39 protein-coding genes and 2 pseudogenes are annotated in these 41,020 nt (G+C 64.4%); 23 read left to right on the top strand and 18 right to left on the bottom strand.

All coding sequences use genetic code 11. The features are described from left to right. Both LJ656_RS33860 and LJ656_RS35210 read right to left on the bottom strand, forming a co-directional pair. A partial coding sequence (locus LJ656_RS33860; RefSeq protein ID WP_230513790.1) for a beta strand repeat-containing protein occupies positions 1-3,855 on the bottom strand: 3,855 nt, incomplete at its 3' end. Between the two features lie 138 nt (positions 3,856-3,993). Continuing rightward, a pseudogene (locus LJ656_RS35210) lies at positions 3,994-4,095 on the bottom strand (ESPR domain-containing protein); the annotation flags it as partial. Between the two features lie 570 nt (positions 4,096-4,665). Here LJ656_RS35210 and LJ656_RS33855 point away from each other — a divergent pair. Together LJ656_RS33855 and LJ656_RS33850 are read left to right on the top strand one after the other, a co-directional pair. Beyond that, complete coding sequence (locus LJ656_RS33855) at positions 4,666-5,487, top strand: EAL domain-containing protein (protein ID WP_230513789.1); 822 nt, start codon at positions 4,666-4,668, stop codon at positions 5,485-5,487. 199 nt (positions 5,488-5,686) lie between these two features. Further along, on the top strand, positions 5,687-6,121 hold the full coding sequence (locus LJ656_RS33850; protein ID WP_230513788.1) for a VOC family protein: 435 nt from the start codon (positions 5,687-5,689) through the stop codon (positions 6,119-6,121). Positions 6,122-6,161: 40 nt separating this feature from the next. Here LJ656_RS33850 and LJ656_RS33845 read toward each other — a convergent pair whose 3' ends face one another. Next, positions 6,162-6,443, bottom strand: a complete 282-nt coding sequence (locus LJ656_RS33845) for a hypothetical protein (protein ID WP_230513787.1) — start codon at positions 6,441-6,443, stop codon at positions 6,162-6,164. Between the two features lie 333 nt (positions 6,444-6,776). Between LJ656_RS33845 and LJ656_RS33840 the strand changes: the two genes are divergently transcribed. Next, positions 6,777-8,189 (top strand): DUF2252 domain-containing protein, encoded by a 1,413-nt coding sequence (locus tag LJ656_RS33840; RefSeq protein WP_230513786.1) that lies wholly within the window; start codon positions 6,777-6,779, stop codon positions 8,187-8,189. A gap of 86 nt (positions 8,190-8,275) precedes the next feature. On the opposite strand, the gene LJ656_RS33835 is transcribed toward LJ656_RS33840, so the two are convergent. Beyond that, positions 8,276-8,635 carry a DUF190 domain-containing protein gene (locus LJ656_RS33835; RefSeq protein WP_230513785.1) on the bottom strand — a complete coding sequence of 120 codons (360 nt, stop codon included), beginning with the start codon at positions 8,633-8,635 and terminating at the stop codon, positions 8,276-8,278. A gap of 155 nt (positions 8,636-8,790) precedes the next feature. Further along, positions 8,791-9,573 (bottom strand): ABC transporter substrate-binding protein, encoded by a 783-nt coding sequence (locus LJ656_RS33830; RefSeq protein WP_230513784.1) that lies wholly within the window; start codon positions 9,571-9,573, stop codon positions 8,791-8,793. A 607-nt stretch (positions 9,574-10,180) separates the two neighbouring features. Here LJ656_RS33830 and LJ656_RS33825 point away from each other — a divergent pair. The 7 genes from LJ656_RS33825 to LJ656_RS33795 are packed head-to-tail and all read left to right on the top strand — an operon-like array spanning position 10,181 to position 15,725. Continuing rightward, a complete protein-coding gene (locus LJ656_RS33825; RefSeq protein WP_230513783.1) occupies positions 10,181-10,684 on the top strand; it encodes a Na+/H+ antiporter subunit E in 504 nt (167 codons plus the stop codon). After that, positions 10,677-10,937, top strand: a complete 261-nt coding sequence (locus LJ656_RS33820; protein WP_230513782.1) for an MrpF/PhaF family protein — start codon at positions 10,677-10,679, stop codon at positions 10,935-10,937. Before LJ656_RS33825 ends, LJ656_RS33820 begins: the two co-directional genes overlap by 8 nt. A gap of 3 nt (positions 10,938-10,940) precedes the next feature. Next, positions 10,941-11,183 carry a hydrogenase subunit MbhD domain-containing protein gene (locus tag LJ656_RS33815; protein WP_075305019.1) on the top strand — a complete coding sequence of 81 codons (243 nt, stop codon included), beginning with the start codon at positions 10,941-10,943 and terminating at the stop codon, positions 11,181-11,183. A 3-nt stretch (positions 11,184-11,186) separates the two neighbouring features. Further along, positions 11,187-11,531: a monovalent cation/H(+) antiporter subunit G gene (gene mnhG, locus LJ656_RS33810; protein ID WP_230513129.1), complete on the top strand. Its 345-nt coding sequence runs from the start codon at positions 11,187-11,189 to the stop codon at positions 11,529-11,531. Further along, positions 11,528-12,244: a Na(+)/H(+) antiporter subunit B gene (locus LJ656_RS33805; protein WP_230513781.1), complete on the top strand. Its 717-nt coding sequence runs from the start codon at positions 11,528-11,530 to the stop codon at positions 12,242-12,244. Before mnhG ends, LJ656_RS33805 begins: the two co-directional genes overlap by 4 nt. A 17-nt stretch (positions 12,245-12,261) precedes the next feature. Continuing rightward, the gene (locus tag LJ656_RS33800; RefSeq protein WP_230513780.1) at positions 12,262-12,636 is read left to right on the top strand and encodes a sodium:proton antiporter; all 375 of its coding nucleotides are present in this window, start codon (positions 12,262-12,264) and stop codon (positions 12,634-12,636) included. After that, complete coding sequence (locus tag LJ656_RS33795; RefSeq protein ID WP_230513779.1) at positions 12,630-15,725, top strand: complex I subunit 5 family protein; 3,096 nt, start codon at positions 12,630-12,632, stop codon at positions 15,723-15,725. The genes LJ656_RS33800 and LJ656_RS33795 overlap by 7 nt, the downstream gene beginning before the upstream one ends. On the opposite strand, the gene LJ656_RS33790 is transcribed toward LJ656_RS33795, so the two are convergent. Continuing rightward, positions 15,683-16,363 carry a Vgb family protein gene (locus LJ656_RS33790; protein WP_230513778.1) on the bottom strand — a complete coding sequence of 227 codons (681 nt, stop codon included), beginning with the start codon at positions 16,361-16,363 and terminating at the stop codon, positions 15,683-15,685. The two genes, LJ656_RS33795 and LJ656_RS33790, sit on opposite strands and share 43 nt — an antisense overlap. A gap of 14 nt (positions 16,364-16,377) precedes the next feature. Beyond that, complete coding sequence (locus LJ656_RS33785) at positions 16,378-17,622, bottom strand: helix-turn-helix domain-containing protein (RefSeq protein ID WP_230513791.1); 1,245 nt, start codon at positions 17,620-17,622, stop codon at positions 16,378-16,380. Between the two features lie 168 nt (positions 17,623-17,790). Between LJ656_RS33785 and LJ656_RS33780 the strand changes: the two genes are divergently transcribed. From LJ656_RS33780 to LJ656_RS33770, 3 genes are all read left to right on the top strand, one after another. Next, on the top strand, positions 17,791-18,552 hold the full coding sequence (locus tag LJ656_RS33780; protein ID WP_230513777.1) for a DUF899 domain-containing protein: 762 nt from the start codon (positions 17,791-17,793) through the stop codon (positions 18,550-18,552). Next, a complete protein-coding gene (locus LJ656_RS33775; RefSeq protein ID WP_230513776.1) occupies positions 18,552-19,349 on the top strand; it encodes a DUF2182 domain-containing protein in 798 nt (265 codons plus the stop codon). Before LJ656_RS33780 ends, LJ656_RS33775 begins: the two co-directional genes overlap by 1 nt. Before the next feature lie 207 nt (positions 19,350-19,556). Next, positions 19,557-19,823 carry a DUF4148 domain-containing protein gene (locus LJ656_RS33770; protein WP_075305028.1) on the top strand — a complete coding sequence of 89 codons (267 nt, stop codon included), beginning with the start codon at positions 19,557-19,559 and terminating at the stop codon, positions 19,821-19,823. A gap of 186 nt (positions 19,824-20,009) precedes the next feature. Here the strand turns inward: LJ656_RS33770 and LJ656_RS33765 are convergent, their stop codons facing one another. Genes LJ656_RS33765 through LJ656_RS33755 form a run of 3 tightly spaced genes read right to left on the bottom strand, consistent with a single transcriptional unit; the run spans position 20,010 to position 22,218 of the window. Beyond that, the gene (locus LJ656_RS33765) at positions 20,010-20,597 is read right to left on the bottom strand and encodes a flavin reductase family protein (RefSeq protein WP_230513775.1); all 588 of its coding nucleotides are present in this window, start codon (positions 20,595-20,597) and stop codon (positions 20,010-20,012) included. Between the two features lie 2 nt (positions 20,598-20,599). Beyond that, positions 20,600-21,304 carry a GntR family transcriptional regulator gene (locus LJ656_RS33760; RefSeq protein ID WP_230513774.1) on the bottom strand — a complete coding sequence of 235 codons (705 nt, stop codon included), beginning with the start codon at positions 21,302-21,304 and terminating at the stop codon, positions 20,600-20,602. Continuing rightward, positions 21,301-22,218 (bottom strand): polysaccharide deacetylase family protein, encoded by a 918-nt coding sequence (locus LJ656_RS33755; protein WP_230513773.1) that lies wholly within the window; start codon positions 22,216-22,218, stop codon positions 21,301-21,303. Before LJ656_RS33755 ends, LJ656_RS33760 begins: the two co-directional genes overlap by 4 nt. Positions 22,219-22,475: 257 nt before the next feature. Here LJ656_RS33755 and LJ656_RS33750 point away from each other — a divergent pair, with 257 nt between their 5' ends. The 4 genes from LJ656_RS33750 to LJ656_RS33735 all read left to right on the top strand — a co-directional run bounded on the left by LJ656_RS33750 (position 22,476) and on the right by LJ656_RS33735 (position 26,774). Then, on the top strand, positions 22,476-23,531 hold the full coding sequence (locus LJ656_RS33750; protein ID WP_230513772.1) for an ABC transporter ATP-binding protein: 1,056 nt from the start codon (positions 22,476-22,478) through the stop codon (positions 23,529-23,531). A 38-nt stretch (positions 23,532-23,569) separates the two neighbouring features. Further along, a complete protein-coding gene (locus LJ656_RS33745; RefSeq protein WP_230513771.1) occupies positions 23,570-24,880 on the top strand; it encodes an ABC transporter substrate-binding protein in 1,311 nt (436 codons plus the stop codon). Between the two features lie 81 nt (positions 24,881-24,961). After that, a complete protein-coding gene (locus LJ656_RS33740) occupies positions 24,962-25,876 on the top strand; it encodes an ABC transporter permease (RefSeq protein ID WP_230513770.1) in 915 nt (304 codons plus the stop codon). Between the two features lies 1 nt (position 25,877). Continuing rightward, a complete protein-coding gene (locus LJ656_RS33735) occupies positions 25,878-26,774 on the top strand; it encodes an ABC transporter permease (RefSeq protein WP_230513769.1) in 897 nt (298 codons plus the stop codon). 1 nt (position 26,775) lies between these two features. Here the strand turns inward: LJ656_RS33735 and LJ656_RS33730 are convergent, their stop codons facing one another. The 5 genes from LJ656_RS33730 to LJ656_RS33710 form a co-directional block, all read right to left on the bottom strand. Then, positions 26,776-27,498, bottom strand: a complete 723-nt coding sequence (locus LJ656_RS33730) for a TetR/AcrR family transcriptional regulator (protein ID WP_230513768.1) — start codon at positions 27,496-27,498, stop codon at positions 26,776-26,778. Between the two features lie 77 nt (positions 27,499-27,575). Further along, the gene (locus LJ656_RS33725) at positions 27,576-28,493 is read right to left on the bottom strand and encodes an ABC transporter permease (RefSeq protein WP_230513767.1); all 918 of its coding nucleotides are present in this window, start codon (positions 28,491-28,493) and stop codon (positions 27,576-27,578) included. Continuing rightward, on the bottom strand, positions 28,490-29,608 hold the full coding sequence (locus LJ656_RS33720; protein ID WP_230513766.1) for an ABC transporter permease: 1,119 nt from the start codon (positions 29,606-29,608) through the stop codon (positions 28,490-28,492). The genes LJ656_RS33725 and LJ656_RS33720 overlap by 4 nt, the downstream gene beginning before the upstream one ends. After that, entirely contained in the window at positions 29,605-31,176 is a 1,572-nt protein-coding gene (locus LJ656_RS33715) for an ABC transporter ATP-binding protein (RefSeq protein ID WP_230513765.1), read from the bottom strand. Before LJ656_RS33715 ends, LJ656_RS33720 begins: the two co-directional genes overlap by 4 nt. Beyond that, positions 31,173-32,198, bottom strand: a complete 1,026-nt coding sequence (locus tag LJ656_RS33710) for a BMP family protein (protein ID WP_230513764.1) — start codon at positions 32,196-32,198, stop codon at positions 31,173-31,175. The genes LJ656_RS33715 and LJ656_RS33710 overlap by 4 nt, the downstream gene beginning before the upstream one ends. 196 nt (positions 32,199-32,394) lie before the next feature. Here LJ656_RS33710 and LJ656_RS33705 point away from each other — a divergent pair, with 196 nt between their 5' ends. The 5 genes from LJ656_RS33705 to hpxZ are packed head-to-tail and all read left to right on the top strand — an operon-like array spanning position 32,395 to position 36,350. Next, entirely contained in the window at positions 32,395-33,201 is an 807-nt protein-coding gene (locus tag LJ656_RS33705; RefSeq protein WP_230513763.1) for a cysteine hydrolase family protein, read from the top strand. Next, positions 33,198-34,349: an amidase gene (locus LJ656_RS33700; protein WP_230513762.1), complete on the top strand. Its 1,152-nt coding sequence runs from the start codon at positions 33,198-33,200 to the stop codon at positions 34,347-34,349. The genes LJ656_RS33705 and LJ656_RS33700 overlap by 4 nt, the downstream gene beginning before the upstream one ends. An 11-nt stretch (positions 34,350-34,360) precedes the next feature. Continuing rightward, a complete protein-coding gene (locus LJ656_RS33695; protein WP_230513761.1) occupies positions 34,361-34,552 on the top strand; it encodes an AtzG-like protein in 192 nt (63 codons plus the stop codon). After that, a complete protein-coding gene (locus tag LJ656_RS33690) occupies positions 34,549-35,973 on the top strand; it encodes an AtzE family amidohydrolase (protein ID WP_230513760.1) in 1,425 nt (474 codons plus the stop codon). The genes LJ656_RS33695 and LJ656_RS33690 overlap by 4 nt, the downstream gene beginning before the upstream one ends. Continuing rightward, positions 35,970-36,350, top strand: a complete 381-nt coding sequence (gene hpxZ / locus LJ656_RS33685; protein WP_230513759.1) for an oxalurate catabolism protein HpxZ — start codon at positions 35,970-35,972, stop codon at positions 36,348-36,350. Before LJ656_RS33690 ends, hpxZ begins: the two co-directional genes overlap by 4 nt. Before the next feature lie 161 nt (positions 36,351-36,511). Here the strand turns inward: hpxZ and LJ656_RS33680 are convergent, their stop codons facing one another. Genes LJ656_RS33680 through LJ656_RS33670 form a run of 3 tightly spaced genes read right to left on the bottom strand, consistent with a single transcriptional unit; the run spans position 36,512 to position 39,461 of the window. After that, positions 36,512-36,844 (bottom strand): EamA family transporter, encoded by a 333-nt coding sequence (locus tag LJ656_RS33680; RefSeq protein ID WP_230513758.1) that lies wholly within the window; start codon positions 36,842-36,844, stop codon positions 36,512-36,514. Continuing rightward, positions 36,844-38,013, bottom strand: coding sequence for a hypothetical protein (locus LJ656_RS33675; protein ID WP_230513757.1), 1,170 nt, complete (start codon positions 38,011-38,013; stop codon positions 36,844-36,846). The genes LJ656_RS33680 and LJ656_RS33675 overlap by 1 nt, the downstream gene beginning before the upstream one ends. Positions 38,014-38,024: 11 nt before the next feature. Next, positions 38,025-39,461, bottom strand: coding sequence for a UbiA family prenyltransferase (locus tag LJ656_RS33670; RefSeq protein ID WP_230513756.1), 1,437 nt, complete (start codon positions 39,459-39,461; stop codon positions 38,025-38,027). A 1,016-nt stretch (positions 39,462-40,477) separates the two neighbouring features. Between LJ656_RS33670 and LJ656_RS33665 the strand changes: the two are divergent. Further along, positions 40,478-40,633: pseudogene (locus LJ656_RS33665) on the top strand (AtzH-like domain-containing protein); the annotation flags it as partial. Positions 40,634-41,020: the final 387 nt, after the last annotated feature.

Here is a 41,020-nt window from a genome sequence, read left to right as displayed (position 1 = left end):
GAGGCCATTCGCGCTCGCACGCGCGGCCAGCGTCAGATAATCGACCGGGCTCGATGCACCGCCCAGCGAGATCGTGCCGAAGTCGCCGGTAATGCCGCCGGTCGTATGCACGATCGTGTACAGCGTGCCGGGCAACGCGCTTGCCGATGTCGGCGCGATCGCCGTGAAGCCGGTCACGTTCAGCGTGCCGGCCAGGCTCGCCGTCGCGGCGCTGATCGCCGGGCTGTTCGAGCCGATGGCGACGTTCAGCGTCGAGCCGGCGGCCTCGGTGAACGCGCCGGTCGTGGCCAGTTGCGACGAAGCGCCGATGCTGGCCGTCGCGCCGCTTTGCGTCGTGTAACTAGCTGCGATGAACACGCCGCTTTGAGCGAATGCCAGTGTGCCCGCGTCGACCGAGACGGCGCCTTCGCTCGAACCTGCCGCGGTCAACGTGGCGGTGCCCGCGCCGGTCTTGGTCAGGCCACCGGTGCCGGACAACGTGTTGGCCAGCGTGCTGTCGGCGGCGTAGTCCAGTTGTAGCGCCGCGTCGTTGGTGACGGCGCCGGTGCCGAGCGCGTTGCCGTTCGTGGCTACCAATGTGCCGGCGGAGACCGTCGTGCCGCCGCTATAAGTGTTGCTGATCCCCGAAAGCGTCAGCGCACCGGCGCCCGTCTTATCCACACTGCCCGCACCGCTGATCGCGCCGGAGAAAGTGGTAGCCGCAGTGTTGTTGGCAGTCAGCACGGTTGCGGCCGATGAACCCAACGTCACCGCCCCCGCTCCCGACAGATCATTCAACGTCTGCGAAAAATCATTCAGCGCGAGCGTCGCGCCGCTCGCCACCGTCACCGCCGAACTCGCCGCCATCGCATCGGCGATGCCCATCGCAAGCGTGCCGCCATTCACCGCAGTCGTGCCGGTGTACGTGTTCTGTGCGGACAGCGTCAACGTCCCCGCGCCAGCCTTCGTCAGATCGGTCCCATTCCAGCCGGTCGCCGACGCAGCTTCGTCAGCCAGCGCCACGTCGACATTGAACGCATCCGTCGCGTTCGTCAGCGTGAACGTGCCGTTGCCCAGCGTCGCGCCCGCCTGCCAGGTCAGGCCGAAGCCCGCGTTGTAGTCCAGACCGTCCGCGCTGCGCTGCGCGCCCAGCGTCAGATAGTCGACCGGGTTCACGTAGCCGACAAACGTGAACGCGCTGAAGTCGCCAGTGATGCCGCCCGTCGTATGAATCAGCGTGTATTGCGTGGAAGGCAGCACGCTGGCCGACGCCGGCAACGCGCCCGCGAAACTCGCGATGTTCAACGTGCCGTTCAGCGATGCCGATGCCGCAGTGATCAGCGGCTCGTTGCCCGCGCCAACGTCGACGTTCAGCGTCGATCCAGCCGCCTGTGTCAACACACCGCCGAGCGTCAGTTGCGAATTCGGGCCAAGTTGCGTGGTCGCGCCACCGCTCGTAGTCAAGCCGCCGGTGATCGCGAACACCCCGTTCTGCTGGAATGCGAGCGTGCCGGCCGTGACCGTCACGGCGCCTTGCGTCGAATTCAAACCGGTCAGCGTCGCGATGCCCGTGCTGGTTTTATTGAGCGTACCCGCGCCGGTCAGCTGATTCGCGAGCGTGCTGTCCGCCGCGAAATCGAGTTGCAGCGTCGCCGCGTTGCTGACCGCGCCGCTACCGAGCGCCGCGCCATTGGTCGCGATCAGCGTACCCGCACCGATCGTGGTGCCGCCGCTGTAGTCGTTGGCCGTACCGCTCAGCGTCAGCGCGCCCGTGCCAGTTTTATCGAGCACACCTGCGCCCGACAACGCGCCCGCATACGTCGTGTTGGTCGCGCCGTTCACCGCGGTCAGCGTCGCCGAACCGAGCAGGATCGAGCCGCTGCCCGACAGATTGTTCGCGGTCTGATTCAGGTTGTTCTGGCTCAGATCGAGCGTGCCGTCGACCGCCACGCTGCCGCTCGTCGCGAACGCATTCGCGACGCCGCCGAGCAGCCTCGAACCGGCGCTCACCGTGGTCGCGCCGGTATACGTATTGCCCGCGTTCGATAGCGCGAGCGTGCCGCCTCCCTGCACGGTGATTCCGCCGGTGTTCGCGAGCAGCCCGCTGATATTGAGCGTCTCGCCCGCATTCACGTTCGCGATCGTCGTACCCGCGAGGTTGATGTTGCTGGTTGCCGCCAGCGTGCCGTTGCCCGCGAACTGTCCGCCGCTTTGCACGTTGATCGTGCCGACGTTGACGGTGAAGGTGCCGTCGGTGACCTCCACCGTGCCGCCGCTCTGCACGGTGAAGGTCAACCCGCGCAGGCTCGAGCCGCCGCTGCCGCGCACCGTGCCGGCAGTGCCGGCGGCGCTGTCGGTTGTCACCGTGAACACGCCGCCCGACGTATTGCCGTAATTGACGCCGTCGGCCAACGTGAAATAGCCGCCGCTGACCGTGGTGTTCGCCTGGATCGTCGAGTCGTAATTGGTCGTGGCGCCGTTATCGCCATAAAAAATCGCCTCACCATTGCCGGCCTTCGTCACGGTCACCGTCGAGCCCGCAATCGACGAGACGGGATCGTAAAACTGGATCTGGTAGCCGGCATTCGCGTTCAGATTCAGACTGCCCGACGAGCCCAGGTAGATCCCATTTGGCGTACCGGTGCCGATCACCGGCGCGTAGTTGCCCGACGTGCCGAAGGTCGCGCCCTGCCGGTTACCCTGAAACAGGATGTTGTCGGTCAGCGCGCTCATCGTGATCGTGCCGGACTGCAGGTAGATCGCGCCGCCGCTGGTCGATGCATAGTTGTTCAGAAACTGCGTGCCCGATGTGAGGCTGACCAGCGCGCCTGACGCGTCGTAGTAGATCGCGCCGCCGTAGCCGCCCCCGCTTCCGGTGCCCGCCTTCACGACGTAGTTGTTTTCGAAGACCGCGGCGGCGTTGAAAATGTATTGATAGTTGTAGGACGCGCCGTTGCCGAACGCGCTGATCCCACCGCCATAGGCAATCCCGCCTGAGCCGGTCGAGACGATGTAATTGCTGTCGAACGTGACCGGGGCGTTGAATTGCACGACCGACGCGCCGCTGCCCGGACTCGTATAGCCGATGTTGATCGCGCCGCCGCGCGGGTTGCCCGATCCCGTGGCGGTCGTGTTCACGTAGTTGCCGGTAAACGTGCTGACGCCATTGAAGGTCAGCGTCGACGCGCCGCCCCAGATATCGATCGCGCCGCCGAAATAGGTGGTCGAATAATTGCTGTTGAAAGCGGTCGTGCCGTAAAAGGTCATCACGCCCGGGCTCTGGTACATCGAGATCGCGCCACCATAATTGGTGGTCCGGTTGCCGCTGAACGTGTAATCGCCGTAGAAATTCATGTTGCCGGCGTACATCGAAATCACCCCGGCGCCGTCGCCGGAAGACACATTGTTAGAGAACGTCACGCCGTTCGCACCGGTGCCGGCGGTGATATTCATGAACGTGCTGCCGGTCGTGCCGCTCATATAAAAAATATTGCCGAATGCACCCTGCAGCCCGTTGAACGTTACGTTGTTCAGAAACAGATTCGAGGTCCGCGCTCCCCCGGTGTTATAGAAAAGCGCGGTTCCGGAATTGGCGGTTTGCCCGAAATTGATGTTCGACAGCGTGACCGAATTCTGATCGATACTCGAGCTGTTGTACGTAATGAGGTTACTAGTGGTGCGCGTGATCGTATTGCCGGCACCGTCAAGAGACAGCGTCGAATGCGCGGCGGTATTCACGGTGATGGCGGCATTCCAGGTGGCATTCGCGCCGATGTTGAACTGGTAGTTGGTCGCGCTCCAGTTCGTGCCGCTATTCAGATAGGTGGCGATATCGGTTCCGGCCGGAATGGTCACCTGCGCGAATGCCGCGGACATAAACGCCATACTCGAGGCTTGCGCGAACAATAGCGAGCGTAAAGGCCGGCCGCAGCCATAATGTTCGGCAAGCGGTTTTCGAAACGCGGCGTATTGCGCGCCTCGGTCGGGCGCATCCGGCATATGCGCCGCGCGCTGCCGGGAACGCCCGCCCCGCTTCGAGTGCGATGAAACCAACTCCGATACGGCAACCCAACTACCCAACGCGTCATTCCAGATACTGCGATAGGCTCGATTCACGACTATCCCCTATGCAAGTTGATAGGACATCGCACTATTTTTTGGGTTGATTTTCAGATGTTTTTATCCTATCGCCGCATTTGAATTATCGACACGCTGAAAAGAATAGCGCATCGCTGTCGGCGTGAATATCCGTTTTCGTAGTTGCAACACTATGTGGATCCTGGCATTGGCTGCGAAACGCAATCGCGCCGCCTTCTTATTTACACATACGCGTACGTGTCCGCATTGAAGAATGCTTTCCTGTGCACGTGAAAAAGGATCAATATTGTTAAGACGGCATTTACTCCATGCAACCCCCGCTTTACCACTCATTTCGCATATGAGCTTTGCACGGATAAGACGATTCGAAATCCGAACTGCCTTTTTTCGCACTGTGGAATAATCAAACATACGCTCGATTTAACAATTAAATCCCTTCTGCCCGCTACCCTTTTAGGACCTGTCATATAGGCCCGCAGCACCGGTCCGCGGACAATTGCGCGATTTTCCGCAGCGCGTCACGACTCCCTCTCGCCGCGTTGCGCTTGCGACGCAAAACGTCCGATTCAATCTCAACGACCAACGAGCGTGGACCTCAACATCTTGCGGGAGCTTGCGCGCCCCACCCCGTCATTGCGCAGCGGCGAGCTCGCCTCCACCCCGTCGTTGCGGCAGCGCAACCGCGTACTGGAAGGCCTCGCCAACCGCGAATTCACGCTCGCTTACCAGCCTGTCGTCGATGCGCGCGGCGCCTCGGCGGTCGGGGCCGAAGCGCTGTTGCGCTGGCACCATCCGGTGCGTGGTTGGCTGCGGCCCGGCGCGTTCATTCAGACACTCGAGCAGGACCGCGAGATCGCGTGGGAGGCCACCGCGTTCGTCGTAGCGCAAATCGCCGCCGATCTCAGCGCGTCGCCGGGAACGCGCCGCAACGGCTTCGTGTCGTTCAATGTCTATCCGTCGCAACTGCTCGGCGGCAAGCTCCGCCAGTTGCTCGAAAGCCGCTATCTCGCGCGCGGCCATGCGCCCGAAGCGTTGCTGATCGAGTTGCTCGAAACCGAACCGCAGCCGCTGTGCGACGGCCTCGTCGAAGAAATCCGCCGGCTGCGTGCGCTCGGCTTCCGGATCGCGATCGACGATTTCGGATGCGGCTCATGGAGCCTGCTGGACCTCACCCGCACCGAAGTGGACGCGGTCAAGCTCGCACGCGAACTGCTGCAGCACGTGCCGGCCGTGGGCTCGGCCACCGAGATCATGCTCGGCGCGTTACGCATTCTCGAAGGCCTGGGCACGCAGGCGATCATCGAAGGCGTCGAAACGCCTGAGCAGGCCGCGTGGGTCGCCGCGATCCCGCGGGCCTGGGCGCAGGGCTACGCGTTCGCGCGGCCGCAGCCGGGGCTGCCGAAGCTGTAGCTGGACGACGCCTTCAGGGAAACGCGATCGGCCGATTCACGCGGGCGGCTGGCTTGCGGGCGCGACAATAGATCGGAGTTCTGAATGTAATGCGCCCGCCATGTCACGCTGCTAGAATCAGCCGGCGTCGGCGGCCGCTCATGCGCCGCCCGGCGGTCATCCGTCCGTCTTTTCTTCGCCCCCGTTCCCGGAGATCAGCATGGAAATCCAACCCTATCTTTTCTTCAATGGCCGTTGTGAGGAAGCCATTGCGTTCTATCGCGCGGCACTCGGCGCCCAGGAGCTGATGAAGTTGCGCATGAAGGACGCGCCGCCGAATCCGGCGCAGCCGGTGCCCCCCGAACACGCGGACAAGATCATGCATGCGACGCTCGTCGTCGGAACTACGCACCTGCTGATGTCGGATGGCGATTGCGGCGAGGGCGGCAAAGCGGTGCATGCGGGCTTCAGCCTGTCGGTCACCGTCGAAGATCACGCGGCCGGCGAGAAATATTTCAATGCGCTGGCCGACGGCGGGCAAGTGATGATGCCGTTCCAGCAGACCTTCTGGACCAGCGGCTTCGGCATGCTGACCGACCGCTTCGGCGTGCCGTGGATGGTCAATGTGCAGGATCAGCAGGCGGCGCCGAAGTAGCCTTCGCGGTTTCGACGCAGTCGGACTGAGCCGTTCCGTCTTACTGTGTCGCTGACGCGCCGCTCGCGGGCGTACTGTGAACGGCCGCGGCGCCGCTGACCGCCGGCGTCGCGCTGGCCGCCGCACTGGCCTGAGCGTTCGCGCGATTGGCCGCATCGCTATCGCCCGGCGTGCCCCTCGCACTCGCCGAATTGCTCATCACGCCGCTGCTGCCCTGGCTCAGCGGCTGCTGGCCGTTATCGTCCGCGCGCTTGCAGCCGGACACGCCCGCGATCGACACAAGCGCCCCCAGCGCGATCAGCGTTGCCACTCTCTGTCGCATGATTCGCTCTCCTTCGGTTGTCTGCTTACACCGATGAAATCGAGCATCGAGCGTGCCCATGCGCCGATGCGTCCCGCGCCGCTCGCCACGCACCCACGCTCCAACGTGCGTACCCACGCCGACGCGCCCCGCCCTGTGCCGGCTTTTGCCCCGGTATGACAGCCTCGCACGTCACGCGCGCCGCACTATGGCAATAAGCGCACGGACACGCTAGAGTTGCCAACAAACACGGCACGCGCCCCGCCGGCGCCCGTGCAGGCAAGGTTTTGCGTAGTGAGTCAAACGTCGTAAGTCAAACGAATTGAATAACGCCGCATTGCCAAGAGGCAAACGATGACGCCACCCGAAACACTCGCCGATCGCAGCGCGCACGGCCGCTCCGCCCGTAAGAACACCCCTCGCAGCGCCCATGCCGCGATCGGCAACGTCGATCGCGATCCGGTACGGCTGCTGCGCGAAAGCAGCCACGGCCGCGTCTCGACGCTGGTGCCGCTGCGCTACGGCCGCATGCTCGCGTCGCCGTTCACTTTCTTTCGCGGCAGCGCGATCATTCAGGCCCACGATCTCGCGGCCACTGCGAACAGCGGCTTTCATTTCCAGATCTGCGGCGATTGCCATCTGATGAATTTCGGCGGCTTCGCGACGCCCGAGCGCTCGCTCGTGTTCGACATCAACGACTTCGACGAAACCGCGATCGGGCCGTGGGAGTGGGATCTCAAGCGCCTGACCGCGAGTCTCTACATCGCCGTACGGCATCTCGGCCACGGCGACCGGCTCGCCGACGACGTCGTCGCGGAGGCGGTGATGAGCTATCAGCACTGGACCGCCGAGTACTCGCAGATGAGTCCGCTCGAACTGTGGTGCGAGCTGATCACGTTCGCGCGTCTTGAAGAGCTGTCGCCGACCGCCGATGCACGCAGCCGGATCCGCGACGGCATCTCGCGCGCGTCGCGCCGCACTCACGAAACGATCCTGCCCAAGCTTGCGAGCCGCCGCGAAGGGATCTGGCAGATTCGCGACGCGCCGCCGACCGTGTTCCACGTGCACGGCAAAAACACGCTGTTTACGCACGACGACGACTGGCTCGGCCTCGGCGACTGGCGCACGTTGATGCAGCCGCTCTACGACAGCTATCTGAGATCGCTCGGCACGGTGCGCCGTACGCTGCTCGATCACTTCACGATGCACGACATGGCGTTCAAGGTAGTCGGGGTCGGCAGCGTCGGCACGCGCTGCCTGATTCTGCTGATGGTCGATCAGCACGAGAAGCCGTTGTTCATCCAGTTCAAGGAGGCGTCGACTTCGGTCGTGTCGCGCTTCTTCAAGGCGCGCGGGCCGAAGCACCAAGGGCAGCGCGTGGTCGACGGACAGCGGCTGATGCAGGGCGCGAGCGATCCGTTCCTCGGCTGGACCACCGGCCCGTTCGGGCGCGCGATCTACGGCCGCCAGCTGCGCGACATGAAGATCTCCGCGACCCTCGAGCTGTTCGCGAAGGAGACCTTCAGGCAATACGCGGCGGTGTGCGGCTGGGTCCTCGCGCGTGCCCACGCGAAAGCGGGCGGCGTCGCGACCGAGATCGACGGCTATCTCGGCAATGGCGAACAGATGACCGAAGCGCTGGTGCTGTACTCGCGCGCGTACGCGGACCAGGTCGAGCAGGATTACGAACGATTCCGCGACGCGTGCCGCAGCGGCCGGCTCGAAGCACGCACCGACGCGGATATGGCGGCTGACTTCGTCGCGTGAATGGGCGGTTTGAGGTTCCCGTCGCACGCGGGTTGCGGGTTGCGGGTTGCGCGTTGATGACGCGCTGGTCACCCGCTCGTCACCCGCTAGTCGCGCGCAATGTTGACGCTGTCCGCGTCGTCGCGCGGCTCGTCTTCGCCGACGACCCCGAACTCGGCCGCCGTCTTCACGTAGAACAGCTGCAGCCGCTCGGCTCGCAGCCGTTCGAACAGGCGGCGCGCTTCGTCGTTGGTCACCACCATTACGACCGACAGCGGCTGATCCGCGAGTTCGAAGAAGTGCGCGGAATGAATCCGGTGATGACGGCCGACGCCCTCGCACGCTGGAATCACGGTCGCGCCGCTCAGATCGAGTTCGCTCGCCAGACGCACGAGCCAGTCCGCGAGCGGCTTGCCGTGATGGCTGCGCGCCTGTTGGGTAAAAAAGGTGATCTGATAGCCGTGCATGTCGGTGCCTCCTCGCTGCGGGCCGCGCCGGCGGGCGCAGCACGGCTGCGGCTGCGGCTTCGAACGGGTATCAGTCAAGTGTAGATGTCGGCCCGCGCGAGCGCCAGGCCGGGGCCGGGTGCGGCCGATTGCGGCCGGTCGTGGCCGAACCGCCGTTACTGCCCGTATACGTCGAAGTCGAAATATTTCTTCGCGATGCGCTCGTAGGTGCCGTCCGCACGCATATCGGCGATGGCCTTGTCGATTTTCGCTTGCAGCTCGGTATCTTCCTTGCGCAGACCGATCGCGGTCCCGCTGCCGAGCGTTTTCGCGTCGTACAGCGGCTGGCCGGCAAACGCGAAATCCTTGCCGCGCGCGGTGCGCAGGAAACCGATCTCGGCCTGCACCGCGTTCTGCAACGATGCATCGATGCGCCCGGCCAGCAGATCCGAATAGACCAGATCCTGGTCCTGATACGGCACGATCACCGCACCGGCCGGCTCCCAGTAGGTCTTCGCATAGGTTTCCTGAATCGAGCCCTGCTCGACGCCGATCCGCTTGCCCTTCAGCGCCGCGGGCGTCGGCTCGATCGCCGCGCCCTGCTTCGCCACCAGCCGGGTCGGAATCCGGAACACCTTCGACGAGAACGCGATCTGCGTCTGACGCGCGGGCGTCATCGACATCGTCGACAGCACGCCGTCGAATTTGCGCCCTTTCAGCGCGGGAATCATGCCGTCGAACGAATTTTCGACCCACACGCATTTCGCGTTCAGGCGCCGGCAAATCTCATTGCCGAGATCGATGTCGAAGCCGACCAGTTTGCCGTCGGCGGCTTTCGATTCGAACGGCGGATAGCTCGCGTCGACGCCGAACTTCACGGTCGACCATTCCTTGGCGATTGCGCTGCCGGACGCGGCGGCGAGCAGCGCAATCGTCAGGGTTGCAAGCATGGCTTTCATGGATACTCCTTTACTCTTCTGATGAATGATCCGGGTCGCGCGCTCCGCGCGCGAAACCCGACATTCGACCGTGTTCCGTGCGTCCGCACAAATTCATTAAAAAAATCAATTCATGCGTCGTGCACATAGGAGCGGGACGCGCGTTCGTCGCGGCAGTCATTCAGGTCGCTGCGAGCCGTCGGCGCTCACTTGTCGAAAGTGGAAAGTGGCTTTTCGCTGTGCCGGCAAATCGCCAGAATAAATCGAGGTAAACAGGGCGCTTTTTTTGACTTCATTTAATCGCGATTTACAGTGCCATTGCCAATGAGAACCTAACTCCATTCGACGCGCCGCATTAGCAGGCGAGCTGCCATTCGAACACGACACATCCGCGCCTGGCACCAAGCAAACCATCGCTCAGCGCCCCTCCCGGCCCGTCGTCTCGAACCACGCGCGGGGTGTTTTAATTCCCACGATTTTCTCTTTATTCAGGCAGCGTGTTTACATCTTCCGCGTAATCCGTGATAAACAGCGTCCCGCCGGTTGATTTGCCATAAGTTGTCACTTAGAATTTTCCGCACGGCCTCTTTCCGGAAAAGATGACATGGCTTCAAACCACGGAAAACCAGTGTCATCTTTGCTCCCCCCGGGACTCTTCGGCCTTTGGGTCGTACTGTACGTGATCTGGCTGATCGCCAATGCGTCGCTCGCGATCGAACCCGCGCTGGTCGGCCTCGTGATCACCTTCGTCATAGCCCACGCGTTCGCATCATCCAGCGAAGCCTGGCAGCGCCTGCGTTTAACGCCCCGCGCGCTTTATCATTTCGTCGCCTATAGCGGCGCGTTCGTCGTCGAACTCGTGCGCGCCAATCTGAACATGATGGCGTACGTGTACTCGCCGCACCTCAACATCAAGCCGGGCATCGTCAAGGTGCGCACCCGCCTGCAAACGCCGCTCGGGCGCCTCGCGCTCACCAATTCGATCGCGCTCACGCCCGGTTCGCTGGTGATGGACATTCGCGACGACGTGCTGTTCATCCACTGGCTCGACGTCAAAACCACCGATATCGACGCCGCCACCGAAGCGCTCGTCGCCCCGTTCGAAAAGCATCTGGAGAAAGTCTTTGGCTGAGATCATGCTCCGGATCGCCGCCGCGCTAATCTTCCTCGCGATTCTGTTCGGCGTGATCCGGCTCGTGCTCGGCAAGACCGTCGTCGACCGCATCGTCGCGATCGACATGCTGACGGTCATCTCGCTGTCCCTGATCGCGCTGTACGCGCAGATCTCCGGCCGTTTCGTCTATATCGACGTCGCGCTGGTGTACGGACTGCTTAGCTTTCTCGCGGTGCTGGCGGTCGCGCGCTTTCTCGAACGGGGGCTGTGAGCGATGCTCGAACTGCTCCTGCTGCTGATGTGCGCGAGCATCCTCGTGAGCGGCATTCTCGCGATATTCCTGAAAAATCTGCTGGCCGCGATGGTCAGCTCGGGACTCGCGAGCCTGTTCGCCGCGGTCGCGTTCCTGCTGCTGGCCGCGCCCGACGTCGCGATGGCGGAGGCCGCGATCGGCTCGGGACTGGCGACCTTCATCTTTCTGTACGCAATCCGCAAAACCGGTTACCAGAAGGGCTAGCGCATGCTCGAACTGATCGGCAGCAGCTTCATTCTGGTGGGCGCGGTCTTTCTGTTCTCCGCCGGCCTCGGCCTGCTGCGCATGCCGGACGCGTACACCCGCATCCAGGCCGGCACCAAGGCGTCGACGCTCGGCAACATGCTGGTGCTGATCGGCCTCGCGTTCTATCACCCGAGCTGGACCTTCCGGCTGATCCTGCTGATCTATTTCGTGCTGGTGACCAATCCGGTGTCCTCGCATGCGTTGTCGCGCGCGGCGTGGCTGATTCGTACGCCGATGAGCGCGTCCACCGTGGTCGACGCGCTCGCCGACGAACAGGAGCGCGACGCTCGGGAGAGCCAATCATGATGCGTCGCGCGGCCGCTCTATTGACGGTGCTGCTGTTCGCGGTGGTGTTCTGGCGGCTGGTCGGCGGCTATGCCGAACTGCAGGCGCTGCGGCCGCTCGCCGAGTACTACGTGCTCCGGGGGCCGCTCGATCTCGGCGCGCCGAACATCGTGACCGCGATCCTGATCACCTATCGCGGCTTCGACACGCTCGGCGAAGTGGCGGTGCTGTTCATGGTCGCGGCGAGCGTCGGCGTGCTGCTGAAAGAGGAAAGCAGCGCGAGCGCCGCCGCCCCGCTGGACGACCCAACGCCCACGCCCACGCCCGCGCGCCGCCCGGCCGGCGAAATCGTCCATACCGGCAAGCAGGTGCTGCTGCCGATGATCTTCACATTCGGCGCCTATGTGATCGTCAACGGCCATCTGTCCGCGGGCGGCGGCTTCCAGGGCGGCGCGATCGTCGCGTCGGCGGTGATGCTGATGCTGCTCGCGCGGCCCCGCTCGACGCTGAACGTCGCGCTGCTGAGCGTGGTCGAGTCGCTCGCCGGCGTGCTCTATGTGTGTATCGGCATTCTCGGGTTGGTGCTGGCGGGCGGTTTTCTCGACGCGCGCTTTTTGCCGCGCGGCGAGTTGGGCGCGTTCTTCAGCGCCGGCGCGATTCCGCTGATTTCCGCGCTGCTCGGGATCAAGGTCGGCGCGGAACTGAGCGTCATCATCGACCGGTTCAGAAGCTGACAACAGGAGAACCGCCCATGAGCACCGGCCTGCCGGTTTCGACGATCCTGCTGATCACCGGCTTCTGTCTGTCGCTGATCGGCCTGTGGGGGATGCTGACCCACCGCAATATTCTGCGCATCATCATCGGCTTCGCGGTGTTCGACACCGGGCTGCACATCGTGATGGTCGCGACGGGCTACATCACCGGCGGCACCGCGCCGATCATCGACGCCGCGCTCGGCAAAAGCGCCGCCCTTCATCGCGCGATCGACCCGATCCCGTCGGCTCTGGTGGTCACCGCGATCGTGATCGGGCTGTCGGTCACCGCGATCATGCTGTCGTTCGCGATCCGCCTGTACGCCGCCAAAAAGACCCTCTCCATCGACGCCTTCACCGAGTCGAAATGGTAGCCGCGCTCTTTCATCCGCTGCATATCTTCATTCTCGGGCTCGGCGGCGGCTTCGTCATTCCGCTGCTGTACCGGCTCGGCAAGCCGTGGCTCACACTCGGTTTTTTCGTCGCGCTCGCCGGCATCGTGCTGGTCAGCGGCGTGTCGTTCTATGGACTGATCGCCGGCGGCGACACGATCGAAGTGCTGACCGCCGGCGCGCTGCCGCCGGTCTCGATCAATCTGCGCTTCGGTCCGTGGGAAGCGTTCTTCACGTTCAGCGTCAACGTGGTTGCGCTGCTCGGCGCGCTGCATCTGTGGGACCGGCTGCGCGGCAATTACGCGGCGCTGCTGCTGTATCTGATCCTCGTGATGGGCATCGACGGGATGGTGATGACCCGCGACCTGTTCAACCTGTTCGTGTTTCTCGAGATCGTCTCGATCGCCACGTATGGGCTGTTCGGGCTCGAGCGCAAGCCCGCCGCGCTCGCGGCCGGGTTCAAGTACATCATCGCGACCGTGATCGCATCGACGTTCTTCCTGCTCGGCGCGGTGCTGCTGTATTACGTGAGCGGCACGCTGAACATCGACCAGTTGCTGTCGATGCGCGGCGAGCTGGGCGGCCCGATCGGCACCACCGCGGTGCTGCTGGTGTTCGCGAGTCTCGTGATCGAGCTGAAGCCGTTTCCGGCCAACGGCTGGGGCCTCGACGTCTACGAGACGATGCCGAGCGGCGTCGCCGCGATGGTGTCGGTCGGCGTGTCGGCGGGGGTGTTTTTCGCGCTGCTGAAGCTGCTGCCGCTATTCGACGGCCAGCTGACGCTGCTGGCCGTATCGGGCGGCGCGACCTTCCTGTTCTCGAACCTGCTCGCGTTGAAACAATCGAAGCCGCAGCGCGTGCTCGGCTATTCGTCGATCGGGCAGATGGCGCTGCTGATGCTCGCGCTCGCGCTGCTGCGCCAGATCGGCGCGGAAGTGGCGATTCCGCTGGTGGTCGGTGGCCTGTTCATCAACCATCTGTTCGCGAAGGCGGGGCTCTTCTGGCTGGCCGGCGTGGTGCAGCGCTACCACCGCGATCCGCGCGCGGTGCTGGCGCGCAACCCGCTGCTGATCGGCCTGCTCGGGCTCTTCATGGTCGCGATCGCGGGGCTGCCGCCGTTCCCCGGCTTCTGGGCCAAGTGGGAACTGGTGATGCGCCTGACCGCCGCCGGCAAACCGTACTGGATCGTGCTGATCCTGACCGGCTCGCTGCTCGAAGCGGGCTACATGTTCCGCTGGTTCGTGCGCGCGCTGCGGCCGTCCAGCCGCGAAGCGCACGCGCGCCCCGACGTCTTCGCGCTGCTGCCGCTGCTCGGCGTCGCGCTGCTGCTGATCGCGGCCGGCTATCTGGCAGCACTGATCTCGGGCGTAGCGTCGCTGTGGATCTTCTCGCCGCTTCTCGCCGGCGCGCTGTTCTACGCGGCCGACCGGCTGCCCGGGCGGGCCAAGGGCGTGCTCGCACTGCTCGCGATCGCGCTGATCGGCGCGCTGCTCGCCGCCGGCACGAGCGGCATCGCCGGACTGTTCGCGTGGCTGCTGCTGGCCGGCAGCCTCGTGATCACCGCGGCGAGCCTGTATCGCGACGACCCGCGCGAAGGCTTCTATCCGATGCTGGTCGTGCTGGCGCTGTCGATTCCGGCGCTGCTGCGCTCAACGACGACGCTCGAATTCTTCTATAGCTGGGAAATCATCACTCTGTCGTCGTGCTTCCTGATCGCCAAATGCCGGCGCGCGGGACCGCACGTGCTGACCTTCCTGCTGTTCTCGCTGCTGTCCGCGTTCTTCCTGCTGGCGGGCTTCGCGAGCGTCGCCGCGATCGACGGCAGCATCCAGCTCGCCGCGCTGATTCACGCGGGACCGGAGGCGAACCGCGCATTCGTGCTGCTGGCGGCCGGCTTCCTGATCAAGGCCGGCGCGATCGGCGTGCACGTGTGGCTGCCGGGCGCGTATACCGAGGCCGAAGACGACGTGACCGCGATGCTGTCGTCGGTGGTCAGCAAGGTCGCGGTGTTCGGCCTGCTGGTCGGCACCTATCTGACGATCCGCTCGGAAGTCGGCCTCGAACTCGCGCACGCGATGACATGGATAGGGATGCTGACGACCCTCGCCGGCGCGCTGATGGCATTGCGGCAGAACGACTTCAAACGGCTGCTGGCGCTCTCCAGCATGAGCCAGATCGGCTACATCGTGACCGCGATCGGCCTGATGAGCCATCTCGGCTGGGTCACCGCGCTGTATCTGGTCGCCAATCACATGCTGGTGAAGGGCATTCTGTTTCTCGCGCTGGCCGGCGTGATTCTGCGCACCGGCACGCGCAACTTCGCCGATGTCGGCGGCCTCGCGCGCGAGATGCCGTTCACGTTCGCGATGGTCGTGATCGCGCTGGTGTCGATGTCCGGTCTGCCGCCGCTGATGGGCTTCGGCGGCAAGTGGCTGCTGCTCAGCGCGATGACCGACAAGGGCTGGTACGGCGTCGCGATCTGCGGGCTGATCGCGACCTGCGCGGGTTTTCTGTACATGACGCGCTTCGTCAACGGGATTTTTTTGCAGCCGTGGCCGCCGCAGCGCGAGCCGGTGCGCGAAGCGCCGCTGGCGCTGCTGGTGCCGCAGTTCCTGCTGGTGCTCGGCATCCTGATTCTGTCGTTCTTCCCGAAGCTGCTGATCGAGCCGGTCTCGGCCGCGATCGATCCGCAGTTCGCCAAAACGCTGGTGTGGGGTGGGATGTCGCTCGAAAGCATCTACGGCTTCTGGAATCCGACGCCGGTCGTGATCGTCGTGCTGATCGTCGCGGCGCTCGTGTTCGGGCTCGGCGTGTGGTACTACCGCAGCCGGCGCGGCAACGCGGCCGACGCGCCCGATTTCTATCACTTCTATCGGCCGATGCTGAGCCGCACGGTGCCGCCGTTCGCGCAGATGTTCTGGCGCGGCGCGTCGCATTTCGCGCTGCTTGCCGCCGCGCGGATCCGGCGGGTTTATAGCGGCAATGGGCAGACGTATGCGCTGTATGTGCTGCTTTATTTTCTGGCGATTTATTTTTTGAGCACGGGGCTCGGGACGGTTTCGACCGGGTAAGGGTCCCGCGCGGGCCGCTGCACCGCCCGCACGAGGCCGCTGCCGCCGCCTCCGCAGAAGAACAGCTGCGCGCCGTCCGATTCGAGTCCCGAGATGCCCGTCCCCGCCGGCATGGCGACGCTTTCCAGCACTTCGCCGCTGCGCGGATCGATGTGCCGCAGCTCGCTCTCATCGCCTTCCCAGGTGCCGTGCCACAGCTCGCCATCGACCCACGTGATGCCGGTCACGAAGCGATCCGATTCGATCGTGCGCAGCACCGCGCCGGTTTCGGGATCGAGTTGATAGATTTTCCGTTCGGGGTACTGACCAACCCACAGCGAGCCTTCCGCCCACGTGAGCCCCGAGTCGCCGCCGTTGCCCGGCGCGGGAATCGTCGCGAGTACCTGGCCGGTGAGCGGATCGAGTTTCTGGATGCGGCCGTGCGCGATCTGGTACAGATGCTGGCCGTCGAACGCGGTGCCCGCGTCGGCCTCGACCGGCAGGGAGCGCAGCGTGGCGCCGCTCGCCGGATCGATCGCGTCGAGCCGTTCGCCGGTCGCGATCCACACCTGGCGGCCGTCGTAGGTGACGCCGTGCACTTTGTCGACGCCCGCAAAGGGCCCATATTCGCGGACGATTCTGGCGGCTGATCGGTTCATGGTGGTCATCCTAATCACGAAGGAAACGGAGCGGGGAGTAACAAAGCCGTCGCGAATCCGGCGGCGGGCGGCGTCATCCAGCGGCGCGCGCGGCCGTCGCCGACCGGCTGCACCTTGCCGGCGGCCGCCAGCGAATCGAGCGCGCGCTGCACGGTGCGCTGGCTCGCGCCGAGCACCAGCGCGAGCGCCGAACTGGACCACGCTTCACCATCGGACAGAAACGCGAGCACGGCCGCGTGTTCGCCGTCGGCCGGCGGCGCAAGCACCACGACGTCGCTCGCGTGACGCGGCTTCAATGCGAAACCGCGCGAGCTCGCATCGATGCCGGCGAGCGTGCCGAGCGCCGCGCGCAGCCGGCCGATCTCGACGCGCAAACGCGCGCGATGCGTTTCGTCCGCGCGCTTCGCGCGAAACGCATGCGCGATCAGTGTGTCGCGCGGGACGTCGGCGGGCCATGCTTCGCCGAGCAGGCGGGCCAGCGTAAATAGCACCGGGCGGCTGGCGAGTGCGACCGTTGCGTTCGCATCGCTGATTGCGTAGCGGCAGGCGTCGATGATCAGCGGGCGGCGGGTGGATTGGGCGCGATGCGGGGGTTCGGCGAACAGCTTTTCGACCTCATCGAGCAGCACGAGCCTTTGTTCGCCACCGGCGATCACGCGCGCCGCGGGCTTGTGCAGTACCCGCGCCGCGCTTTCGACTTCCGCGCTCAACGCCGGAATGCCCGCCTCGCGCGCCGCGCGTTCGGCCCGCGCGAGCGCCGCGCGCGCGGCCTGGCTGCGCAGCCGCCGCAGCGCGACTCCCGCGACCACCAGCTCGTGCGCGGCGCGCAACGCGGGCGGCAACAGCCGCGCGTCGAAAACCGCGAGCCGCCGCTCCGCTTCGTCGAGACGACCGGTCAGCAACAGACGACGGGCCGTCAGATAGCGCGCATGCGCGGCATTCACGCGATCGCCGTGCGCGTAGAGGGTCGCGATGGCGCTATCGAGCGCCTTGGCTGGCCAGCCGAGATCGCGCGACGCGAACGCAATCTCCGCTTCGGCGACCACGCACCTTGCGCGCGCGACCGCCTCCTTCGCGCCGAAGCCGCGCGCGGCTTCGCGCAGCAACGCCTTCGCGCGCCCGAACTCGCCGAGCTGCGCCATCGCGATGCCGCGCAGCGCGAGCGCCGGCGCATCGTCGCGCAACGCGACGCGGTCGAGCGCGCCGAGCGGATCGCCGGCCGCGAGCGCGCGCGCCGCCGCGCCGATCAACGCGTCCACGGCTTGCGCGCGCATGCGCCGCGCGTCACTGCATCAAGCGAATCACGCCACACTTGTCACTCCCGCCGGGTCGATGGCCGGTACTAATCTAGCACGACCATCAACCGTCACCGAGGCCGTTGCGGCAAGGGCTCGCGCGGCACGGTACGACTCACGGAGGAACGCGAAATGACCACCCATACGACCGCAACACGCGAGCAGTGGCTGAGCGCGCGGCGCGCGCTGCTCGAAGCCGAAAAAGCCCACACGCGACGCGGCGACGAACTCGCGCAACAACGCCAGGCGCTGCCCTGGGTGCGGGTCGACAAGAACTATCGCTTCGACACGGAACGAGGCACCGCGTCGCTTGCCGATCTGTTCCAGGGACGCTCGCAGCTACTCGTCTATCACTTCATGTTCGGGCCGGACTACAAGGCGGGCTGCCCGTCGTGCTCGTCGATCGCGGACGGCTTCGACGGCTTCGCGGTCCATCTCGCGCATCACGACGTGATGCTGATGGCGGTATCGCGCGCGCCGCTCGCGAAGCTCCAGGAGTACCAGCGACGGATGGGCTGGACGTTCCCGTGGGCATCGTCGGCGGACGGCGATTTCAACTTCGACTTCAACGTTTCGTTCACCGAAGCGCAGCAGCGCGACCACGAGATCGACTACAACTACGCGCGCAACGGCCACGCGATGGACGCGACGCCGACTCCGGAGCCGGTCGCGCAATTCGCGGCGACCTGCGGCACCGACGCGGCCACCTACTCGCGCGATCGCCCGGGCATGAGCGCGTTCGTGCTCGAGGACGGCGTGGTTTATCACACGTACTCGACCTACGCGCGCGGGGTCGATGGGCTGTGGGGCATGTACCAGTGGCTCGATCGCGCGCCGAAGGGGCGCAACGAGACTGGGAGCTGGTGGCGCCGTCACGACGAGTACGCGCGGTGATGGACCGGACGCTCCCGCGCCGCGCGGCGCGTGCCGACCTGCCGTTCGTCGCGCTCTGCGCGCTGCTGTTCGCCGCGAGCGTCGCGGCGACGCTCGCGCAGCACGCGTCGATGGCGACGATGGGGGAACTGCCGCTGCCCGGCGGCGGTTCGCTGTCGATGCTGTGGATGCCGACCTGCGGCCGAACGTGGGCACGCGCGGCGGCGTCGTTCGTCGGCATGTGGATCGTGATGATGGCGGCGATGATGCTGCCGTCGCTCGGCGCGATGCTGCTGCGTTATCGCGCGACCGTCGGCGCGCGAGTGCAAGCGGGGCGACTGGCCGGCTTGACGCTGCTGGTCGCCGGCGGTTACGCGCTGGTCTGGAGCGCGCTCGGACTCGCGGTGTTCATGGTCGGCGCCGCGTTCGCGATGCTCGAACTGCGTTGGCCGCTGCTCGCGCACGGGATGCCGTCGATCACTGGCGTCGTCGTGCTGCTGGCCGGCGCCGTGCAGTGCAGCGCGTGGAAGGCGCGCCATCTGGCTTGCTGTCGCGCGACACCAAGCTTCGCCGCCGGTCCGGCCGGCGCCTTCCGGTACGGGGTGCGGACCGGCATCCATTGCTGCTGCTCATGCGCCGGCGTGACGGCGTTGCTGGTGGTCGTCGGCGTCTCGGATCTGCGCCTGATGGCGGCGCTGACAGCCGCGATCACTGCGGAGCGCCTGCTTCCCGACGGGATTCGCGTCGCGCGGACGAGCGGCATGCTGGCCGTCGGCGGCGGCTTGCTGCTGATCGCGCAGGCTGCAGCGGTCGGCTGAAACGACCGCCTGAGGCGCTTCACCAATACCCAATCGCTGCGCAATCCGACGCGCTGCGCCCGACCCATCTCGAAATTGTTTTAGTTTCAGAAACAGTGAGTTCGGAAATTAGGTATTTACCCTAGTTCCGGTGCGCCCTAGACTCTCATCACTGCTGCAAACAAGTGAGTTTCGCAGCCAAACAAGATAAATCTGGAGGTAATAGTCATGAAATCGCTCGTTCAAGCCGTCGTTATCGCTGCTACCCTGGTCGCCCCGGTTGCTGTTTTCGCGCAATCGAACCAGCCGAAGACCCGCGCGGAAGTTCGCGAAGAACTGATCCAGATCGAAAAGGCCGGCTACAACCCGGCACGTTCGAACCCGAATGAATATCCGGCGAACATCCAGGCTGCCGAAGCTCGCGTCGCTGCGCAAAACAGCGCGGTTGGCGGTGTGACCAGCGGTTCGTCGCAGCAAGGCAAGGCAGCGCAGTAAGCCGAGTCGCTAGCTGAAAATTTGTTGTAGCTGTACCTGCCGGAGCGCAACGCCATAGTGCTCCCGCAGCTTCCCCCACTGGCCTGCCATCGCGGTTCAATGCGATGGCGGGCCAGTTCCGTTTTGGGGCCTCGGTAGAGCGGGAGTGCTGGATATCGGCATCGCGGCGTGGAATAGCCAGCATTCTCACAACTCGAAGCGCTCGCGCGTCGTGATGTAGTCGCTGGCGCCGAAGCGGCCCACCGGGAAGTAGTGCTGCAGACGCACGCGCCATGTGTCGAGATCGATCAGCTCGTCGCGCGCGTGCAGCGTCAGCACCTTGCCGATGAAGACGTGCCGGCTCGCCGTTTCCAGCGTCTCCCACAACGCGCATTCGAACGCGACCGGCGCCTCGGCGATACGCGGCGGCTTCACGCGCGACGAGGCCAGCGCGCTGAAGCCGACTTTGTCGAGTTCGGAAACGTCGGCGGGAAAGCGTTCGCCGCAGCGATGCATCTTCCGCGCGATCGGCTCGTCGGCGAGGTGAACGACGAACTCGTGCTCGCGCGCGATGTTGACCGCGGTGTCCTTGAGCGTGCCGTCGGTCAGCCGGTTGATGCTGATCATCACGATCGGCGGCTCTTCTCCCAGCATGTTGAACATCGAGAACGGCGCGGCATTGACGGTGCCGTCGGCACCGAGCGTCGTCACCAGCGCGATCGGGCGCGGCACGATCAGGCTCGCCATCAGCTTGTAGCGCTGGTATTCGGTGATCGCTTCGAAGTCGATTTCCATCTTCACTCCACCATGGTTCGTTGCTCGGAATCGATTCCGAGCAGTTGCGCGAGCCCTTTCGCGGCCGGCATCCGCGACGTCTCGATGCGCGCCTCCAGTTCGCGCAGATGCGCATTCATGCACGCGCACGCACGCTCGGCGTCACGCGCCTCCAGCGAATCGAGAATGCCGCGATGTTCGTCGTGCTCGCACGGCGCATGGCCGACCGGCTCATACGCGCCGACGATCAGCGAGCAACGCGAGATCAGTTCGGTCAGATAGTGTTCGAGGATCGCGTTGCCCGCCAGCGCCGCGATGCGCAGATGAAACCCGCTCGCAAGCCGCGCCCACGACGGTTGATCGAAGCGGTGCATCGCGTCGTGTTCCTGCGCCAGCTGTTCGCGCAGCGCAGCGAGGTCGGCGCCGCTCGCGCGTTGAATCGCCAGTTCGACCAGCGAGCGCTCGACCGCGCGGCGCGCCTCGAAGATCGAGCGGGTTTCGGCGTGGCTCGGCTGCGCGATCACCGCGCCCTTGTTGGGCCGCAGCGCGACGATGCCGTCGTACGCGAGCTTTTCGAGCGCGCGTCGCACCACCGCGCGGCTCGCCCCGAACAGTGCGCATAGTTCGGGCTCCGGAAGTTTCGTGCCGGGGGTCAGCCGGCGGTTCAGCACGCCTTCGAAAATCGACCGGTAGATGCGCGCATCCGCGCTTTCTCGCTGTTCTTTCATGCGGGATGCGCCGCCAGCGGGATCACCTCGTCGACGTGCCGGGCGATCGCGCCCGGCGTCGTCAGCCAGATGCGCTCGCGCGCCGCCGCGATATGCGCGAGCGCGCGCCGCAGATGCCGCAGCCGATACGGTTGCCCGACTATATAAGGATGCAGCGCGATGCCCATCACCAGCGCCTGCGGCTTGCGCGCGCGTTGCGTCTGTTCGAGCATCTCGTCGAACTGGTCGATGATCATGTCGGCGAAGTCGCGCATGTCGAGTTGCCGGCCGATGATCATCGGCAGATCGTTCAGCTCCTGCGGATAGGGGATCGACCACAGCGCTCCGCCGCGCGTGTCCATCCGCACCGGACGGTCGTCGTGACACCAGTTCAGCGTGTAGCGGTAGCCGGTCTCGGCGAGCAGGTCCGGGGTGCGCGCCGACTCCGAGATCCACGGCGACAGCCACCCCGACGGCGACGCGCCGGACAGCTCGCCGATGCGCGCGCGGCAATGTGCGAGCAGCGCGCGTTCGGCCGCTTCGTCGAGTTCGCTCTGCCGCCGCGCGTTGGTGTGGCCATGCGCGATCAGCTCGTCGCCGCGTGCCGCGCAGGCTTCGACGAGTTCCGGGCAATGATCGTAAAGCGATGTATTGATCAGCGTGCCGGCCGGCAAGCCGAGCGCGTCGAACAGCTCGATGCAGCGCCACGCGCCCACCCGGTTGCCGTATTCGCGCCAGCTGTAGTTGAGCACGTCGGGTTGCGGCGACAGTGGTCCGAGCGACGCGCCGAGCCCCTCGCCGAACGCAAAGTGCTCGAGATTGAAGCCCAGATAAACCGCGAGGCTCGTGCCGTTGGGCCAGCGATATTCATCGCTGTCGTGGATCGGGCGATAAGCGAAGCGCCCATGGGTAGGCAACGGATCGAAGTCGTTCATGTTCGAGTTTGGATGAACCGGTTTGAACAGTCGTGCCCCAACGCGGACGTGATCCGCACCTGAAACGCGCACGGCCTGCGTTCAGACGTGCTGACGATCGGGGCGCAGGATCGTGTGCAATATGTGCGCCAATTCGTCGACACGCGCGGCGGGATTGACGAAAGACCCACGACATCGCGCGGATTCGCGGCAATGGCATATGTCTTGCAATCGCTTGCCCGCTGAACTCCATCCGCGCCAACACAGGACACGCTTTCATGGTTCAGCCGGCATCCACGGTGGTACACGCGAGCCCAGCCGATATCGAGCTCGTGCACGTTTCGAAGCGCTATGGCGACGCGCTCGCCGTCGACGCGATCGACCTGCGTATTCCCAGCGGCGCGTACTGCTGCCTGCTCGGGCCGTCGGGCTGCGGAAAGACCTCGACGCTGCGCATGATCGCGGGTCACGAACGGGTGTCCGAAGGCGATGTGCTGATCGGCGGACGCAACGTCACGAACGAGCAGCCGGTCGCGCGCGGCACCGCGATGGTGTTCCAGAGCTACGCGCTGTTCCCGCATCTGTCCGCGCTCGACAACGTCGCGTTCAGTCTCAAGGTGCGCGGCGTCGCGAAGGACGTGCGCCGCAAGCGCGCGGCCGAACTGCTCGAACTCGTCGCGATGTCGGCCTACGCGCAGCGCAAGCCCGCGCAACTGTCCGGCGGCCAGCAGCAGCGCGTCGCGCTCGCGCGTGCGCTGCTCAACGAACCTCGCTGTCTGCTGCTCGACGAACCGCTGTCCGCGCTCGATCCGTTCCTGCGCGTGCAGATGCGGGTCGAACTGAAGCGCTGGCAGAAACAACTCGGCATCACCTTCGTGCACGTCACGCACTCGCAGGAAGAAGCGATGGCGCTCGCGGATCTGGTGGTGGTGATGAGTCACGGCCGGATCGAACAGAGCGGTACGCCGTTCGACGTGTTCAACCGGCCGCGCACCGAATTCGTCGCGCGCTTTCTCGGCGGCCACAACGTGCTCGGCAACGGCGGCCGGCTCTTCACGGTGCGCGCGGATCGTCTGCGGGTCGCGCCGCCCGGCGTCACGCCGGGCACCAGCGCGGGCGACGGCGGCCTCGCGCGCATCGGCGGCATCGCCTGCACGGTGCGCGAAGCCGAATACCAGGGCACCCATTTGCGCGTGACGCTCGATCCGCTCGACGGTTCGCCCGAACTGATCTCGCTGATCGGCGACGCCGATTACGACCCCCAACGCGCCGGCCCCGGCGCGCGCGTGACGGTGTGGTGGGACGAACAGCACGCGCATCCGCTGGCCGCGTGAGCCGACGCATTCACAACTTCAAATTCGAGGAGAAAGCCATGAACGACGACAACGCCAACGACAATCTCAACCTCAACGCGGCGGCCGATCCCGCATCCGCCAGCAAGGGGCTGTCGCGGCGCAGCTTCATCAAGGGCGCGGTGGCGGCGGCCGGCATCGCCGGGTTCCCGTACGTGCACGCGCAGGAGAAGATCACGTTGCGCTATCTGGGCACCGCGGTGAACCAGAGCGCCGACATCGCGAAGAAGTTCAAGGAAGACACCGGCATCGAGATTCAATACATTCCGGTCACTACCGACGACGTCGCCAAGCGGATCATCACCCAGCCCAATTCGTTCGATATCGTCGATACCGAATACTTCGCGCTGAAGAAGCTGATCCCGGCCGGCACGCTCGCGGGCATGGACACCAAACGCATCAAGCTCGCCGACAAGATCACACCGGTGCTCACGAGGGGCGAGGTCAACGGCAAGAAGATCGGCGACCAGGGCACCGCGCCGAAGAAGGTGATGTTCCTGAAGGGCGCGCGCTCGACCGAATTCAGCGCAACGCCCACCGAATGGATGACGCTGATTCCGACCACCTACAACGCCGATACGCTCGGCATCCGCCCGGATCTGATCGCGCGTCCGGTCACCACCTGGGCCGACCTGCTCGATCCGCAATTCAAGGGCAAGGCGGCACTGCTGAACATTCCGGCGATCGGCATCATGGACGCGGCGATGGCGATCGAAGCGATGGGTCACGTGAAGTACGGCGACAAGGGCAACATGACGAAGGCCGAAATCGATCAGACCATCAAGGTGCTGATCGACGCGAAGCGCGCCGGGCAGTTCCGCGCGTTCTGGCGCGACTTCAACGAAAGCGTGAACCTGATGGCCTCGGGCGAAGTCGTGATCCAGTCGATGTGGTCGCCGGCCGTCACCAAGGTCCGCACGATGGGAATCGCGTGCAAGTTCCAACCGCTCAAGGAGGGCTATCGCTCGTGGGCGTCGGGCTTCGGTTTTCCGCGCTCGTTGCAGGGCAAGAAGCTCGATGCGGCGTACGAATTCGTCAACTGGTTCCAGGACGGCTGGGCCGGCGCGTATCTGATGCGCCAGGGCTACTACCCCGGCGTGACGGACACCGCGCGCTCGCATATGCAGGCTTACGAGTGGGACTACTGGATGGAAGGCAAGCCCGCCGCGCAGAACATCAAGGCGCCCGACGGCCAATTGCTGGAAAAGGCCGGCAGCGTGCGCGACGGCGGCTCGTACAACCAGCGCATGGGCGCGATCGCCTGCTGGAACGCGGTGATGGACGAGAACATCTACATGGTCCAGAAATGGAACGAGTTCATCGCCGCGTAACCCGCGTGTGACGCACACATGAAGCACAAATGAAACACACAGAAGCGCACATGAAGCGCGCCTGAAGGAGCATGCCCGGCAATGGCTTCCGTCGAATATCTGCAGCAGGCGAAGGAAACGCCGGTGCGTCACCGGCGCGTGAGTGCGTGGCTCCAGGCCACGCCGCTCACGCTGACCTTCGTGCTGTTTTTCATCGTGCCGCTCGTGATCACGCTGATCGTGAGCTTCTGGGACTTCAACGAATATCAGATCATCCCGGCTTTCACGCTGAAGAACTACGCGGCGATCTTCGACGGCTGCGGGTCCGTCACCGATGTCTGCGTGACCTTCAAGACCTACTGGTCGACGCTGAAGTTCTGCGCGATCGTCTGGGCGGTGACGCTGCTGCTCGGCTTCACGATCGCGTACTTTCTCGCCTTCCACGTGCGCACGACCGCGATGCAGACGGTGCTGTTCCTCGTCTGCACGATCCCGTTCTGGACCTCGAACGTGATCCGGATGATCTCGTGGATTCCGCTGCTCGGCCGCAACGGGCTCGTCAATCAGGCGCTGCTCGCGACGCATCTGGTCGAGCAGCCGCTCGACTGGCTGCTGTATTCGAACTTCTCGGTGGTGCTCGCGTTCGTGCATCTGTACACGTTCTTTATGATCGTGCCGATTTTCAACGCGATGATGCGTATCGACCGCTCGCTGCTCGAAGCCGCGCGCGACGGCGGCGCGAGCGGCTGGCAAGTGATCCGCGACGTGGTGCTGCCGCTGTCGAAGACCGGCATCGTGATCGGCTCGATCTTCGTCGTCACGATCGTGATGGGCGATTTTCTGACGGTCGGCGTGATGGGCGGCCAGCAGATCGCGTCGGTCGGCAAGATCATCCAGGTGCAGACCGGCTATCTGCAGTTTCCCGCCGCCGCGGCCAACGCGATCATTCTGCTCGCCGTCGTGCTGATGATCGTGTGGGCGCTCACGCGCGTCGTCGATATCAGAAAGGAGTTGTGAGATGGGACGCGCAATCACGCATCGCGAGCATCGGCCGGCAAGCTTCTACTGGCTCGCACTCGTGTTCGGGCTATTCGTGCTGTTTCTCTACGGCCCGGTCATCACGATCTTCGTGCTGTCGTTCCAGGGACCGGAAGGCGGCCTGACGTTTCCGATGCGCGGCGTGTCGCTGCACTGGTTCGCGGCGCTGCGCGACGGCGTCGGCGATATCGACATCTGGGCCGCGTTCGGCCGCTCGGTGAAACTGGCGCTCGCGGTGACCGTGCTGACCGTGCTGTTCTCGGTCGCGGCGGGCCTCGCGTTCCGGCGCCGTTTTCGCGGCGATACCGCGGTGTTCTATGTGTCGGTCGCCAGTCTGATCATGCCGTCGATCATCGTCTCGCTCGGCATCGGCCTGACCTTCCGGCTGCTCGATACGCTCGTCAAATATGTCGCGAACGCATGGGGCTGGCAGTCGTTCGCGGATAACTGGACCACCTCGATGGGTCTGTTTACGTCCGCGCTCGGCGCGCATCTCACGTGGACGCTGCCGTTCGGCCTGCTGGTGATGTTCGCGGTGTTCAACCGCTTCAATCCTGCTTACGAAGAGGCCGCGCGCGATCTCGGCGCGTCGCCGTGGCAGTCGTTCAAGCACGTGGTGCTGCCGATCATCGGGCCTTCGGTGATCGGCGTCGGGATGTTCGGCTTCACGCTGTCGTGGGATGAAATCGCCCGCACGTCGCAAGCGATCGGCGACCAGAACACGCTGCCGCTCGAATTGCAGGGCCTGACGACTTCCGTGACGACGCCGGTGATCTACGCGCTCGGCACGATGACCACGTTGATGTCGCTCGCGGTGATGATCGGCGGACTGCTGATCGTGCGCGCCATCGCGCGCAAGCGTAGCCGCGCGCGCTGAACTAGCCGGGTTCGAGCACGCGCTCGCCTTCCAGATACGCGCGCACCAGCGCGTGCGCCTCGGCCTTATGGTCGGCCTGCCATGACGGCGCGAGCATGTCGGTGTCGAACATCCGCGAAATGGTGTACGCGTTCGACTTGTGGAAATAAGCGAGACTCACGAGCGTCACGTACAGATGCAGCGGATCGATTCCCGCGCGCAGATTGCCAGCCGCCTCGCCGCGCTCGATCAGCGTGCGCAGTTTGTCGAGCACCGGCGAGGACATCGCCTGAATCACCTTCGAGCGTTTCAGATAGCGCGCGCGGTTCAGGTTCTCCCACGAAAGCAGGCACAGCAGCTCCGGATGCGCGGCGAAATGGCCCTCCGTGAAATCGTAGAGTTGCAGGATTCCGTCCGCGGGATGCACGGTCCGCACATCGAGCGCCACCGCGAGTTCCGCTTCGCGCAGCCGCGCGAGCACGTGTTCGAGCACTTCGACGTAGAGCGCTTCCTTGTCGCCGAAGTAGTGATAGATCATCCGGATGTTGACTTTCGCGCGGTTCGCGATGGTCTCGACCCGGGCGCCGCTGAAGCCCTTGTCGGCGAACTCCCGGATCGCGATTCTGAAGATGCGCTCGCGCGTTTTCGCGGCGAGCTGTTGACGGCGCGTGGGCTCGTCCTTTCCTGCTTTTGCGGCTTTTGCGGTTTTTTTTCCGGCGGTTGCGGATACGGCAATACGTGGCATGAGTTCGCTCGAAGCGTTAAACACTGCGCTCGACACGGCGCGACGAAACCCGATGGTACTCCGTCGCGCCGGCGCCGTTAGCGCTTGAATGGCTGCGTCAGCGCGGGCGGTGCGGTCTGCCGGCCGATCAGCCCGGCCACCGCGACCAGCGCGAGCAGATACGGCAGCATCACGAGCAGTGCGGTCGGCACGTGCAGCCCGAACATCGGCAACTGGAACTGCATCGCGGTGGCCACGCCGAACAGCAGGCAAGCGAGCGCCGTGCGGCCGAGCTTCCAGTTGCCGAAGATGATCGCCGCGATCGCCAGGTAGCCCGAACCGTTGGTCATCCCTTCGGTGAACGTATGAATGTCGCCGATCGAAATGAAGCAGCCCGCCGCCGCTGCCATCACGCCCGAAAACATCACCGCGCCGTAGCGGATGCGCGCGACCGGCAGCCCCGACTGATCCACCGCGCGCGGCGCGACGCCGGCCGCGTGCAGCGCGATGCCGAGCGCGGTATGGCGCATCACGACCGCAGTCGCGATCAGCACGGCCAGCCCCGCGTACAGCAGCCATACCTGGTCGAACAGCGCTGCGCCGAACAACGGCAGCTTGCCCAGCAGCGGCGGCGACCAGTGTGCGAGGCCCGGAATCGCCGCGCTCGAACGTTCGCCGAAGATTTCGCGATAGGCGAGCGTGGTGCCGCCGAGCGCCAGAATATTGATGCCGATGCCGGTCACGATCTGGTTCGCGCGCAGCGTCACGCTCAGGAAGGCCTGCAGCAGCGCGAGCGGAATCACGCCAAGCATCCCGAACAGCAGACCGAGTGCCGGATTGCCGGTGAGCCACGAGAACGTCGCGCCGAGAAATGCGCCGGTGAGCATCATCCCTTCGACGCTCATGTTGAGCACGCCCGCCCGCTCGCTGACGAGCTCGCCGGTGGCGGCCAGCAGCAACGGCGCGGACAGACGAATGGAGGCGCCCGCGAAGACCGCAAGTAGTTCGAGATTCATCGCCGTGCGTCTCCTTTGTCGAGCCACAACGCGCCGCCCGCGAGCGCGATCGTGACGATGCCCTGCACGATCAGCACCAGCGCCGACGGCACCTGCGCGACCATTTCCATGTTGATGCCGCCGGAGCGCAGAAATCCGAACAGCAGCGCCGCGGCGAACACGCCGGTGATCGAGCCGCGCGCGAGCAGGCCGACCACCAGCCCGTCGAAACCATAGCCCGACGAGAAACCCGCCTTCAGCGAATACTGATCGCCTTGCAGCATCAGCGCGCCTGCCAGTCCGCTGAACGCGCCCGCCAACGCGAGCGCGCCGACGAGCGACGACGCGATCGGCAAACCGGCGCGCTTCGCGGCCACCGCGTTCAGACCGGCCGCGCGCAGCGCGAAACCGAAGCGCGTGCGGGTCAGCACGAGCGCGGCGGCGATCGCGAGCACGATCGTCACGGGCAGGCCGATGTTCAGGTTCATCCCGCTCGCGGCGAACAGCGCCGGCAGCTTGGTCAGCTCCGGAATTTCCAGCGATTCGGGCAGCGTCGCGCCGCTCGTCATCGGCTGGCGCAGCAGCGCCTCGCTTTGCACGCACCAATACAGCAGCCACACCGCGATGAACGACAGCAGCAGCGTGCTGATCACCTCGTTGGTGCCCGCCTTCGCCTTCAGCACGCCCGGCACGCCCCCCCACAGCGCGCCCGCGGCGGCCGCGCACAGCATCGGCACGATGAACGACAGCCCGAACGGAAGCTGCGCGCAGCCGCCGTACAGGCTCATCGCGGTCGCGACGATCCCGCCGATCGCGAGCTGCCCTTCCCCGCCGACGTTGGTCAGCTTCGCGCGATTCGCGATCACGAAGCCGGTGCCGACCAGCGCGAACGCGAGGCTGCGGTTCAGCGATGCGCCGATCGAATACGGCGAGCCCCACGCGCCGTCGGCGAACGCGGCGAGCGCATCGGTGACGGATACGTGCATCGACGCGATCAGGCCGAGTGCGGCGAGCATCGCGAAGCCGACGGCGGCGGCGATCACGCCCGCCACCCGCAATGACGGCACACGCGTGCGCCAGCCCGGCGCGCCGGACGCGGGCGCGAGCGCGGTTTGCAGCTTCAGATCCCGGTTCATACAGCGTCTCCCGCGCCAGCCATCCATGCGCCGATTTGGCCGCGATTGCTCGCATGCGGCGCGCACGCGCCCATGATGCGGCCGCGGTACAGCACGACGATGCGATCGGCGACGCTCATCAGTTCGTCGAGTTCGGAGGAAATCAGCAGCACGCCCACGCCGCGGTCGCGCGCCGCGCGAATGTGCGAGTACACCGCGGCGATCGCGCCGACATCGAGGCCGCGGGTCGGTTGCGCGGCGAGCAGAAACCGCAGCGGGTCGAGCGTGAGTTCACGCGCGAGCACGGCCTTCTGCTGATTGCCGCCGGACAGCCCGCCGAACAGCGCATCCGGTCCGCTCGCGCGCACGTCGTAGCGCTGCATCAGGTCGAGCGCGGCGGCGCGCATCGCGCGGCGCTGCAGAAAGCCGCCGCGCGTATAGCGGTCGAGGTGATTGATCAGCAGGTTGTCGGCGACGCTCATGCCGCTCACGCAGCCGACCGCGTGACGATCCTCCGGCACGATGCCGACTCCCGCCTCGGTCAGCTCGCGCGGGCTCGCATTGGTCATGTCGCGCCCGGCGATGAAAAAGCGCCCTGCCGACGCGCTCAGCATGCCCGCGAGCACCGCGCCCAGTTCGCTCTGCCCGTTGCCCTCCACGCCCGCGATACCGACGATCTCGCCGCGATTGACGACCAGCGTGCAGTCCTTCAGGCGCGTGACGCCGTCGGCATCGCGGGCGCTGAGACCGTCGAGCTGCAGCACCTCATCGTGCAACGGCCGCGAGTAAGGCGACGCGCGTTTCTCGAGCGACAGACGCTCGGCCAGCGAGTCGGGCGTGTCGTCGCCGTCGCGATGGATCATCGCGTGTACGAGCCGGTCGATCTCGCTCGCCGGCGACGCCGACCGCGCGACCACGCGGCCCGACTGCAGCACGGTCGCGTGGGTGGCGATGCGGCTGATCTCCTTGAGCTTGTGCGTGACGAGCACCACCGCGCAGCCGCGCTGCGCGACGCGCTCGCAGGTATCGAGCAACGCGTCGATTTCGGCGGGCAACAGCACGGCGGTCGGCTCGTCGAGCAGCAGCAGACGCGGCTCGCGCAGCAGGCACTTGACGATCTCCACGCGCTGACGCTCACCGACCGACAGATCCGCGACCTTCGCGGCGAGCGGCAAGTCGAGGCCGACGCCCGCCAGCACCTCGCGCACCCGCCGCGCTTCGCGCTCACGGTTGAGCCAGCCGCGCGCCTGGCCGAGCAGCAGGTTGTCGAGCACGCTCGCGTCGTCGACCAGACTGAAATGCTGGTGCACCATCGCGATGCCGTGCGCGAGCGCCTCGCGCGGATTGCGCGGCCGGTATGGGATGCCGTTCACGCGCATCGCGCCGGCGTCGGGCTGATGCACGCCGAAGATCACGTTGCACAGCGTCGACTTGCCCGCGCCGTTTTCGCCCAGCAGGCAGTGCACGTCGCCGGGCATCAGTTCGAGCGACACGCCCTCGAGCGCGGTGAACGTGCCGAAGCGCTTGCCGATACCGTCGAGCGCGAGGATCGGCGCGGCATCGGGCGATACGGAGGGCAGCGTGCTCATCCTTCGGATACCTTGATTTTGCCGCTGAGGATGTCGTCTTCGATCTGCTTGAGCTTCGCGTCCATCGCCGGCGTCGATTTGCAGACCACCATGCCGGACGCCTTCGGCCCCATCGCCAGACCGAATGCCTTGTAGCCCGGCTGCCACTGGCCTTTTTCCAGTTGCTCGATCGCGTATTGCGCCTGATAGCCGACGCCCGTAATGCTGTACGCGATATAGAGCGGATCGCTGCCGCAGCGGTCCGTGTAGCTGCCGATGATGTGGGTGTTCTTTTCCTTGGCCGCCTGTTCGAGTCCGCGCAGGCCGAGGTTCAGGATGTGATAGTGCACGTCCGCGCCTTGTGCGATCGCAGCCGCGGTCGCTTCACGCGACTTCGCGACATTGTCGAAGTCGCCGGTATAGCTCTCGAAGTACTTGATCTTCGGATTCACGTAGCGCGCGCCGTTGCCGAATTCCTTGCCCGCGTTGACGATCGACGGAATCTCCATCCCGCCCACATAGCTCACCGCGCCGTTCTTCGACAGCATCGCCGCCGCCGCGCCCGCGACGAACGCGATCTCCGCCTGCTTGACGTCGTAGCCGGCGACGTTCGGCGGCATGTTCTCGCCCTTGTTGCCGCCGACGATCGAGAACTTCACGTTCGGAAAGCGCTTTGCGATCTTCAACACCGCCGCCTGGGTCTGTCCGCCGACGCCGATCACCAGCTGGTTCTTCGTCGCGAGATTGGTGAGCGCCTGCTCCATGTCCGCATAGTTGATGTTCTCGATGATCTGCGTCTTGAGCTTCGGCCCGAACTCTTTCTGTGCGGCCACGACGCCGTCGTAGCCCGATTCCATCCAGCCCTTGTCGGTCTTCGAGCCGGGAATCAGCACGCCGACGCGCATCGCGTCATCGGCGGCGTGCGCATTGACGACGAACAGCGCGGGCGCGGCGAGCGCAACGACACCCGCCATCACCATCAGCCGGGACACGATCCGGCGGCGCGATTTTTCGCGCGAAGTCTGTTGCGAGCTGAACATCACTGGCACTCCTTTTGCGTTGAGTTTCGGTAAGTAGGTTATTCATGACTGAAACGCACATTGCAACTTCGATGCCAATCCGCGTTCGGTGCGATGAGAAACCGCTTGCCGATGAACTGAACAGAGCCGGTCGAGCGCATTCCGACCACGCGCTGCCGCGCCGCTCGAACCCCAACGATCCAACGCTTCGGAGAACCCGATGAACCACCCCTCGAACCCAAGCCGGACAACGCCCGACGGCATCCTGGGCAGCTTCGCGCAAAGCCGCTGGCACGCCACGGAATCACTGGTTGACATGGCTGTGCAAACGCCCGCGCCGCGCGTCACCACGCTCGATGCCGAGCCGCAGAAAGTGCGCTTCGACATCGAAAAATCGGCGCTCGTGATCATCGACATGCAGAACGATTTCTGCACCAAAGGCGGGTGGGTGGACCACATCGGGGGCGATTACGGTGCAGACCGCGCACCGATTGCACCACTGCAGCGTTTGCTGCCGATCGCGCGGCAAAGCGGCGTGCCGGTGATCTGGGTGAACTGGGGCAACCGTCCCGATCTGGCGAACATGCCGCCGAACCAGCTTCATCTGTACAAGCCGAAAGGCACCGGCATCGGTCTTGGCGAAGCGTTGCCCGGACATGGCGCGCGCGTGCTGGAGAAAGACTCGTGGGCCGCGGCCGTGGTCGATGAACTGAAGCCCGAAGCGCAGGACATCTGCGTGGACAAGTACCGCATCAGCGGCTTCTGGGACACCCCGCTCGACAGCATCCTGCGTAACCTGGGCACGCGCACGATCTTCTTCGCGGGCGTCAATACCGACCAATGCGTGCTGCACACGCTGACCGACGCCAACTTTCTCGGCTACGGCTGCGTGATGCTGACCGACTGCTGCGCGACTTCGTCGCCGGCGTTCTGCACGGAAGCGAGTATCTGGAACGTGAAGAAGTGCTTCGGCTTCGTCGCGGATTCGCTGCAACTGGCCGCTGCGTTGACTGGAGCGGCCCGATGAGCGCGTTCGTTCCGGGCCCACGCTTACGGGTCGCCGCGACCGGCAGCGGCCCGCTCGACGGTTTGCGCTTCGCGGTCAAGGATCTGATCGACGTGGCCGGCGTGACGACCGGCGGCGGCAATCCCGACTGGCTCGCGACGCACGCGAGCGCCGGGCGTCACGCGCGCTGCGTCGCGCAGCTGCTCGCCGCCGGCGCGAGCGTCGACGGCAAGACGATCACCGATGAACTCGCGTACAGCCTCGAAGGCGTGAACGCCCACTACGGCACGCCGCTCAATCCGCGCTGGCCGCACGCGCTGCCGGGCGGTTCGTCGAGCGGCTCCGCGGCGGCGGTCGCAGGCGGCGAGGTGGACTTCGCGCTCGGCACCGACACCGGCGGCTCGGTACGCGTGCCCGCCGCATTTTGCGGACTATGGGGGATGCGCCCGAGCCACGACGACGCCGCGCTCGACGGCGTGCTGCGCTTCGCGCCGTGCTTCGATACGGTCGGTTGGTTCGCACGCTCGGGCGAGATGCTCGCGCGGGTCGCAAACGTGCTGCTCGCCGACGCGCCCGCCGCCGACGTGCCCAACTCGTTCGTACTCTTCAAGGAAGCGTTCGATGCGCGCGCCGCAACAGAGCCGGACGACGCGCGGCGTCTGCGCGAACTTTCCCCCGCGGGAAACGACATCGAAGTCTTCGCCGGCGACCCGGCGCGCTGGCTGCACGTGTATCAGCAGTTGCAGGACGACGATATCCGCGCGGCGCTCGGCGCGTGGATCGATGCGACCTCACCGCGCTTCGGCGCGGACATCGCGGCGCGCTTCGCACGGCTGAAATCACTCGACGACGCCGAAGTGGCACGCTGCCGCGCGCTTCGCGAGACCCTGGCCGAGCGCGCACAAAGCATCGCGCACGATGCGCTGATCGTGTTGCCGACCACGCCGCGCGCGCTGCTTGCGAAGGACGAAGCGCCGCAGCGGCTCGACGCGTTCTATCGCGATGCGCTGACCATGGACAGCGTCGCGGCGATGGCAGGCTTGCCGCAAGTCACGGTGCCCGTGCTGAGCGACGCGTCGAGGCCGCTCGCGCTGTCGTTCATTGGTCCGCGGCACAGCGATCGCGCGTTGATCGCGCGCGTGCGCGAACTCTTTCCTCATCTATCGTGAGCAGCCACCCTATGTCCTCCAGTGCCAACGAAGCGCTCGACGCTTACGCCGATGCCGCGCTCGCGCTGCATTTCCCGGCCTTGCCCGCCGACGCCGCCGCGCGCGTGAAGGCGCAGTTCGCGCGCATCGCGCAGCTCGCCGCGCCAGTGCTCGCCTACCCTGTCGATGCGAACGACGAACCCGCGCCGGTATATCGCCCATGACCACACAACGCGGCTTCCCCGCCGACGCGCTCGCGATCGCGCGCGCCTATGCCGACGGCAGCTTCAGTGCGCGTGAGCTGATCGACGCGACGCTCGCGCGCATCGATGCGTACGACGTCCACGTCAATGCCTTCACCACGATCACGCGCAAACGCGCGCTCGCCGCGGCAGCCGCGCTCGATGCCCGCCGTGCGCGCGGCGACGCATTGCCGCCGCTCGCGGGCGTGCCGTTCGCCGCAAAAAATCTGTTCGATCTCGAAGGCGTCACGACGCTCGCCGGTTCGCGCGTGCTCGCCGATGCGGCGCCCGCCGCGCGCGACGCGACCCTCGTGAAGCGCCTCGTGGATCACGGCGCGATTGTGGTCGGCGCGCTCAACATGGACGAGTTCGCGTATGGCTTCACGACCGAGAACCATCACGCGGGGCCATGCCGCAATCCGCACGACCTGACGCGCTCGGCCGGCGGCTCCTCGGGCGGCAGCGCCGCGGCGGTCGCGGCGGGCTTCGTGCCGCTCACGCTCGGCACCGACACCAACGGCTCGGTGCGTGTGCCCGCGTCGCTGTGCGGGGTGTTCGGCGTGAAGCCCACGTTCGGGCGCCTGTCGCGACACGGCACCTATCCGTTCGTCGCGGATCTGGATCACATGGGCGCGTTCGCGCGCAACGTGGACGACCTCGCCGCGATCTACGACGCGCTGCAAGGCGCCGATCCGCTCGATCCCGCGTGCGCGCAGCGCCCATTCGAGAGCGCGAATGTAGAGTCTCGTGCGCTGCGGGTCGCGCGACTCGGCGGCTATTTCGACGCGCATGCGAACGACGACGCGCGCGCTGCGTCGCACGCGGCGGCCGACGCGCTCGGCGCCGCGCGCAGCGTCGAGTATCCGGATGCCGACGCGGCGCGCGGCGCGGCGTTTCTGATCACGGCGGCCGAAGGCGGACAGTTGCACATGGAGAACCTGCGTTCGCGTTACGACGAACGCGAACCGTTGTCGCGCGATCGGCTGATTGCGGGGGCGCTGTTGCCCGCCGCGTGGATCGTGCAGGCGCAGCGCGTGCGCGCGGCGCTGCGAAGCCGCGTGCTCGCATTGTTCGAGCACTACGACGTGCTGATCGCGCCCGCGACGCCGATGGTCGCGCCGAAAGTCGGCGACGAGTTCATGGAGATCAACGGCGAGCGGCTCGCGGTCAGGCCCAATCTCGGCTTGCTGACGCAGCCGGTGTCGTGCCTCGGCCTGCCGGTCGTCGCGGTGCCGATGCGCACGAGCGGTGGCTTGCCGATCGCCGTGCAATTGATCGCACCGCCGTGGCGCGAGGATCTCGCGTTCGCCGCCGCGCGCCGGCTCGAAGCGGCGCAACTCGCGTACTGTCCGCCGCCACCGTCGTTCGACGAGTGCGCGCTTGCAATGGGAGCCAATGCATGATGGAAATCAATCGTCCCGATGTGCTTGCCGAACTCGAGCCACTGTTCGATGCGTATGAACAGGCTCTCGTCAGCAACGACGTCGCGGTGCTCGACGAACTGTTCTTCGCTTCGCCGCACACGCTGCGTTTCGGCGCCACCGAAAACCTCTACGGCTACGACGCGATCCGCGCGTTTCGCGCGGCGCGGCCCGGCAAGGGGCTCGCGCGCACGGTGACGGCGCGCGTCGTCACCACCTATGGCGATGCGTGCGCCGTCACCAATATCGAGTTCCGCCGTGAAGGCGAGCCGCGCGTCGGCAGGCAGAGCCAGACGTGGGTGAGAATGGCCGATGGCTGGCGGGTGGTGAGCGCGCATGTGAGCTGGATGGATGGGTGAGCGGTGGGGCTATCAGTCAGCGCCAGATGAGGTCTGAGATCGCTTCGCCGTTACTACATCAAGGGCCGTGTTCGACCCTGAACCGCCTGGCGCGGCCAAGTGAACCGCCACGGGGAAGCGTGAAGGCGGGTCGGTTTAAGTGAGTGCAGGCATCCTCATGCCTATCGTGTGACCAGCCAGACACCACCCAGAATGAGAACCGCACCCACCAATTGCGTCGGCTTCAACGCGTGCTCGTGCAGCGCCGTGAACGTCAGTACGACGAAGATGGAAACCGCGACCATCAGCGGATAGGCGATACCGAGATTGGCTTTACGAAGCGCAAGCGCGTAAAGCAGAAATCCGACTCCATACGAACACAGGGCCGCAGCCCGCAACAAAAGCGGCATCCATTCGTTTGGCAACCCTGTTGCTGCCTTGAGCGCGGCAAGTCGCAACAGAACGCTTGCCAGTCCGCCGAGGGTTCCACTGGCAATCAGAATCACGACGGACATCAGGCATCTACCTTCGAATCCAGTTGCGCCACTGCATGGTTCCGATCCGATGCAACGCCAGAAAAGATTTGTCCGAATTCTCGCGCGCCAGCAAGTGCGATCAACACGATCGCCGGAAAGGCCAACGACAGATTACGGGCCTCATCGGTATAGCCGAAAAGCATGAATAGAGCCGCGACGGGCAGGAAGGCCGCAAAAAAATACCGCTTGTAACGCGTGCCGGCCTGCCGCCATGCGTGGCGGAAAAACACGATCGAAGGCACGAGGATCAGCGGGTTCTGCAGGCTCGGCGTGAAGATGCCCTTGGCGATCAGGTTATAAAACCTGACATATGAGCCCGGATTAAGCCAGAAAAGCAGGTTTTCCTTCGCGTGAACTTCGATGAAAGAACCGCTATTCGCGTCGTAGCCGTTCATCACGAAGTGCCGGCTCACAAAACAGCACGCGATCTGCAGCAGCAGCCAGCCAATCCGACTCCTCATTGAAACGTCTCGCTCATGCAGAAAGAAAAGTGCGAGCGGCACAAGAAAAAACGTCTCCTTGTTGAAAGAGAAGAGCGCGATAACCAGCGTGCACGGAATCATCCACCTCTTGAGCACGAAAAAACACGCACTGAATACGCCCAGTATTTCGATAAAGTCGTAGTAGTAACCGCCCTGCTGAAAGGTAAGTGGATAGACGATGCTAAAGCCAGCCAGGAACCCAAGTGTCTGCCCGAATGTTAAGCCGTGCATGCGCGCGAGCTTGTAGACCACCAACAGTGTAAGCACCATCGACAGCACGACAAAAAAATAGACGATGTGGTACGTAATCGCGACCACAGGCGTCCAATACTCGTCCGGAACGCCGCTGAAGTAGCTATGTCGCAGTGAGTCATAGCGACTGATCGACTTGAAAAATTTTTGCTGCAGTTCCGGACTCAGTCGCGCGGCTATCTGCTTCGCCGCTTTCGCGAACGTGGCCCGGTACACGTAGGGCCGCGGCGCGGTTCCCTCCATCATGCTGACCAGGGTGAGGCTCTGTGCATAGCCATCGAGCTTGTGATCGTCACGAAATCCGAACTTCAGCAGCACGCTATTGGTGATATTTCCGGCGAGAACGAGCAGCAGAACGAATACGATCGAGAACCTGCAAAATGCCAGAATTCTATTCTTCTTTTTCACGTCCATTTGTAGACCTGTTAAAAGCGGACACAGTGTGCAGCCATCATTGTGGCGACCATCAACAGAATGACGAGAAGGCTGCCGCGGTCTTCGATGAGATGAACGATCGGATCGTCATGCATCTCGCCGCGCACGGTCGTGATCCAAAGCCTCGCGAACAGAGAAATCAGGCCAATCGCGGCAAACCAGAGCAATGAAGGAGTCGCATACCGCAACGCTGTTTCCGGTGCATTGATGAAGAGACCGAAGACAATCACTGCAGCGAGTGACGAGCCAATGCCTAGCGGCCACAGCACCTCAAGATCCGCGACTCGGTAGTCGCGGCCAACCATGGCACCTTCGTAAATGGTACGCAAGGACATCAGTTCCGCGCAGCGTTTGACCAGCGCGAGACTCAGAAAAGCGAAAACCGAAAACGCGAGTAGCCAGTGACTGATGCTGATATTGACCGCGACCGAGCCTGCCAGAATTCTCAGCGTGTAGAGCAACGACAGCATGATGACGTCGACAATGACACGAGTTTTCAGGACCAGGCTATAGGCGGTGGTTGCGATCAGATAAAGCACCAGCATCGCGCCAAACGCTGACGATGTCGCAAACGCCAATACTAGTGATACGGCAAGTAGCGTCGTCGCACAGAGCACGCCCTTGAACAATGACAATGCGCCGCTTGCGAAAGGTCGCTGCCGCTTGCGGGGATGCCTTCGATCACTCTCCAGATCCCAAATATCGTTTCCGATGTAGGTTGCCGACGCACCCAGCGACATCGAAACAAAGCACATGGCGAGCGACGCCAGCTTCTCAACGTAAAAGAAGGAAAATGCCGTCAGCAACGGCACAAAAAGCAGTAAATTCTTTAGCCACTGATGAGCCCGCAGCGCCTTCGACCAGAGAGAAAGAGTGGCGCTACTGTTAGAGAACTCACGCTCAATGGGTACTTTGTTGCGGACCAGACCGGCAAGACGTGGCGAAACGCCGGTCAAAATGGCAGCCTTCGCAGCGAGCCATATCGGTAGATCGTGACGGCTGTCGCCGGCGTAGACGAACTGCTTGCCGACACAGGCGCGTATCTTCTCGAGCTTGGCAAGCCCTCTCAGATTTGCGTCGCTTTCGGTGGCTATCACTACGTCGAAAAGTCCTACGTGTGCGGACACGCGTTCCGCAATTGACCTATGCGCAGCAGTTGCGAGAACAATCTTGCGGCCACGTTTTCTCTCGGCAGCCAGATAGTCGATCAACGCTTCGCGGTACGGAAGGTGTTCGACGGCAAGATTCGCGCGGGCCGCAATCGCCTGTTTGAAAGCCAAACGTCCCTTCAATAGCCAGAATGGCAAGCGGATGATATTCAATGGGTTCTGCTTCACGACGTTGACGACAGATTCGGCCAGCGTATCTGTCAATGTCAGCGTTCCATCCAGATCCACAATCAGCGGTACGTAGTTTTGATCTTGCACAAATGATCCGTTTTATGCTGCCGTACGGCAGCATGCTGCCGCTCTATTCAGCCTCGCAATTCGCCGTTTCTGTTGTATCTAATCGCCAAGCCTTTGAATAAATAGGTCCTTTTTCTAAAATCCAGAAGCAATTTACTCTAGATCCTGCGGTAGCGGGAATAGACTGGCGAGACTTACTGTCGCACGTGTAATTCATGGTTCAAACGGTACATAGTAGTACCGCCCGTCACTGCGTGAGGCGGTACTACGCGAAAACGTTGCTCTGCTCGGACGGTCGGGTTAGAAGAGTCGGCACCGCGCCACTGAGTTTTTTGGAATAACCATTTTCGGTGTAGCTGACTGCACGCTCACGAGCGTTTTCCTAACAAGCGCAGGCGGCCGGCGAATTTCGCGATAAACAATGCTCCACCTCTTTTTCTTGCACGTCTCAAATAGCGTTTCAACGAACACGCTCTTTTACGCATGCGCGAGTTCAGCCAGATGAAGGAAACCATTTTCAACGGCGATGTTAGTGACGCTATCGTTCTCGATCGGTCGAAAAAGGCGTTCGCGTGCGCGCTTATGCCCGACTTCGTAGAGATATTGCATCCTCTAAATTTCTGAATAACTGGCCGAACAGGACCATCGCGCCATCAAATCTCGGGCCCGTATCCCGCGCGGTTTCTCCGGGGGTGCTGCGCCGCCGGGCGAGAACGTCACGAGTCCGGGTACGACACTTGCGTTACCAGAGCGATGGCCCCGAGGTTCTCTCCCCGATGTTCGACCGCGAGTCTCGTAACTCGCGCCGAGGGTTTTCATTTGGCTTAACGATGACAATTAGAGACGGTTTCAAAAACAGTTCATAGGAGCTGCTAACTCATAACGCAACCTGTTAACCTCGACGCCGCTAATCGCGCTCTTCGTGGTCCCGCTTGCATCGCCCGATGCGCTCATCGCGATCGGCGGCGCCATCGTCAGGCCGCTCCGACCGCCGCCGTACTTCGGCAGCGTCGTACCGCAAACCGGATTGACGTTGGTTTCGCCGTGAAGGCGAGCCGCGCGTCGGCAGGCAGAGCCAGACGTGGGTGAAGATGGCCCATGGCTGGCGCGTAGTAAGCGCGCATGTCAGCTGGATGGACGGGTTAGCGGTGCGGGTAGTGCGGGGCTGGCGGTTCGCGGGTGAGTTGTATTGAGGGGGTCAACGAGCAATATTTTAAGCAACCCATCTGAATCGATAAATAAGTTGCCGTCAATCTGACCGCTTGGAACGAAGTTATTTACGGCTGCTCTCCAGGCGATGACTTGAAGAGGCACTTCAGCAGATGGCATCTCAGGTCGAACTCCTCAGCTCGCTATTACGCCAGATCGAACTGCACTCACAAGCGACAAACCTAGATCGATGGCTAGGTTTTCTGCTTAATACCTCATAATTTTCGAATCCTCTAAAAGAATACTCTATGACCTTGCCCCTGTTTGACGAACCCCATAACCGCGGGAGTTATGCGGCCTGGCCTTGTTGGGCTGCCAGCCATTTCTTCTCGAACGTCATGGGGCTGACGTAGTCGAGTGTCGAGTGTAAC

Source organism: Paraburkholderia sejongensis (genome assembly GCF_020880815.1).
In the GTDB taxonomy this organism is placed as follows: domain Bacteria; phylum Pseudomonadota; class Gammaproteobacteria; order Burkholderiales; family Burkholderiaceae; genus Paraburkholderia; species Paraburkholderia sejongensis.
The sequence above is the reverse complement of the archived record's forward strand: the minus strand, read 5'-3'. Positions and strand labels throughout refer to the sequence as shown.

Excerpts from the sequence above, each read along its gene's own strand:
- LJ656_RS33850 (WP_230513788.1), top strand. The coding sequence starts at position 5,687 with ATGGAAATCCAACCCTATCTTTTCTTCAATGGCCGTTGTGAGGAAGCC.
- LJ656_RS33845 (WP_230513787.1), bottom strand. The coding sequence starts at position 6,443 with ATGCGACAGAGAGTGGCAACGCTGATCGCGCTGGGGGCGCTTGTGTCG.
- LJ656_RS33840 (WP_230513786.1), top strand. The coding sequence starts at position 6,777 with ATGACGCCACCCGAAACACTCGCCGATCGCAGCGCGCACGGCCGCTCC.
- LJ656_RS33835 (WP_230513785.1), bottom strand. The coding sequence starts at position 8,635 with ATGCACGGCTATCAGATCACCTTTTTTACCCAACAGGCGCGCAGCCAT.
- LJ656_RS33830 (WP_230513784.1), bottom strand. The coding sequence starts at position 9,573 with ATGAAAGCCATGCTTGCAACCCTGACGATTGCGCTGCTCGCCGCCGCG.
- LJ656_RS33815 (WP_075305019.1), top strand. The coding sequence starts at position 10,941 with ATGCTCGAACTGCTCCTGCTGCTGATGTGCGCGAGCATCCTCGTGAGC.
- mnhG (WP_230513129.1), top strand. The coding sequence starts at position 11,187 with ATGCTCGAACTGATCGGCAGCAGCTTCATTCTGGTGGGCGCGGTCTTT.
- LJ656_RS33805 (WP_230513781.1), top strand. The coding sequence starts at position 11,528 with ATGATGCGTCGCGCGGCCGCTCTATTGACGGTGCTGCTGTTCGCGGTG.
- LJ656_RS33800 (WP_230513780.1), top strand. The coding sequence starts at position 12,262 with ATGAGCACCGGCCTGCCGGTTTCGACGATCCTGCTGATCACCGGCTTC.
- LJ656_RS33795 (WP_230513779.1), top strand. The coding sequence starts at position 12,630 with ATGGTAGCCGCGCTCTTTCATCCGCTGCATATCTTCATTCTCGGGCTC.
- LJ656_RS33790 (WP_230513778.1), bottom strand. The coding sequence starts at position 16,363 with ATGAACCGATCAGCCGCCAGAATCGTCCGCGAATATGGGCCCTTTGCG.
- LJ656_RS33780 (WP_230513777.1), top strand. The coding sequence starts at position 17,791 with ATGACCACCCATACGACCGCAACACGCGAGCAGTGGCTGAGCGCGCGG.
- LJ656_RS33775 (WP_230513776.1), top strand. The coding sequence starts at position 18,552 with ATGGACCGGACGCTCCCGCGCCGCGCGGCGCGTGCCGACCTGCCGTTC.
- LJ656_RS33770 (WP_075305028.1), top strand. The coding sequence starts at position 19,557 with ATGAAATCGCTCGTTCAAGCCGTCGTTATCGCTGCTACCCTGGTCGCC.
- LJ656_RS33765 (WP_230513775.1), bottom strand. The coding sequence starts at position 20,597 with ATGGAAATCGACTTCGAAGCGATCACCGAATACCAGCGCTACAAGCTG.
- LJ656_RS33760 (WP_230513774.1), bottom strand. The coding sequence starts at position 21,304 with ATGAAAGAACAGCGAGAAAGCGCGGATGCGCGCATCTACCGGTCGATT.
- LJ656_RS33755 (WP_230513773.1), bottom strand. The coding sequence starts at position 22,218 with ATGAACGACTTCGATCCGTTGCCTACCCATGGGCGCTTCGCTTATCGC.
- LJ656_RS33750 (WP_230513772.1), top strand. The coding sequence starts at position 22,476 with ATGGTTCAGCCGGCATCCACGGTGGTACACGCGAGCCCAGCCGATATC.
- LJ656_RS33745 (WP_230513771.1), top strand. The coding sequence starts at position 23,570 with ATGAACGACGACAACGCCAACGACAATCTCAACCTCAACGCGGCGGCC.
- LJ656_RS33740 (WP_230513770.1), top strand. The coding sequence starts at position 24,962 with ATGGCTTCCGTCGAATATCTGCAGCAGGCGAAGGAAACGCCGGTGCGT.
- LJ656_RS33735 (WP_230513769.1), top strand. The coding sequence starts at position 25,878 with ATGGGACGCGCAATCACGCATCGCGAGCATCGGCCGGCAAGCTTCTAC.
- LJ656_RS33730 (WP_230513768.1), bottom strand. The coding sequence starts at position 27,498 with ATGCCACGTATTGCCGTATCCGCAACCGCCGGAAAAAAAACCGCAAAA.
- LJ656_RS33725 (WP_230513767.1), bottom strand. The coding sequence starts at position 28,493 with ATGAATCTCGAACTACTTGCGGTCTTCGCGGGCGCCTCCATTCGTCTG.
- LJ656_RS33720 (WP_230513766.1), bottom strand. The coding sequence starts at position 29,608 with ATGAACCGGGATCTGAAGCTGCAAACCGCGCTCGCGCCCGCGTCCGGC.
- LJ656_RS33715 (WP_230513765.1), bottom strand. The coding sequence starts at position 31,176 with ATGAGCACGCTGCCCTCCGTATCGCCCGATGCCGCGCCGATCCTCGCG.
- LJ656_RS33705 (WP_230513763.1), top strand. The coding sequence starts at position 32,395 with ATGAACCACCCCTCGAACCCAAGCCGGACAACGCCCGACGGCATCCTG.
- LJ656_RS33700 (WP_230513762.1), top strand. The coding sequence starts at position 33,198 with ATGAGCGCGTTCGTTCCGGGCCCACGCTTACGGGTCGCCGCGACCGGC.
- LJ656_RS33695 (WP_230513761.1), top strand. The coding sequence starts at position 34,361 with ATGTCCTCCAGTGCCAACGAAGCGCTCGACGCTTACGCCGATGCCGCG.
- LJ656_RS33690 (WP_230513760.1), top strand. The coding sequence starts at position 34,549 with ATGACCACACAACGCGGCTTCCCCGCCGACGCGCTCGCGATCGCGCGC.
- hpxZ (WP_230513759.1), top strand. The coding sequence starts at position 35,970 with ATGATGGAAATCAATCGTCCCGATGTGCTTGCCGAACTCGAGCCACTG.
- LJ656_RS33680 (WP_230513758.1), bottom strand. The coding sequence starts at position 36,844 with ATGTCCGTCGTGATTCTGATTGCCAGTGGAACCCTCGGCGGACTGGCA.
- LJ656_RS33675 (WP_230513757.1), bottom strand. The coding sequence starts at position 38,013 with ATGGACGTGAAAAAGAAGAATAGAATTCTGGCATTTTGCAGGTTCTCG.